Here is a 46630-nt window from a genome sequence, read left to right as displayed (position 1 = left end):
ATTGCGCGCGAGGAGGAGCGCGAGATGCTGCCTCTTTGTGTTGACGAGGGCATCGGCACAGTTGTCTGGAGCCCGCTTGCCCGGGGACGCCTCGCGCGGCCCGTCGAGGCGTCGACCCCACGGTCCGGCAGTGATCCCTTTGCGGACATGCTCTACACCCAGCAAGCAAGTGACCGTTCGATCATCGAGGCGCTTTGGCGTATTGCCGACGCGCGCGGTGTGGGCGGCGCACAAATTGCGCTTGCATGGCTGCATCGCAATCCGGTTGTTGCAGCGCCGCTAGTGGGCGCAACGAAGCTCTCTCATATTGACGACGCCATTGCTTCGCTTGATATCGACCTCTCAGCCGACGAAGTAATCGCACTCGAGGCGCCTTACACACCGCGAAGCGACTTCCAGGGTGTCTCCGATGATGCAGTGTTAGCCCGGCTCTCCGCTCAGATTGGCATAAAACCCGTGAAATAGTGATGGTTGAAGTTAGGCTCGAAGCGAACGTTCGCGTCTGTTGGTTCAAGGGCGCGAGTGGCCGATCGAGCATGCGGAACGGTCACTCAACAAGGATTCGCTCGGTGGCCGCTCCGGGTCGTCAAGAGCCTTTCACTTCCGTCCCACGACTTCTCGGGCCGCCGCACGCATAAGTCGCTACGACGGCCGATTCCGGGAAGTCCAATCAACTCCGTACTGTCGTGTCTATCTAACTGCGCGCTAGTCTGAGTAATTCCGTTTACCGACAACAGGTCACCCGCGTTCGCGCCGCTGACCTGGAATTGTATCGATCAAGGCTGCTCCGTAAAGATGCAACGCTATGGATAACTTACAAATTGAAAGCGCTGCGGTTCTGCGCTTGCGTTGCTCGTTGTGGATCGCCGCTGTTTTATTACACCCGCAAGATAGATTGCTTGGCGGGAATCCATACAAACAGATTAACCCGATAAATACCTCGTATCAGAAGCGTATTTCGCCAAGTCCGAAGTATCGATTACCGCCGGTAGCGAGTAGCGAACAACCCCGATCCTCATCGCTCAACAAGCGCGTTTAAAGCGCCAAGGAGCCCTCGGGCAAGCAAGCTTCCACGACATCGGCAAGGGACACGCCCATGTTTTCTCCGACGACAAAGCCGTGAACTCATCCGTCTTTCCGCCTTACTGACCGCAAGCTTATAAACGCGGACAGCCCTCGGTCCATTCTTGTCATGCGCCCGACACCTATCGCCGTCACGATGGCGATCTGGCACCTCAAATTCTCTGCGAAGAATTCGGTTCGACCATCGAACGAGACGCGTTGTATCAGCCAGCACGATTCCAGATCGCGCGCCGTAAAAGGCACGCCAGGCCAAGCGAATACGCCCGGGGCTGATTAAACCTCCCGCGTCTTATCGCCATCGCAATAGCCGCAATCGCACCAGGAGTGAGTTATGCATGATGTGGCAGATTCCGACAGGTCGCAGAGCAACGGTGTGAAGTCAGTCCAGCAGTACATCGACGAACACCCCATGTGGCCTGACGGAACGCATCTCGCGTCAGTACCCATGACCGCGATGCAATGGCGCATCTGGGCGCTGGCGGCAGCCGGAAAGTTCTTTGAAGGATTCGTCGTTTTCATGACGGGCGTGGCGCTCCCGCTGATCTCGCGCGAGTTCGGCATCAGCGCGGCACAGAATGGCTTCATCAGCGCCGCCAGTCTCATGGGCATCCTGGTCGGAGCGGTCGGTCTCGGAGGCATGTCCGACTACTTCGGGCGTAAGCGGATGTTCATCGTGGAGATGATCATTTTCGTGGCGTTCCTGGTGCTGCTGGTTCTTTGCACCAACTTCATCTCGCTCGTGATCTGCCTGTTCGGACTTGGCGTGGCGCTCGGCTGCGATTACCCGACCGCGCACATGATCATCTCGGAAAGCATCCCCAGCAGCAGTCGAGGCAAGCTCGTGCTGGCGGCGTTCGGCTTCCAGGCGTTGGGCGCGCTCGGCGGTACGGCGGTGGGCTTCCTGGTCCTGTCGACCATCCCGACCCTCGATTCGTGGCGCTGGATGTACGGCACGGCGATCATCCCGGCGCTGGCGGTGACCATCGGCCGCTTCTACATCACGGAAAGCCCCAGTTGGCTGCATATTCGCGGTGCGGTCGACCGCGCGGAAGCCGCGGCGCAGCGATTACTGGTGCGCAGCCCGCAGTACCCGACAAGTATTGCGTTGTCGCGCGAAATGGAAATGGCCGCCACGGGCCACGGCGGCAAACAGAGCTTCGCCGCGCTGTTCGCGCGGCGCAACCTGCGAGCGACGATCCTGGCCTCGGTACCGTGGTTCCTGCAGGATCTCGGCACGTACGGGATCGGCATTTTCACGCCGACCATTCTCGCAGCGGCGTTCGGCAGCAAGCCGGATCACGTTCGCAGCATCAGCGACCTGATACTGAACGACATACTCGCCGCCAAGGGCTCTGCCCTCATCACCATGCTGCTGATTGTCGGCATCATTTTCGCGGTCATCTTCGCGGACAAGGTCGGACGGATCTGGCTGCAAGTGGTTGGTTTCATCGGCTGCGCGGCGGGCCTTCTGATTGCTTCGTTCTCCGATAGTTTTGAAGGCTCGACCAAGACTGTCGTGATTTTTGCCGGCTTCATGCTCTTCAATTTCATGACCAACCTGGGTCCGAACGCACAGACCTATCTCCTGGCAGGCGAAGTGTTTCCGACGGCCATTCGCGGCACCGGCGCCGGGTTCGCGGCAGCCGTCGGCAAGATCGGCGCGGTCGCGACCGCATTCCTTTTCCCCATTCTGCTCACGGGCATTGGCACCGGTCCGCTTCTCTACATTCTCGTGGGCACATCCATTCTTGGCGCGGTGGTGACCTGGTTATTTCGCATCGAGACAAACGGCGTGAGCCTTGACGACATTGGACGATAAGCGCGCGCTCACAGACCGACACGATGTTCCCTACGCAAAAAATAGTTTCCCGGTATTTCCCCGTATCGCGACGGAGACGTGCATGACTAAGCATTATAAAAACCCGGCACGGCGGCGGCGCTCGCACCGGTTCGCAGCCCTGCCGCTGTGCATGGCTGCGTTCAGCCTGATGGCGAGCACATCGGTCAATGCGCAGGACCTCACATTGAGCGAAACCGGCTCGACCCTGATGTATCCACTCTTCACAACCTGGGTGGCTGAGTACACGAAGTCGCATCCCGGCATCCACATTACCGTCGGCGAGACTGGCTCGGAAGCCGGTATTCAGCAGGTGCTGGCGGGCAAGGTACAGATCGGTGCGTCCGACGCCTATATGTCCGATGCCGAGATGCGGCAGCACCCGCAGATCATCAACGTGCCGCTGGCGATTGCCGCGCAGACGGTCAACTACAACCTGCCCGGCCTCAACGCGACTCACCTCAAGCTGGACGGCCCAGTGCTCGCCGCCATCTACACAGGCGAGATTCGCAACTGGGATGCGCCGCAGATCGCCGCGCTCAACCCGAGCGTAGCGTTACCACATCACCCGATCGTGCCGATCCATCGGGCCGAAGGCTCCGGAGACACTTTCGTGTTCACCCAGTTCCTGTCGTTCTCGACCCCAAACTGGGAAAGCAACCAGGGATATGGCACGTCAATCTCATGGCCGGCCGTGCCGGGCAGTGCTACTGCAACGGGAAACTCGGGCATGGTGAAGGCGCTGCAAACGACGCCCTACTCGATCGGTTATGTCGGCGTCAGTTTTGCTGACGCGCTGGGCGCCGCGCATCTCGGCACCGCCGCACTCAAGAATGGCGCAGGCGAATTTGTTATGCCGAGCAAAGACACGATCACGGCAGGCGCCGCTTCACTCGGCCCGCGCACGCCGGCTGACGAACGTCTGAGCCTTGTGTTCGCGCCGGCATCGGGCGCCTACCCGCTCGTCAATTACGAGTACGCGGTCGTTTCGACGAAACAGCCTGACGCCACCACTGCGGCGGCGCTGCGCAGGTTCTTGCTGTGGTCGATCGTACCGTCCGAGACCAATGAGGCGTACCTCGATACGGTCCACTTTATTCCGCTGCCACCCCATACGTGGGAGTTGAGCCAGGCGCAGGTTCAGTCAATCAAGTAAGCGTCAGGTAAGCGGAATCTTCCACCGGGCGCGGCAACGCGGTTTGTAGTTGCGTTATCAAATCGCGGCGCACTATATGCGGTCATCCGTCATAAGAAAAGTGCCGACATCCGGGCAACGCGCTCGAACAGAGTACGTTGTCCGGAACAACTGGATCAATCAGTGACCGCTGTGCAAGTGCACCGCTTTCTTGGCTGCGTGTTCAGCGTGCTCGCCCGCGTGCAGCCCGTGACCATGCGCCAGGTGAGCATGGTGGCTCGCAGCCTCGTGGTCGCCAGCCTCCGCGTGCTTGGCTGCTTCGCGATGATGCTTCGCGGCCGAATCGAGGTGCTTGGCTGCTTCGTGATGATGGTGATGAACTTCGTGTTGATCGCTCATGGAAGTCTCCAGTATCTGCAACGGGGCCCAATCCACAATAGGAGTGAGCGTCACCACGATAGTGAAATGCGGTGTCACTTGCGTGAACCCGTCACGGAATCGCCAAGGCACTACAACTGAAGATTGCGAAGCGTGTTCGGTAGCAATCGACAAAGCCGGCAGCCAACGAAAACCTCAGCCGTTACGCTCGTCGCGCACCCATTATGCGTAGCGCGCAAGAAACATATCGGCGGCGGATTCCGCTACCTGCTTTTGTTCCTGCTTGCTGAGAGGACGCTGCCCCATCGTCACCTGCGGCCAGAAAGCAAACGCTTTGACGAGACCCTGCAACTGCAGCGACGCGAACACGGGGTCCGATGTCTTGAGCCGGCCATCGGCAGTGGCTGCGCGTATCCACACGGTCAGGTCTTCTTCGCGCTCCCCCATGCGGGCCACCATGTCGCGCGCGCGCTCCGGCGAATGAATGCCTGCCGCGATCGCCACGCGCGCGAGCGACAGGAATGCCTCGTCGTTCAAAAGACTCAGCTTTTTCAACAGCAGCTGGAGCAACTGCGCGCGCAACGGCTGAGAGCCGGAATAAGCGGGCGCCTCTCCCGCGTCACTCGAGTCCCACAACTGCCGCAAGATGGCCGCGAACAGCACTTCCTTGCTGGGAAAATGGTTGTAGACCGTCCGCTTCGACACACCCGCGCGGGCTGCGATGCGGTCCATGCTGGTTGCATCGAAACCCGCTGCGAGAAATTCTTCAATAGCCGCAGCGATCACGGCAGCGCGCTTGCGATCGGTCAGGCGTAGCAGGTTGGCAGTAGCATTCATCAATAAATTTTACACCAGGCAGTTTACTTTTTTCTACGATAAACTACACTGCATAGTCTACTTTCTGTATCGGGACGCCACTACATGACATCGTTCACCGGTTCTATCCGCCGCGCTTTGGGATTCACAGCAGCGCAACGCGGCCGTGAATCATTTGACTCGTCAACCCAGCACGACGGCGAGCGCTTCCGTAATGTCAAGCCTCGTCCCGTGGAAGGAATCCGTAAGACCCTGAGCATCGTGTGGAATGTGTTGTTCAATAAACCGGACGGCACGGTGCCTGCAAGCACCCTGCCCGTCGATGCGCTGACGCGTGAACAGCTTGACGCGGCGCCGGACCGCAGCTTGTATCGCCTCGGGCATTCAACCATGCTGCTCAAGTTGCGCGGGCAGTTCTGGCTGACCGACCCGGTCTTTGCCGAACGTGCGTCGCCGTTCCGGCGGTTTGGTCCAAAACGCTTTCATGCACCGCCCATCGCGCTCGCCGACTTGCCGCCGCTGCGCGGCGTGATTCTGTCTCACGACCACTACGACCACCTGGACCGCGAGACGGTGCTCGCCCTCGCCAGCACGACAAGCGTGTTCCTGACGCCGCTGGGCGTGGGTGACCGGCTGATCGAGTGGGGTATCGACGCATCGAAGGTGCGTCAGTTCGACTGGTGGCAGGGTGTGGAGATCGACGGTCTCGCGTTCACGGCAACACCTTCCCAGCATTTCTCCGGCCGCAGTCTTTTCGATGGCAACAGTACCTTGTGGGCCTCGTGGGTCATCGTCGACGACGATCTGCGCGTGTTCTTCAGCGGTGACACGGGCTACTTTGATGGTTTCAGGACGATCGGCGAGCGACTGGGTCCGTTCGATATAACGCTGGTCGAAACGGGCGCCTACGACGCCCAATGGCCATACGTGCACATGCAGCCCGACGAAACCGTCCAGGCCCACCTCGATCTGCGCGGCCACTGGCTAATGCCAATTCACAATGGCACGTTCGATCTGGCGATGCATCGCTGGCAAGAGCCGTTCGAGCGCGTGATGGGGCTCGCCGCGGCAAGAGGCATTTTGCTCGCGACGCCGCGCATGGGAGAACGGCTCGATCTGGCCGCGCCACACCGTGGTCAGCGGTGGTGGCGCGAGGTGGCCGAGGTTGTGCAAGCGCCCAGAACGCTGCGCCGATGGTTCTCCTGCCGCACGGACCAGGCAAATTCGCAGGGCTAACTATTGACGTAAGCGCTGCAATCAGCGATTCGAGCTATGACCCCGGGGTCCAACGATAAACAATGATGCTCGAATTGTTATAGTTGTCCTTCGTGACCACGTACTCACCGGTCGATCGCAGATATGACCTCAGGCCGTACATCGAATCAACATTGTTGCCCACGTCCACTGTCGTGGGGCTGCTATTGGTGAATGTAGTGTCCAGGCTCCCCGTGGCGAGATTGAAGGCGTCGATGTTGGGCGCGGTGTTTACGTAGCCGACGAACAGATAGTTGCCGGCTGCCGTGATCGATTTCGGATTGGCGCTGGTGAGGTTGATCACCGGATTCGGCGAGCGCTGGTTGCCTGCGAGCCAACCGTGATACACCTCGACACGCGTTCCTATCGAGGTCCAGTCCGTGCTCCCGACTATGCCTTGCGCGAGGATCATGGTGTCGCTATCGGCAAGGTAGATGATCCGCGTCAATGGCAGGATGGTCCTCGGCGTGGCGTATGCAATGCCTGCTCCCCAGCTCGGTTTACCGTCGGCATCAAAGCCGGTCAGCGGGTAGTAATAGATGCGATTCGTCCGGTCCGGGCCGGCCCAGACGTTTCCATTGCTGTCGAGACAGAATCCTCCCGTGATCAATGCGGTCGCATTGAACGCCGTGCCAGGCAGCGACCCGTCCGGTATGGCGATGTAGCCATTGGCCGCGTTGAAGTGAAAGAAATAAAAGATCCCCGGATTCTGGCCGGCTGCCACAAGGATCCGGTTTGCGCCAACGGTAGCGATTTGCGCGAAGTGCTCGCCACGCTGGGTGTCGTTGATGTCGATTCGTGGATCGGACGGGTAGTCAATCGGATCGACGGTGTTCGCCACGAACGTTCCGCCGGCAGTGCCCGTGTAGACATTGAAGCCTCCGTAGAAATACGCGCCATCTGTAGCGGGGTCCGGTGCGCCGTTGCCTTCAAAGTTCAGTGCCTGAAGCTTCCATCGCAGAATGCCTGAGCTGTCGTAGGCGTAGATGTCGGTATTGCCGTTGCGGCCGAGATCCCAGGTTCCACCCCACGGGTTGTTGAGGACATACAGGTTGCCGGCAGAGTCCTTGCCGATGCCGGCAACGCGGGTGAAGCGCCTGTCCCCGACCTGACCTTTGATTCCAGTCGTGGTGTCGAGATATCCGCCCTGAATGCCGAACGTGCCGACCTGGGTTGGCTGGGTTGAAACGCCCGCGATCTGGTAGATCTTGATGTTCATGTCCGGCCCTTCATCGCCGACTAAAAGCTGTCCAGCCGTTGCGTCGAAATACAACGCGCTCGGGCGGGACGTGGGTGACATCTGGATCGTGTTCAACGCTGCGCCGGCCGGGCTGAATTCGACAATCGCGCCAGCATTCTCTTGCGCGACCCAGACATTGCCAGCACTGTCCAAGGCGAGCGCCCCGGGCGCGGCCACATTGATATCGCTCTGCCAGACGCCGTCGGTGGTGAAGACCCGCACGCGATTTCCCGGGAAATCACTCGCATAAAGGAGAGAGCCTGATGTCGCTAGTCCGGTAACGACATCGCCGCGGGTCTGGGTCGTTGTCGCACTGACGGAAATGGAGAGATCACGTGTTTTACTGGTTCGGTTATATCGCCCTACCCAGCCACTGCCGATAGTCCTGTCGTATTGCAAGGCAGCAAAGATTGAAGTTGCATTGCCCGTAATGGCGCTGCCCTGGAACTCGTTGTGCAAACCGATGGAACCCATGTTTTTGCGGTTGCCATATATGGCGACGCCGCCTTCGTTTTCGTCCCACAGAGAAGCGGTATAAATAATTCCCTCGGGCGCTACCCATATGGAACGAGCACCATTGCCGACATAGGTGGAATTCGTTCCATACGTGTTCGCTATCCAGTCAGTGGTGTATTGCGCCTGACACTCCGGCGCAATTGCCGCGATCAGCACAGCGGCAACAAATGCGGCACGAATGCGTTTTCTCAACATGAACAATGGTCTCCTGATGGTCATCCAGCGTGGAGGATGCGCGGCAATGAAATCCCCTTAGGCCGGACCTCACATGGGTTCGTCGCGCGCGTTCAGCGGAGGATTTTGTTGCTTACGATCGATGCAGTTCTACAGCGCATATGCCATGTGACCTTTATGCTTTAAAAAGGGCAGATTTTCCCGAAAACCGTCCGATAGTAATTTTTTACTCATCGTGAGGCAATACTGCGATAACTGATCGCAAATCGAAAATAGCTGAAAAGCCGTCAATAAAAAATCAAAAATAAATGGCGCGCTTTAATGTAATGGCATCGGCGATGGATGAATGCGCCACGCCGCCCAAAACACCACTATGATGGGTGCGCCATGCGTGACGAATTGACCGATTCAATTACTTGCCGGAAATATGTTCATAGGCCGAGCGCCGTCGGCGTCGAGCATTTGATCAACGTATGTGATTGCGCGTACGAGGAGGGATCATGCATTCGGCGTCGAGCCGGACCGCCAGCAAGCGGCCCGATCTCTCCACCCGCAGTCGAGATCGGGCATCAACGAAAGCTACGTGCTCACATCAAGACGCCGCCAGTGCGCGCAACGCAAACCGCTTCAGCTTGCCGGTCTCGGTGCGAGGCAAGGCATCGACAAATTCAATCGCGCGCGGATATTTGTACGGGGCGATCTCTTCCTTCACGAAGGTTTGTAGCTGCACCACCAGCGCGTCGCTCGCTACAAATCCAGCACGAAGAACCACGAACGCCTTGGCAATTTGCCCGCGCTCGTCATCGGCCACGCTAACGACCCCGCACTCCGCCACCGCTTCATGCAACAGCAGCGCGCTTTCTACTTCAGGACCGGAAATGTTATAGCCGGCCGAGATGATCATGTCGTCGGCGCGGGACTGATAAAAGACGTAACCCTCGGCATCGATACGAACCGAATCACCCGGAAGGTTCCACCCATCGCGGACGAAACTAAGCTGCCGCGGGTCGCTTAGATAGCGGCACCCGGTCGGCCCTTTTACCGCGAGCATTCCGACCTCGCCAACCGGAACAGACTGCATGTTGTTGTCCACTGCCTGCACCACGTAGCCCGGCACCGCGCGCCCGATCGCCCGGTCGCGCGTCTGTCCCTCGGCGCACGACACAAAAATATGGATCATTTCAGTGCTGCCAATTCCATCGATCATTTGCAAACCGGTGGCCTGCCGCCAGAGCTTGCGCGTGGCATCCGGCAACGCTTCGCCAGCCGAGACGCTTTTCCCAAGGCTCGACAAATCGAAACGCGAAGCGACGCCCGCCATTTGCCGATAGAACGTCGGCGCCGTGAACATGATCGTTGCGCGAAAACGCTCGACCACTTGCAGCAGCGTCTCCGGCGTCAACTTCTCGATCAATACCGACGATGCCCCCGCGCGCAACGGAAAACACAGCAAGCCGCCCAGTCCGAAGGTGAACGCCAGCGGAGGCGTGCCGCAGAATATATCGCCGGCGGTGGGCTTGAGAATATGGCGCGGAAACAAGTCGCACATCGCAAGCACATCGCGATGAAAATGCATGCAACCCTTCGGCATTCCCGTCGTGCCGCTGGTAAATGCGATCAGGCAGACGTCGTCGGCAGCGGTGTCCACTGCCGTGTACTCGGTGGGTTGAAGCAAGGCGATGGTGTCGACGGAATCAGGGCCATCGTCATGAAAGAGCCTTGTTTTCAGCAGGCTTTCGCAAAAGTACACGTTGGTGGGATCGCTGCATTGCGCGAGTTCATCGAGCAGTCGCGCGTCGCATAGGGCCGCTGACACCTGAGCCTTGTCGATGATCTGCTTCAGTTCCTTGGCACGCAGAAGCGGCATGGTCGGCACCACCACGAGACCCGCCTTCAAGGACGCAAGCCATGCGATTGCCATGTGCAGCGTATTCGGTCCGCGCAGCAAAATGCGGTTGCCCGGCACCAGTCCCATCACCCCGGTCAGCACATGCGCTGCCTGGTTCACGCGCGTGCGCAATTCGCTGTACGTGGTCGCGTGCGGAGCACCATCGACGTCCGACCAGATCGCGGGCCGTGCGCCCTGTCCACGTTCCGGATGATCATCGATTATCCGGTCGAGCAATTCGACTGCGCAATTCAGACGCGCCGGATAGGAGACGTCGGGGTTGTCGAGCAGAAACTGCGGCCACTCGGCGGGCGGCGGCAAGTTGTCGCGAGAAAACGTATCGACGTGAGCCGAAGGTTCCATGGTGAGCTCCGAAAACGACGAAATAAGCGACAGTTGTTAATCTGGAATAACGGCGGTGGCTTCGATCTCCACCTTGGCTTCGTCTTCAATGAGCGCGACCACCTGCACGGCGCTCATTGCAATGTCGTAGTTGCCGATCAGTTCTCGAAATGCGCTCCCCACGTCCCTTAACGCGGCGAGGTATTCGCGCTTGTCGGTCACGTACCAGGTCAGCCGCACGAGATGCTCCGGGCGCCCTCCCGCGGCCGCGAGCACCGCGACTATGTTGGCCAGCGCCTGATGCGCCTGCGCGGCGAATTCGCTGCTCTGGAAGCGCCCTTGCGCGTCCCAGCCGATCTGTCCTGCTATGAAGACCTGCGTGCCACGCGCGGCAACACCGTTCGCGTATCCGCGCGGCTTGACCCAGCCGGCTGGGAGCAATGCTTTTTTCACGAACGTGTCTCCTTTGTCTCGTCCTTTACTTCCGCAAGCGCTGCGGGGTTGAAGCGTGTCAGCGCGGCGCGAATGTCATCGGGGATATCGATCGACGCCCCGGATTCAAGCGACGTTGTCACGAGCACCTGACGTGCGAGAAAGCGCGTTTCACCATGCGACTGTGCGTCGATCACAATCCCGACAGAACGAGCGCCTATACGTTCAAGCGTTAGCGACAGCATGAGCATGTCGCCCATCTGGCTCGGCTTTGAAAACGTGCAATCGAGCTTCACGATCGGCAAGCCGACGCGGCGCGTGCTGATCATCGCGGCATAATCAATGTCGAGTGCTTCGTTGAACCAGTCCTCCACCAGCGCGTTGGTCATCACGAGATACTGCGGAAAAAATACGATGCCGGCGGGATCGCAGTGCGAAAAACGAATGCGCACCGGCCGCTCGAAATGGCTCGATGATTCCGTCATGCGTTCCTCGCGGCATGAGCCTTGAGCAGGTCGCGCCCGACAATCAACTGCTGCACTTCGGTCGCGCCTTCATAGATGCGCAACGCACGAATTTCCCGATACAGTTGCTCCACCACCGCACCGCTTTGCACGCCGCTACCGCCCCACAATTGCACGGCTGCATCAATAACCTGCTGAGCGCCCTCGCTCGCGTGCCACTTCGCTAATGCAGCTTCACGCGTAACGGACTTGCCCTGATCGCGCAGCCACGCAGCCCGATAAACCAGCAACGCAGAGCTGTCGATGGTGAGCGCCATTTGCGCCAGCTTCGCCTGCGTCAGTTGAAAGTCGCCCAACGTCTGCCCGAACATCCTGCGCGACGCGGCGCGCTCAATGCCTTCGCTCATCGCTCGCCGCGCAAAGCCAAGCGACGCGGCTGCAACCGATGTGCGAAAGATATCGAGTGTGCGCATGGCAAGCTTGAAACCTTCGCCGCGATTGCCAAGTAAAGCGGTACGCGGCACGCGTGCGTTTTCGAAAGAAAGGCGCGCTAGCGGATGCGGCGCGATCACATCGAGCCGTTCGGCAATGCGCAGTCCCGGCGTATCCGCATCGACGATAAATGCGCTGATGCCACGTGCCCCCGCCGCCTCGCCGGTACGGGCGAACACCACGTAAAAGTCCGCGATGCCGCCATTCGAGATCCAGGTCTTCTCGCCATCGAGCACGTATGAATTGCCGTCTTCACGAGCGCTTAGCGCGAGCGCCGCGACGTCCGAGCCTGCATCGGGTTCAGTCAGCGCAAACGCCGCGATTGACTCGCCGCTTGCCACGCGCGGCAGATAACGCTGCTTTTGCGCTTCGTTGCCACCGAGCGAAATGGCGCCCGATCCGAGTCCCTGCATCGCAAGCGCGAAGTCGGCAAGGCCGCTGTGACGAGCAAGCGTTTCGCGCAGCAGGCAAACAGCGCGCGTGTCGATGGTGTCACCGTACCCGCCGTAAGCGGTGCCGCCTATGCCATAACGCAACCACCCTGCCTCACCGAGTTCACGTACGAGACGACGGCAGATCGCATCGACGTTCGCATGGTCGGCATGGGTGTCTGCCAGGTGTTCCGCCGCCCATGCGTCAATGCGTACACCGAGTTCGCGATGCCTTGCTTCGAAGAACGGCCACGCGAGGGCTTCGTGGAAAGCGTCGGACGTTGTTTGAGGATTGGCCAACTCAATCTCCCTCGAACACGGGCCGCGTCTTCGCAGCGAATGCGCGATACGCGCGGCCGAAATCGTTGGTCGCCATGCAGATTGCCTGCGCCTGCGCTTCGGATTCGATCGCATCGTCGATGCTCATGCTCCATTCCTGATGCAACATCTTCTTCGTGATGCCATGGGCAAAGGTCGGCCCCGAGGCAAGATCGGACGCAAGCGATTGTGCTTCGCGCAGAACGTCATCGGGCTCACATAGGCGGTTATAGAAGCCCCACGCGAAACCTTCATCGCCGCTTGCCGAACGCCCGGTGAAAAGCAGTTCAGCCGCTCTGCCCTGACCGATGATGCGCGGCAGGATCGCACACGCGCCCATGTCGCAACCCGCCAGTCCCACACGGGTGAACAGGAAGGCAAGCTTGCTGCGCGCGGTGCCTAGCCGCATATCAGAAGCCATCGCCAGGATCGCTCCCGCTCCGGCGCAGATGCCATCGACGGCCGCGACAATCGGTTGCGGGCAATGCCGCATCGCCTTGACGAGGTCGCCCGTCATGCGCGTAAACATGAGCAACTCGGGCATGGGCAGGTCGACGAGCGGCGCGATGATGTCGTGCACGTCGCCACCCGAGCAGAAGTTGCCTCCGGTGCCGTGGATCACGATGCTCTTTACGTCGGTGGCGTAAGCGAGTTGGCGGAACAGGTCGCGCAACTCCGCATACGATTCGAACGTCAGCGGATTCTTGCGCTCGGGCCGGTCAAGGGTGATCGTCCCCACGCCTTGCTCTACCGTCCAGCCAAAGTGCTGCGCGCGATAGTCACCAAGGGTCGTGCGGTTGCCGGCAAAAAGCGCGGCGGTGTTCTCGTTCATCGACTATCTCCGTATCTGTGTGCTTTGCCAGGCTTCACGAATCCGTGCGCTCGCGCAGGTGCTGCTTGAGCTTGCCCAGCTTCTGGTGCATGCGCGCCTTGTCAGCAAGCGGCAATCCGCCGAACAATTCGACGACCCATTGTTCATGCGCACGCGCCATGCGATCGAACGATTCGCGGCCATGGGCAGTGAGTCGCACGGCAAACGAACGGCGGTCGTTCGGATCGGTATCGCGCACGACAAAACCTTCCTTCTCCAACTGGTCGGTCAGACCCGTCACGTTGCCGCCGGTGACCATCAGCCGTCGTGAAAGCTCATTCATCTTCAGGCCTTCGGGATGTCGCTCAAGTTGCGCCATCAGGTCGAAGCGCGGCAACGTGGTATCGAATTCGGCGCGCAGGCGGCGGCGCAGCTCGGCCTGCACAAGATTTGTGGTGGTCAGCATGCGCAGCCACAAGCGCAGTCCCATGTGGCTGTCTACGCCCGTGCTCATCTCAAGGTCGACAACGTTACCGGCGGCCTTGGCCTTCTCGGGCGTGGCGGGTTTAACCGTGCGGGCAGCGGGCTTGTTCACATTACTTCTCCACCTGAAATAGAAATGGTCTGGCCGGTGATCGATCGCGACTCCGGCAAGCAGAGCCATAACGCGGAACTGGCGACTTCGTCCGGCGTCACGAAGCGACGTTGCGGATTGGATCGCAGCAGTGCTTCGCGTGCCTCATCCTCGCTACGTCCGGTCTGTGCAACGATTTTTTCGATCGACTGTTCGAGCAGTCCGGTTTCGGTATAACCGGGGCAAACGGCGTTGACCGTCACGCCGCGTGTGGCGACTTCTAGCGCAAGTGAGCGCGTCATGCCGATCACGCCATGCTTGGCTGCGCAATACGCGGCAACGTAGGCGTAACCTACCTGTCCTGCGGTGCTCGCTACGTTGACAATGCGGCCGCTGCGGCGCTCAAACATTCCTGGCAAGACCTCTTGCGTGCAGAGAAACACACCGGTCAGATTCACGTCGAGCATGCGCTGCCACAGCGCCAGATCCGTCTTCGCAAACGGCGCGGCTTCGGCCTGGCCCGCGTTGTTCACGAGGATGTCGATAAAACCATGCTCGCGCGCAGCAGCAAACGCCGTAGCGACCGAATCGGCGGACGTGACATCGACGCTCTGCACATGCACGACTCCGGCTTCGCTCAGGACTTCAGCCTGATACGCGAGCCGCGCCGCATCCCGGCCCATCAGCGTGACCTGCGCGCCGGCTGTTACGAGCGCGTGCGCAATGGCAGCGCCAATACCGCTCCCACCGCCTGTGACGACTGCGTGCTGGCCGTCGAGTGCATAAGTGCCCGTGTTCATGCTTCGCCCTCCGCACGCTGCGCGCGCTCACGTTCATAGCCGCGTTCGAGCTGCGACTTCGCGGCGTAATACTGCCTCGGCCAGGTGATATCGACATAACCAAGCTTCGCGGCCTGATCGAGTGTCCAAGAAGGATTGGCAAGATGCGGACGCGCGACGGCACAGAGGTCGGCGCGGCCCGCTGCAATGATACTGTTCACGTGATCTGCTTCCGAGATCGCCCCGACCGCGATGGTCGCAATGCCTGCTTCGTTGCGCACGCGATCCGAGAAAGGCGTCTGGAACATGCGGCCATAGACCGGCTTCTCTTCCTTGCTCACCTGTCCCGACGATACGTCGATCATGTCCGCGCCTGCTTCCTTGAATGCTCGCGCGATCAGCACGGCGTCGTCGGGCGTGATGCCGCCATCCACCCAGTCGTGCGCCGAAATGCGCACAGAAATGGGCTTGTCCATCGGCCACGCTGCACGGATCGCATTGAATACTTCGATCGGAAAACGCAGACGGTTCGCGGACGAACCGCCATATTCATCGTCGCGTTGATTCGTGAGCGGGGAGAGGAAACCGGACAGCAGATAACCGTGCGCGCAGTGAAGTTCCAGCCAATCAAAACCGGCGTCTGCGGCAAGCTCGGTCGACCGCACGAACTGCGCTTTGATCTCGTGCAGGTCGTCGGCGGTGGCTGCGCGCGACCATTGACTGATGCCTTTCAGATACTGCTGCCGCGACGCCGATACGATTGGCCAGTTACCCTCTTCAAGCGGCGTGTCTATCCCTTCCCAACTCACGCGCGTCGACGCCTTCGCACCTGCATGACCCAACTGGATGCCGATCTTCGCATCGCTCTCACGATGCACGAAGTCGACAATGCGATGCCACGCGTCGCGCTGCGTGTCGTTGTACAGACCAGGACATCCCGGCGTGATGCGACCTTCGGGGGAAACGCAGGTCATCTCCGTCATCACCAGTGCAGCGCCGCCCATGGCGCGGGCGCCGAGATGCATCAGATGATAGTCACCCGCGACGCCATCGACAGCCGAATACTGGGCCATGGGAGAAACCACCACGCGGTTCTTCAGCGTCACGCCGCGTACGGTGAAGGGCGTGAACATCGGCGGGACGGAGCGCTTGCTGCCGCTGTCTATATCAAGCCCCGAACGCTTTGCGATCCAGTTTTCAAACTCGGCAAGATACGCGGCGTCGCGTGAACGCAGGTTTTCATGGGAGATGCGCTGCGAGCGCGTGAGCAGCGAGTAGGCGAATTGCTCAGGCTCGAACGACGCGTACCGGTCCACGTTTTCAAACCACTCCGTGGAGTTGCGCGCGGCGTTCTGGATGCGCAGGACATCGACGCTGCGTACGTCTGTGTAATGGTCGAGCGCGGCCGTCAGATCGCCCGGATGCGCCGCGATGCTGTTCGTCAGTTCGATCGCATCTTCAAGCGCGAGCTTGGTGCCCGAGCCAATCGAAAAGTGCGCCGTATGCGCGGCATCGCCCATCAGCACAATCGGCGTCACGCTGCCATCGCTATTCGCGCGGTTATGCACCCACGCTTCGTTCACGATGCGCGGAAACCGGATCCACTGCGAGGAGCCGCGCAAATGGTGTGCGTTGGACTTGAGCGCATGACCGTCGAGATACCTGGCGAAGAGCCGCTCGCAAAATGCGATGCCGTCTTCCTTGCTCATTTCGTCCAGGCCGGCTGCACGCCAGACCCGCTCAGGCGCCTCCACGATAAACGTGGACATGTGGTCGTCGAAACGATACGCATGCGCCTGAAACCAGCCGAACTCGGTCTTCTCGAACGCGAATGTGAAGGCATCGAACAGCTTGTCCGTGCCAAGCCAGACGAAGCGGCAGTCGCGCAGATCGATGTCAGGTTTATAGGTGGCCGCGTACTTCGTGCGCACGACGCTGTTGGCGCCGTCGCACGCAATGATGAGGTCGGCGTCGTACGCTTCGTCACTCGCGACCTGTGTTTCAAACACCAGCTTTACGTCAAGTTCCTCCGCCCGCTCCTGAAGAATGTTCAGCAGGCGCTTGCGGCCAATGCCGCAGAAACCGTGTCCGGACGAGCGCTGCGTGCGGCCGTTGATATGGATGTCGATGTCGTCCCAGTGGTTGAACGCATCGAGAATGGCCGCCGCGCTCGCCTCGTCCGCACGACGCAGGTTACCGAGCGTCTGGTCGGAGAACACCACGCCCCAGCCGAAGGTGTCGTAGGGGCGATTGCGTTCCACTACCGTCACGTCGTGAGCGGGATTTTGCTTCTTCATCAGCAAGCCAAAGTACAGACCCGCGGGGCCGCCACCAATACAAACGATGCGCATAGTGCGCTCCAGGCTGAAAAGTCAGTTTTAATTTAAGCCTCGATAGTTTAGGTGTCAAGTAAATTCATAAAAGAAGCCGCTCATTCTCCCGACGATTTGATCGTAAAGATTAAAGGTGTCGGCGGAAAATGAGAAGGGTCAAACGTCTTCGCAATGGGGAGTGGTTGGATTGGCGTCGTCCGCGGCACGGCTGCCAACCCACGTAATGGATCAGCATCGCATCCTGTAGCTTCACGGCGGCTTCCGTCGCGCCGGACGACCGAGGCGCGCAAACGAACGTTCTTGGGAAAATCAAATACCAGGAAACCTACGCCACGATGGAATTTCAAGGACTCGTTGACTTTCATATGGATTATGATAATAATCCATATGAAATAGGATCACGGAGCGCGAAAGGCCGTGACGAATCCGGGGTCGCAACTACCCACCGTCACGATGTTCCGAATCATTGCAGACCCCGCCGCTTCATTACCGGTCCTGCAGGACTCAAGCAACACCTCGATGAGATCATTCGACTCACAAAGTGCATATGCACTTTACGACATACCAAAGTGAATTTCTGACCACGGTGAATCGAATATCGGTGTTAACAATCCCCTGCACGTGTGACCCGTGCGCGTACCCTTAATTGGAGAATTAACCATGCAGCAACGTAAATACCTCATCACCGGTGCCACTGGTAAAACGGGCGTCCACACCATTCGTCATCTTCTCAAGGACGGACATGCGGTTCGGGCTCTTGTGCATCAGGAAGACGAGCGGAGCACAACGCTGCGGGATGAAGGGGCCGAGGTCATCGTCGGTGATCTTCTCGAGCATGACGACGTTTTGCGCGCGATGGACGGCGTGACGGGTGCGTACTTGTGCTATCCCGTGCATCCGGGCTACATCCAGGCGACCGCGTATTTTGCGGACGCTGCGCAGCGCGCAGGTGTCGAAATTGTCGTCGAAATGTCGCAAATTTCCGCCCGGCGAGATTCGGAGAGTCACGCTGCGCGCGATCATTGGATCGCGGAACGTGTACTCGACTGGTCTGGCGTGCCAACTGTCCACATTCGCCCGACGTTCTTCTCCGAATGGCTGGTTTTTCCGTGGGTGCGCGATCAGATCGTGCGGGAAGGCAAGATCACGCTGCCGTACGGTACCGGACGCCATGCCCCTATCGCTGCCGAGGATCAGGCTCGCCTGATCGCCATCGTCCTCACACAACCGTCCAGCCATATCGGGAAGACCTATCCGCTGTTCGGGCCCGTCGAGCTTAGCCAACAAGAGATTGCCGATGAGGTCGGCAAGGTACTCGGCCGCAAGATCACCTACAGTCCGTCGACCATCGAACAATATCGCGAGCATTTGAAGAAATACGCTCTGCCGGAATTTTTGATCCAGCACTTCCTCGCGATCGCCATCGATTACCAGAACGGAATTTTTGCCGGCGTGGACGGTGTCATCGGCGAGATCACCGGGCAAGCCCCCCAAACCGTTGGCGACTTCGTGAAGGCGCATCGTCATGTGTTCGAGCAGTAAGTTTTGTCACGTATGCAGAAAGGCCGTGGCGCAAATAACGATCGCCGAATTGTCAGTTCGAGCAGCGCGCCAAGCAAGCGAGACGCCTGCCAGCCCTCCTTGTCCGACACCACACCCATGGAAATCCATGAGGACACGCCTGTAGGCGATTTCCGTCGCGCGATTGCGCTTCATGGCGAAAAAATTCTCATCGGTGATCCGGTCAAGATGGCGCAAGCAATGATTGCTTCCTGCGAACTCAAGCCGGCTCCACGGAGACTGGTACTGGGAAGCGATGCGTATCAGCATATTGAGGCTTCGCTGGTCGAACGTCTTGCACTTCTGCGTTCACAAAAGGAGCTCGCTTTCTCGACGGATCTGAATTCGTAAAGCGATGATATCTGTCCACCAGCACGTGGAACGGGCCAGTCTCCGCTCTGATTGATCTGCGATCGGATGAAGGAGTTGAACAGCCGAGCGTCCACCCGCCCTTCTTTGGATCTTCGGGATTCACGCCGCGGTTCTTCCATGCGTGATCAGGCGTCGACGCATGGTACCGCGGCTGATAGCGCGTGCCCCTTGCCGGCTGCCACCACTTCGGCACAGCATGGAGGCCTCGGGCGTGGCTTTATCCAGCAAATTGAGTACATCGCTTGCGAAGAAGGAAACCTGAACTGAGCAATTGAACGTCAATTTTTCAGGGCTGGCACCCACATCAACGGTCGTCCGACTGCCGATGACACGCTCGATATGAGCCCTTTCGTTCCGCTACCTTCCCCGCGCCCGATTGTAAGCAACATCGTCGTAAGACGAATCATCAGTAGGCGCGCGATGAAATTTAGCGCAAGTACCGAATACAAGCTGCTGGGGCCGAACATGCTGCACCCGGATCAAAGGGAAAATAGGCTAAATACTATCGCCGTGCAACCTCAAGTCATTTGGACGCAGGCGGCTCCGCCCCGCAGTCACGAACTCGCCTGCACAACCAGGCACTCGCTGCGGTTTGATTCAAGCCCCGCTAATCTTAACGTCCGTTGACCCGGAAATTCGACCGCGCCAACCCTTTGCTAAACACCCCTACTGATTTTGGAATCGCAAGTTCAGCAGCCTTGCTCGCCTGAAGCGCATGAAGATGTTCTCCAGGTCCGCATGCTCGTTGAACCGGCGTTTTGACTATCCACCACCGTGGATAATGTTTCCAGAATACCGCGTTTATTTTGTTTCAACGCGCGCCTACACTTCGTTCGGCCTCGCGATATATGCCCGAACGCGATGCATGCTAGCGCTGAATATCTGACTCACCGCGCACATACATCATTCGAATGAGCGGCTATGTAATTCGGCATCCTTAGTTTTATTAAATTCGGCTTCGTGCCGCTGAGAGTCGAGGCATGCAAGTCAAGCTGGCTCTCATCTCCTTGAGTCGAGCGTTGCGCAATCGGCGTTGCCGCAATGGACGCGGCTCCTGTTCGGTCAGCGCCTCACCGTCCAAAAACTTTTTTGTCGACTGACACATTTAAAAGGTGGTTTTAATGAAGATCCATGACATCACAGGTTTCCCCAACCCGGCCCGCATTCGCATCGTGTTAGCGGAAAAGGGAATGGACTCCCAGGTGGAGTTTGTTCGCGTGAAACTCTACGATGCAGAGCATCAAAAAGGTCCGTTCCGCGAGAAGAATCCGACCTCGACAGTTCCCGTTCTTGAGCTCGACGACGGCACGTTTATCGGCGAGTGTATTGCAATCACAGAGTATCTCGACAACCTCGACGGGAACCCGATCCTCACCGGACGCACGCCTCGGGAAAAAGCGGTGATCCACATGATGCAAAAGCGCGCGGACCATCAGTTGATCGATGGCATAGGGGTATTTTTTCACCACTCGACGCCGGGACTCGGCAAAGCCAACGAAGCCTTCAAGAGTGCAGACTGGGCTTTCCGCAAACAATGGGGCGACAAACACGGGGAACGGGCGATAGCGGGAATGAAATATTTTGACAGCGTCCTGCAAACTCAACCCTACGTCGCAGGCGATCAGTTTTCCGTCGCGGATATCACTGTTTGGGCCGCCTTAATGCACGGGGATTACGCAGGATTGACGGTTCCGGCGGACCATACCGCCCTGGTGGAGTGGCGAGCCAGGTTGGACGAGCGTCCAGGCATCAAAAACCGTAGCGGCAAGGATCTCCTTGCCGAAGATCTTCCCCGCCTCGAACCACTGCTGGCTTATCTTAATGCCAAAGCCGCCGCATCGTCCGCGAGCTGATGCGGCGGCTCAAAGCCTAGAGACGAACCTGCCAGGGTATCGCGGTGGTGCCGGTAGTTCTAAACAACCAAGGTGAACGCGTCGCCTTTTCAAGTATGCTAGTCAAAATCTAGCTGGTTCCTGCCCGGTTGACCGGACATTCAGGTCATCTGTAACCCGGGCGGGTAATACTCACAGCATGTTTAACGGTCAAGCTGTGGATATTCCTGCTCGCGCCGAGAGTGAAACAGAGGGCAACCTTCGTCGGAGGATACCGTTGAACAACTTGATGGCGATTCGGGTCTTCGCGAGGGTGGTCGAGACAGGCGGATTCACAAAAGCGGCGGACTCGCTAGGGATTCCTCTGGCAACCGCAAGCAAAATGATTCAGGAGCTTGAAGCGGAATTGCGAATCAAGCTCCTGCGGCGGACAACGCGCATTGTCGCAGTGACGCCAGAAGGCGCTCACTATTACGACAGTACGCTGCCTATCATCCAGGCGCTGGACGAAATCAACAATTCGTTTGCGGTGGAAAATGCTAACCCCGCGGGAAAGATCAGGATCGGGATAAGCGCCTCACTAGCAAGCAGCTTTGTTATACCGGCCCTCCCCCGGTTCCATGAGAAGTATCCAAACGTTGAAGTAGATCTATGCGTTCGCGACAGCTTGACCGACATGATTCAGGATGGCATTGACTGCGCCATTCGAGGCGGCCCGATGCACGACGAATCGCTCGTGGCACGAGAAGTTGGCCGCGCGAGCTGGACGACGTGCGCTTCACCTGAATATGTGAAGCGCCACGGGACGCCCTCCAATATCGAAGATCTTGAGCAAAACCATACGCTCGTGCGATACGTCTCACCACGAACGGGGCGCATCGTACCATCACCGTTCGGCACAGGCGCTGAGGCGACTGAAGTACAACCCAACGCATTTTTAAGTGTGAATGAGGGCAATGCCCATCTTGCGGCCGGTCTGGCTGGAGTCGGTGTCATTCACATCTTTTCTTTCAAGGTTCGGCCCTACATAGCAACGGGCCAACTGGTCCCATTCCTCGAAAGGTGGCAACCGCCACCCTATCCATATCACGTCGTGTATCCACGCAACCGCCACCTTAGTCAGCGTCTGCGGATTTTCATAGACTGGCTCGTCGAGATGTTCGACGAATTGGACTAATGCCAATGCCGCACTCGTATCACGATAGGTGAGAGGCAACAAACAATGAAAGCAGTCGCACTAATGCGTTATCTGGCGATCTCTGATCCCGAATCGCTGATCGATGTCGAGCTCGAAAAACCAGATGCCGACGGTCACGACCTGCTCGTCAAGATCGAGGCTATTGGCATAAACCCGATTGATACAAAGGTTCGCTCTCCCAAGGATCAGGTTGAGAAGACGCCGCGAGTGCTCGGCTGGGACGCATCTGGCGTAGTAGAAGCGGTAGGCTCGAAAGTAACGCTGTTTCGCCCGGGCGATGCTGTGTTTTATGCAGGTAGCATCACACGTCAGGGTGCAAACAGCGAATACCATCTGGTCGATGAGCGCATCGTCGGCAAGAAGCCGAAATCCCTGGATTTTTCAATGGCAGCGGCACTCCCGCTAACTTCAATCACAGCCTGGGAGGCGCTGTTCTCGCGGCTGAGAGTGTCCACAAGCGGAGGGGACTCCGGCAAATCAGTGCTGGTGATAGGGGGCGCCGGCGGAGTCGGTTCGATCGCTATTCAGCTCGCTAAGAAAGTCGCGCGGTTAGAGGTAATCGCAACAGCCTCGCGGCCGGAATCAGGCAACTGGGTAAAAAAACTCGGCGCGGATCACGTGATCAATCACTTCGGTGACATGCTGGCGCAATTGGTAGCGCTCGGCATAGACGCAGTTGATTACGTACTTATTCTCAACAGCATCGACAGGCATTTTTCTACCGCTGCCAATATCATCAAACCGCAGGGCGCCATTTGCTCGATTGTCGAAAACGAGCGGCCGCTTCCAGTTGAATTGCTTAAGGCGAAAAGCGTTTCGTTCCATTGGGAATCGATGTTTACGCGCTCATCCTTTTGCACATCGGACATGATAGCTCAGCACGTCATCCTTTCGACGATTGCTGACCTGGTTGATGCGACAGCGATCGGAACGACCTTGGGGTGCAATCTCGGGTTGATCAACGCCAAAAATGTGAGAGAAGCGCACCGTCTTCTCGAGAAAGGACGGGTAATCGGGAAGCTCACACTGGCAGGTTTCTAGAAGGGAAACCCGCGGCACGGCCGTAGCGCGGCGCCCTCTTTTAATGATTCGTACTCCGATCATTACCTGTGGCTTGGGCGAAGGTTCGTTGTGCACTCGGAGAAGGAAGTTCTACCGACGCGGGTGATCCATCTGACCTGAGACACGTGTCCTTCTTCCGGGAAGAAACGCGGCCGCGTTCTCATGTGTTTTTACGGGTGAGAGAACGGGCAATGTAAATCTGGACCGCCGTCACAATGGACAAGACCCCAGTTGCAAGCAGGGGAATTGAAGATACATTAGCGTGACAGTCAACTGCGCCATTACCGCCCATAACCCGTTGAGCCTTAAGCCAATACGAGCCAGGGACAGTTTTGTCCGGCATGCCTGCACGGTGGGCATTCTTTTGCTTTGCTCAAGCTAGCGTTAACAAAGCACTTCGGTCGAATGGCGATAAACTTTCCAAGCGGTTGTCGCGGACCTTTTGCAACCAGAGCGGATCGACTAGCAACGCCCTCCCAACGGCAACAAGATCGAATTCTCCCATGGCCATGCGACGCTCAACATCAGCCAGGGACACGGCCGTGGCTCGATCCGGACCGCCCCGTAACGCGCCTATTACGTCTCCCCCTTCAAGCCCGACTGATCCGACCGTGATTGACGGCAAGCCAGTAATTTCTCTGGTCCAACCGGCAAGGCTTAAATCCGATCCGGAAAATGCTGGATCCCAAAATCGGCGCGCTGAGCCGTGGAGGATATCTATGCCAGCATCCGCCAGTGGTGTGAGAATCGCTTCAAGTTCCTTTGGATTACTAGCAACTTTTGCATCGTAGTCCTGAAGCTTCCATTGCGAAATTCGCAAAGAAATGACGTAGCCCGGACCGACAGACGCACGGACCGCCTTAACGATCTCGCTTGCAAACCTCGTGCGCCCTTGCGCTGTTCCACCATATCGATCCGTGCGGCGGTTGCTCTCGCTCCATAGGAATTGATCAATCAGGTAACCATGCGCTGCGTGAATTTCGACCCCATCGAAGCCTATTTGCTGCGCTGTAGCCGCAGCCCGGCCGAACGATTCGACAGTGTCCGCGATAGCTTCGTCCGACATCGCGTCAATATGCTCCGTTGTAGCGCTCGGACCTTCTGAACGGGCGTCGGGATTGGGGCCGCTCCCCATCGGTCTTAACGAGCCCGCGTGCCATAATTGAACGAAGATTTTTCCGCCCGCTGCGTGGACTTCGGAGACGACGTTTTTCCAGCCAGCAATGCTGACCGGATCGTGTATGTTGGGAATGTTAGAGTCAAAAGAGGCAGCTTGCCGGTCGACGGTCGCGCCCTCTGTGATGATAAGTCCAACTCCGCCCTCAGCGCGACGGCGATAATAAGCCGCAACGTCGGGTCCAGGAACACCTTGAGGACTTTTCTTTCGCGTCATCGGCGCCATCACTATCCGGTTTTCGAGTGATAGTGTCTTGCAGGACCATGGTTTCAGGAGATGCGGGATCATTTTTTCGATATGAGGGTAAGTCGGGCTGGCCGAAAGAACCACTGCGATTCCCCAAAAAAATTGGAGCGCGAGCCCTCATAATAGGACTGCCCCTGAGAAATGATTCAGCAACTTTCTGCCGATATCACATTGTCAAATCGCACATAGTTGATTGAAAAAATCATCGCCCGAACCAAAGGAATCCGATGGACCGGCTGTTTTCGATGAAGGTGTTTACGCGTGTGGTGGAGATGTCAAGCTTCGCTCGAGCCGCGGAGAGCTTGCAAGTGACGGCGGGGGTTGCGTCCAGGATGGTGCAGGCGCTCGAATCTCATCTCCGCGTCAAGCTGCTGAATCGAACAACGCGTAACGTAAGCGCCACAGACGAAGGAATGGCGTATTACGAGCGTTGTATTCGAGTACTCAGTGAAGTGGAAGACATGGACGCCGCCGCGTCGGACGCGCGCCGCACGCCACAAGGCCGATTGAAGATAAGCTTGCCCGCTTCGTTGGCAAAAGGGGTTTTGATTCCAGCGCTGCCCTCTTTTTTCGAGCAATTTCCTGACATTGACATCGAACTGTTGATGTCCGATCGACGCGTGGACCTCGTCGAGGAAGCCGTTGATTGCGCAATCCGCGTCGGTCCCCTGCAAGACTTATTGCTGGTTGCCAAGCATATTGGTGAAGTCTCCAGAATTACGTGCGCATCACCCGCCTATATCGAGAAATTCGGCGAGCCGAAAACACCGAAAGAACTCGGCAACCACATTGTTGTGAACTACGTCTGGAACAACGGGGCCCGCCTCCGCGAGTGGGATTTCATGGTAGACGAAACGTTGGAATCAGTCACCGTCCGCGGGAAAATCGCTGTTAACGACGCTGATGCATATCTTGCATGCGGCATAGCAGGTCTCGGCATTGTCAGCGGATCCGACTATACGCTTTTGCCGTTCATTCGCAGCGGTGCACTGAAGGAAATACTCTCCGGGTTTCGCGCCCCCACTCGTACAGTCAGCTTGATCTATCAACAGAACCGTCATTTACCAAGCAAGCTGCGCGTATTTATTGAATGGTTCACTGATGCTTTTAACGCATCGCGGTGAGTCAGCCCGTTGATCATGGTCCCGGTCGAGAACATCGCACGATCACGTCATAGGCGCCCTGAAGCATCCAGGACGCATGGTACGCCGGCTGCACCGTCCCTTGCGCCTCGCTCAATCCGATTGCTCAACGCCACTCGCTTCGTGAGACAACGATCAAGCGGGATTGCCCCCGGCTTGACACGAACGTCTTGCACGAATTGCGCTTGATACCCGTGTATGCCATCGCTACGATTCCTCTTTGTTTGCGCTCCTTGCAGTCGTCGAGGTAATAGCAATTTCTTAGGGAATTCAGAGTGTCCAAGCTCATGCGTGTTTTTTGGGGGGCCGCGACCCTGTCAGGCTTCTTGCTTACCAGTCCCACGCGGGCAGCACATGAGGTTTCGACGCAGTACACAATGATGATTGACAGCCAAGACTCCGTCTCAATACGAGACCTCTACAAAACACTCATTGATAAAGAGAATCACCATGATCTCCACGCGGTGAGCGATCTTTTATGGGATTCCCCATCTACTCTTTTTGTTGCAAAGACGGCCACGCAAGCCGAGGGCGGATGGGCCGGCTTTTGGAGCAAGGACACCGTAGTCTTACATTTCGGTGAATTATTCAAAGGTGCCTTCCGTATAGATCCCGACTACGCTTCGGAGAAAATAGTTGCTCTGTCCAAGGACGTGGCACAGACATACGTGCCAGTTCAGATCACAGTCGGATACGCCGGCCAAACTCCGGTACCGAAGCCGTTTCTGATGATTCTGGAGTGGGTCAGGACACCTGATGGATGGCGAATGGCAACCGACATCGCTTTGCCAATCCCTCCCGCAGCCAAGCCGTAGGCGAGACTCCCTTCATTTGCGGATTGGAGAACCGTTATTAAAGCCGTCGTTATTCACTCGTATGGAACGCCAGACGTGCTCAGCGTCGAAGAAGTGCCTGTGCCTCTCCCTGCACCCAATCAAATCTTGATCCGGGTAGAGGCTGTTAGTGTCAACTATGCAGACATAGTGCGCCGTCGAAACGATCCCTATCCTGTGCCCACGCCCTTGCCGGCAATTTTCGGAGGCGAAGTGGCTGGCTTCGTGGAAGCACTGGGATCTGAAGTACACGATCTGGCAATCGGAGACCGCGTTTTTGCTTTACTTGGAGGGGGCGGAAAAGGAGGTTACGCTCAATTCGCGGTAGCTGATCGAGCTCAAGTCATGCCCGTTCCGTCGAGCTTCGATCTCGACATTGCCTGTACGCTGGTAGTCGCGGGCGTCACCGCTTACCAAGTCCTCAAGGAAGCAGCTCAATTGCAACCGGGTGAAAGTGTCTTGATACCTGGCGCCCTTGGAGGAGTCGGATCATATGCACTCCAATTGGCCAGGATCTTTGGCGCCTCTAATGTGATTGCAGGTGCGAGCTCGGCGGAACGACGTGAGCTACTGATGAAGCGCGGCGCGAGTCATACGGTTGACTACACCGTAGACGATTGGGCCGAACAGGTAAAGCAGGTCACTAGTGGTAAAGGCGCGGACGTTGTACTGGACATGGCCGGAGGTAAGGCATTCCAGCAAAGCTTATCCGCACTGGCGCCGTTCGGACGCCTGGTCATCTATGGCAGCGCGAGTCGCGAACCAGCGACGCTGGCTCCGCGAGCGCTGCTCCCTCAGAATCAAACGGTCACTGGATATTATGTGGGACAGTGGTTTGCCGCACGCCCCCGACAATCAATCGACGCATTCAACGCCCTGATAGAACTGGTTGTTTCCGGCAAGCTCAATGTGCAGTTGGCCAGTCGCCTGCCATTGAGTGGGGCCGCCGAAGCTCACAGAACCATGGAGGCGAGACGTTCGACGGGCAAAACTGTACTAAAGCCCTGGATGGACGCTTGATCTTGCGGGCACCCGTGCCTTTCACCAGACTTCATATCAACTCCCGTATCGGGCAACAGAAACAAAGGCAAATATGCGAACTGTTCTAGTCACCGCAGCAGGAGGAAATGCCGGCCGTAATACGGTCGAGTCCTTGCTGAACAAAGGATTCAATGTCGTTGCAACGGCACGCGATCCAAAAAATCTGAAGCTTTCCAGGGATGTCGAGACGCGGGCTTATGATGCTAACAACACCACAACAGATTTTGATACTCTCTTCAAAGACATTAACGATGTCGTCCTCATTGGGCCGCCCCTGGACGGAGAAGTACACAAAAAACTCGGGGCGATTATTGATGCCGCAGCAGATCGTGACGTCGGCCATCTTGCCTACATGTCCGGAAATTATCTCGCGGCATTCTCCGGGCAAAGTCTGGTAGACCTGCCGATACGAAAGGTCGAGCTTCAAATCGTTAGTTCAGGCCTGAAGCATACCTTCGTACGAGCTGGCTTCTTCATGGACAATTTCGTCACCGGCTTTAATGCTCCGATGGTAGAGCGTGGCAACATCACACTGGCGGTTGGAGATGCCAAGTCGTCGTTTGTCGCGGCCGCGGACGTTGGAGCATTCGTTGCCGAGGCGTTGGTACAGGGATTAACCGGGGAATACCTTGTCACGGGCCCCGAAGCCCTCGACCACTGGGAAGTCGCTCGCCTTCTCACAGAAAAGATGGGACGCACGATTTCTTACACGCCCATCAGCGAGGAAGAGCTTACCGCTGCATATAAATCGCGTGGCCTCGCACCGGAAACTGTCGAATACGGTTTGACTCTCTACCGGGCGTTTCGCAACTACGCGACGGCGGCGGTGACTGACACTGTGAAGCAGATCCTCGGACGTGATCCCATCAGCTTCAGGCAATTCCTGAAGCTGATTTGACGTTCATTTAGGGCCTGCGGATCAATTCGGCGTGGATCTCGGAAGAACTTTGCCCATTCCTGCGTTCTGACAGAGTGCACGGCGGGCACAGCGCTAGCCCTGGTTTCAGACGTGACGAAGGAAACCAGGCTATGGCGGAGTGAAGTCGGTTTAAAGCCGCGGCTGCGAACGTGTTGGGCAGCGTGCTGACGCGGATCGTGTCACTCCATGAATGCCACGGATGAGAGGTCATCGAGACGAGCCCGCATGTGCAATGGGGGCTCAAGCAGCAGCGCGGCTTGTGTTCAAAATGAAAACGGTCATTGTGAAGGGGAAAATCAGATCGGCTTATGCTCGCGATTGAACTCCCAATAATCTGCAGTTCGCCGACACATCCGGCTAACGACTCGATGAACGCACGCCCTTCTTCTTCGATTTCGCCACGCCCAACTGATCGTTGCCGTCCATAGCGATCGCGTCCAGCACCTCGCGATTCGCTTCAAGCAGTTCGTCGGAGAACGATATATCGTCGACCATGCGAGACAGGATCAACCCACCCAGCATCGCGGAGAATCCGGAAATGGCAGTGCGGCGGCGTCCCTCAGCGTCTTCTCCAGGCGCCAGCTCAGCAATCACCTCGATCATCCGCCTGAGGCTCTCGGTCATTTCATGGCGCACGGCGGGCGCCTGACGAACCGCCTCACTCGCTAGCGCCGCGAAGGTGCATCCGCCAGCACGATGCTGTCGATGGTATGCACTCAAATACCCCGCGCAATAGTCTTCAAACGTATCCGCCTTGACCTCTTCCTGGCGCTTCAAGGAGAACGCGCTAGCCTCGGCGATCAACTCGTCCTTCGAACCGAAGTAACCATAGAAGCCGCCGTGCGTGAGCCCGGCGTCTTTCATGACGTCGACGATAGTAACGGCGTCGAATCCACGCTCGCTGAAAAGCCGGCTGGCAGCTTCAAGAATGTTAAGGCGGTTCTTCGCCACCTGCTCACGACTGACCTTCATGCGACGCCTCCGAAAACGCCAATATACATGTTGACTAACCTGATTAGTTAGAACATTATCATGTTTACCAACATGAATAAGTGGCGTCAAGGCCAAATCGAGGTCAACGACGACCATGGCGAAGAGCACCATTTCATCGCTTTACAGCTGCTGGGCGATGCGCAGCCTTCACCTTCACCGCTCGGCAGAATCGATCCAACCAACACAGAAACGGAGCGACATCATGGGGAAACTGGACGGCAAGATCGCACTGGTCACTGGCGGGACAAGTGGAATTGGATTGGCAACGGCCAAGCTTTTTGTAGCAGAGGGCGCACACGTCTATGTCACGGGCCGGCGACAGGAAAAACTGGACGAAACGGTGAAAGAAATTGGTGCCGGCGTTACCGCGGTACAAGGCGACGTCGCGATCCTGAGCGATCTTGACCGGCTCTTCGTCCAGATCAAGCAGGAAACCGGCCGGCTCGACATCGTGTTCGCCAATGCAGGCGCAGCGGAGTTCGCACCGTTCGGTCAGGTTGATGAAGCGCACTACGACCGCATGTTCGACGGGAACGTCAAGGGACTGTTTTTTAGCGTGCAAAAGGCACTACCGCTAATGCCCGATGGCAGCGCCATCGTCTTGACCAGTTCGATTGTGGGAAGCAAAGGGCTGGCGGCAAACACCGCCTACGCGGCTACAAAAGCTGCCATCCGTTCATTTGCCCGGACCTGGGCGACCGACCTCAAGGATCGCAAGATACGCGTCAATGCAGTGAGTCCGGGTCCTATTGATACAGCCGGCCTGCGCGAGCTTCTGGGCGATAGCCCCGAAGGCCAGCAGCGCAAGGACAGCTTCGCACAAATAGTGCCTCTCGGGCGTCTCGGTTCCCCCGAGGAAATCGCGAAAGCGGTGCTGTTTCTTGCTTCGACCGACAGCAGCTATGTCACCGGGACAGAGTTGTTCGTCGATGGAGGAATGGCTCAGGTTTGAACATTCCCCGGGGCGGAATGGACGCATCACGCGCGCAGCGCCGCCTACCTCCTCAACGCTTCCGCCTTTAGTCAAAACAGCCATCGACCCGGGCATCTTCGCGCGGGTTCGTCTCCGCCCATCTAACAGAAATGAGCAGGATCGTTACTCACATCATAGATAGGACTCCAACATGAAAGACTTCCTGATCACGGGCGCAACGGGTCAGCTTGGACATGGAATTGTCAAACAACTGCTGAAACGTGTGCCGGAAAAGTCAATCGCAGTACTCGTGCGCGATCCATCGGCCGCGGGCACGCTTGCGTCATATGGCGTCGAGATTCGACAGGGAGACTATCAAGACCTGGCGTCGCTCGAATCCGCTTTCAAGGGCGTCGACAAGCTGATGTTCGTCTCCACCACAGCCTTCTCGGATGCGATCACTCAGCATCGTAACGTTGTCGATGCGGCTGAAAGCGCAGGCGTGCGCCATATCCATTACACCGGTGTGCAACGTCCTGAACACTCGGAATTTGTGATGTCGCAGGTGACGGAGTGGGAACAGGTGACCGAAAAAGCGCTGGCCGCGTCCGGCATGGCGGTGACATTGCTACGCAACTCTTTGTACCTCGACGCACTCCCGCTTATGTTGGGCGATGACGTATTCGTGAATGGCGTTTGCGCACCGACGGGATCTGCGCTCGCCGCGCTCGCCGCCCGCGCCGAGTTGGCCGAAGCTGCAGCAGTCGTGCTGGCGGGAACCGGTCACGAGGGCCGCACCTATACGCTCGGCGGCAGCGAAGCCGTGTCAATGGGCGACATCGCAGCGATCGTGTCGACTATCGCGGGAAAAAGCCTGCCGTATGCCGACGTCACGCCTGCCGCATTCATTGCCGCACGCACTGCAGCGGGTATGCCTGATTTCGTTGCCGCCTTTCTTTCCGAATGGTTTACCGCCGTTGCCGCCGGGGAGTTTGCCGAGATAACAGGAGACCTTGAGCGCCTGATTGGCAGAAAGCCCCTGACAGCCTCGCAATTCCTCCCAAGCGTACTTACTCCTGTCAACCAATCACACGCTTAGACGATCGTAGGAACCTGCTTGAATAACCGCTTTCCGGGCGTGAACTTTAGCTGCATGAATAAGCGAGGTTAAGGGAGCATCAAGGGAACAGCCCAGCCGCCCGGTATGCCGCCACTGCGCGGTCGAACATCGCGATGTCACCCCGCCCTCTCGCGACAAGTTGAGCGCCTTCGATAGCGGCGAAGATCGCAAGCGCCTGATGTTGAATTGCATCCTTTCCTGCTTTCGATTTTCGAAGCGAGAGGATTTCAGTCAACCATTTGACGTTGACGTTAGTGAATCGGTCGACCTCTGCTCGCACCTCTGCGGGCAAGTCGTCGTACTCGGCGGACATGAGTCCAACCAGGCACATCCGATTGTCATTGAGCAACGCCGAGCGAAAGATGCCCGTGTAACCGGTCATGCATTTGTGAGCATCTTTGGAACTGGCCAGCAATTTTTCGAGTGCAGCACTTCCGTCGTCTGTATAGCGTTGCGCCAGGGCAGCGCCAAGATCGCCTTTGGTGGGAAAGTGGTGATGGATGCTCGCGCTGGACACGCCTACTTCTTTTCCGATTTCACGAAAGCTTAGTGCGTTGTAGCCGTGCGCCTGCACCATGAGTCGCGCCACACTCATGATTCGTTCTTTGGTGTCTGGAGTGGTCATCAAAAGCCTTCGTCTACCAATAGCAGTGCTGTTTAGAAGCAAGTTTTATCGAGTATATTCCTATCGATAGATAAGCACAATCGTGCTGCTTATCTATCGATCGATAGTTCTTGACACGGTGATCTTAGCGTCGCATGCTTCGCCCCACGCCTTACCTATCGATAGATAACACAAAGGAACTGATCATGAAAATTTACGACACCCCTGGCTTCCCGAATCCGGCCCGCATTCGTATCGTCCTCGCCGAGAAAGGACTGGATTCCCAAATCGAATTCGTGAAGGTGGATCTGTTTTCGGCCGAGCACAAGCAAAGCGCATTTCTCGCCATCAACCCGGCAGGCACGGTTCCCGTTCTCGAACTCGACGACGGCACGTTCATCTCGGAAGGCGTTGCGATCACCGAGTATTTCGACAACCTGGATGGGAACCCAACGCTCACAGGCAGGACCCCGAAGGAAAAAGCGGTCATTCACATGATGCAGAAACGGGCTGACGATCAACTCATCGATGCTGTTGGCATTTACTTTCACCATGCAACGCCGGGACTTGGTGCGCGCCTGGAAGCCTACAAGAGCCCTGAATGGGCGCACAGGAAGGAATGGGGCGAGCGGCACAATGAGAAGTTCGTGCGCGGCATGAAGTACTTCAATGAGGTTCTTAAGGCAACTCCTTACGTGGCCGGCGATGATTTCTCGATAGCCGACATCACGGTCTATGCCGCGCTCATGCACGCCGGCGCCGCAGGCATTGCGATTCCAGACGATTGTTCGGCCTTGTCTGCGTGGCAGGCAAAGATATCGGAGCGGCCGAGCGTGAAGAATCGAAGCGGACAAGTGATGGAACTGCCGGCCTGACACATTGCAACGCCCTTGAGTACCCGGGGCCTTGCTATCCCACCGTATCTGGAAAAACTACCATGAAGCATTTCAGCAAGACGTCCGGCTTTCGTTTGGGCCTTATCGTGGCTGCGTTCGCAACGGCTTTTTATCTCACTCCCGCGAACGCCGCGAACGCCGCGAGCGCCAGGACCGCGCCGGTAAGCGGCACGTCATACACGTTTCAAACAGCCCCAACCCAGTTCATCGATGCCGGCGGCACGCGTCTCGCCTATCGTCGATTCGGAAAACGCGGCGGTGTTCCGCTGGTGTTCTTCCAGCACTTCGTGGGCAACCTGGATAGTTGGGACCCGAAGGTCATCGATGGATTCGCACACGACCGTGACGTGATCCTCTTCGACAACGCCGGTGTTGGCAACTCCGGCGGCGAAGTGCCCGGCACGATCGAAGCGATGGCAAAGCAGGCAATCGCTTTCATTCATGCGCTTGGCATTACGAAGGCCGATTTGCTGGGCTTCTCGATGGGAAGTCTCGTCGCGCAGGAAGTAACCATCGAACAACCTGATCTGGTTCGTCGTGTCGTGCTGGTGGGAAGCGGACCGCGAGGCGGTGCAGGCATGGCGACGCTGACTCCGGAGTTCCAGGGATTCCTGGCGAAGAAGCGTACGCCGCAGGACGATTTGTTGCTCGACGTCTTCTTCACCCAGTCGGATGCGTCGCAAGCTGCCGGACGTGCATTCCTGACGCGAATCCATGCACGCACAGTGGATAAGGATGCCGCTATCGGCGCCAAGGTGGCTCCTGCGCAAGTGGCCGCGTTTGCGGCTTGGGGTGCCCCGAGCGCGGATTCCAGTGCTTATCTCAAGGCGATCAAGCAACCGGTCCTGGTGGTAGCTGGCAGCAACGATATCGTCCACTACACGATCAACTCCTACACTCTGCAGCAAAACCTGCCGGACGCCCAGTTGATCATCTACCCGGACTCGAATCACGGCTCGCTCTATCAATATCCCGATCTGTTCCTGAAGGAAGTTACCGTCTTCTTGAACCAGCCAAAGTAAGCAACTCCATGCCCACACGGTAGTCGCGTCCCATACCGCCTCACTTCGCGGTATGGGCTTCAACACTTTTTGCTCCGCTTACTTCCAGGCCAAGCGCCGGTTTTTAGCCGCGGCCGGCACTATCGCAATCAGCGGGTCAACCACATGCATTGATTGCACAGCCATGTCCGGAATTCCTGTGTCGAAGCTTCCGCTCTGCACGCTAGCTATTGCGTCGCTCACCCTGCCCGCTCGGTTGTTCATCGCAAATCGCCAGCCCAAGCGCTATGCCGAGGCGGCCTGGGAAAGCTTACGCAAGTCCGCGCATTGTCTCGATGACAAAGTCACGGTGGCCGCGCGGAAATCGAAGCGGTCGTGGTGAGTACACGGGGACCAGGGCCGCCCAGCCCAAACCGGATACCGTATTCCAAAGCGGCCTAAAACGGCTTGAAGGGCAGAAACTTGCCATCGAGTATGATGACTGCCCGCGAACCGCCCTCTGGATCCTCGACCTTCTTGATATCGAGTGTGAAATTGACCGCGCTGATGATGCCATCTCCGAATTGTTCGTGGACCAGAGCCTTCAGGGTCGACCCATAAACCTGCACCATTTCATGGAAGCGATAGATAGTCGGGTCCGTTGGCACGCCGGCTTCCAGAGTTCCTCGCAACGGCACAGTCTGAAGTAGAGCCACCGCGTCCGGCTCAAGATCCAGGCGAGTGCCCACCACCTGTGCAGCCTCCTTTGGAAGCGGATGCTGGCCAAGCAGCGCGGCGGTGACAAAAACGAGGCTGAGGTTCGTCCCCTCGGTGAGTTGTGCAAATGACAGGTCTTTAAGGGCCTTTGCTTTCAAAATGACGTCCGTCAATGCAAGACGTGCATCCCGGGAAACTTCAGACTGCAACATGACGATTTCCTTCGAAGTTAAAATACACTGTCTGACCGGGCTTCCTGATACCTTCGAATGGCGGGTTCTGGCATAGACCCGGGCATGCTCGGTAAGCGATACGGTTCCCACATGAATTCAGCGCGTCGATATCTCCAGACCAAATGCCATAGCGCCGGGCGTGAAGCGAAAACCTTCGTTGCGGAAGAGCCAGCGCGATGCAAGGACGGTCTTGATGTTTGCGAACTGCGCCACGACATTCTGAAGGGGTCAACGCGTGAAGCCGGTCCGCCGCCAAGGCATGAGTCCGCGCGGCATTGATGACCCCGCTTGACCCGGTATATTGCAACCAGTTCGCCACGGCGGCCATGTGGTCCAGACACGTGCGTGTGGCAATGGCGGAAATGGCCCCGCAATCCCAATGGCCGCCGATCGCGTTGTCGCACACTCCCAGCGAGTCCATGGCGTACTCGACCGAAGTCGATGCACACCCGGACCCGCTCCGTCCGACGGAACAATATTTCCTGCGTTACGAATGACGAACAAGTCTCCCGGCCGACGCTGCGTCAAAACTCCGGAACCACGCGGCTATCCGAGCATGCGATAAACAAAACCTGTGGTGCCTGACTGCATGGCAGACCGTTGAAAAGCGCTGAGCGCTTTGGAAAACTCTTCCTGCCAAGAGCGCAGGCAACCTTCAATGACACCGCTCATGGCAGTTCCTCCGGCAGGTCCGGACATCAGCTCGATAATTGTTCGACGGTATGGTCCGTGGTCCAAAGCGCGTGAGCGAGGAAGCGATAATTGATGATCGCGGCGAGGTAGCCATCACCTTCAGGCAGACGCGGGCCCGCAGTCGCGTCGCGCACTACCGCTACTTCAAACCCCTGCTCGATGAGCTCGCGCAAGTGCGACTCGATGCACAGGTTCGCGGCCATGCCCGCGAGAATGATTTGCGTCACGCCCTTTTTTCGCAATTGCAAAGCCAGGTCGTTCGTCTCCGGGCCGTAGATCTTGTGGGGTGACGCGATAATCGTCTTGCCGTCCAGGATGTATTGCTTGTATTCATCGAGAAAATCGGCACCTGAGCCGTCAAACCCCTCCAGCGTATTCGGCCCTTTACGATCGAACATGCAAATGTTGTGCATCACTTTTTCCACGGGGCCACCGAAGTGCCATTCATGATCGCATGGATAGTAATAATGTGGTGACACAGCGACGGTGAGGCTCGCTTCCTTTGATGCCTTGAAGAGCCGCCCGATGTTTGAGACGGTGTTGTTCTCCACAATGCTTTCGCCGAACAACGCCCAACTCGCGCCGCCAGGACTCAGGAAATCATTCTGGGGATCGACTACGACCAAAGCTGCTCGCGATAGGTCGAGTTTGAAGTCGCTTGGCGGCAACGCCGGGTTGACCGGATCCGCATAGCGGTGTGCGTTGACTTGCGCTGGTCGGCTTTCGTTGCTCATGATGCCCTCTATCTGGCGATTACTGCGGAAGGACCCGCCCCGTCTAAAGGAGTCGGGCTCTGATTAATACATGACCAGTCGTCTATTAAAAAAGCAAAAAAAATTAACTAATTAGCCGGGGCAAAACCAAGTTCTCAAACCGCTTGAACGCATTGCCATTTTGCTCAACCTTTCCTCGCATGACCGCGCCCTCATAGGCCTCGATCATGATTGCCGCAAGTTGATCAGGATCGGTATCGCCGTTCAGCTCGCTTCTCTCTTGTGCTTCACGCAGGCACGCCGCCAGCGCCTTTTCCCACCTATCAAGCACGTCGGTCAGTTTGGCGCGTGTTTCGTCACTGCCATTGGCCAGTTCGAGCGACAGATTGCCGATCAGGCAGCCAAGCGTAAAACCATGTTCGCGGTGATCCTGCGATAACCCCTTGAAAAACCGGTCGATACGTACCAGCGGCTTGAGGCGTGCGTCGTAGAGAATGGGGCCGTGCCGCCGTTCAATGGACTCCCAGTAATCCTCGATAATCTCGGCCGCAAAGGATTCCTTACTATCAAAATAATTGTAGAACGAACCCTTGGGCACGCCTGCTGCGGCCGTAATGTCCTGGACCCCGGACCCGTTGAAGCCGCGGTCATGGACTACAGTGCGTCCGATCAACAACAAGCGGGAACGCACTTCGGGATTAGCGGGTCTGGGCATTGCAATTATCTTCGGGCGAGTAACAATTTAGCAAGATAACCGGTCATCTATTAAAGGTCAAGCCCGCAACCGGAAGTTTTTCAATGTAGATGCGCGTTGTCGCATAAGCGAATCAGGAAGTATCACCCAGGATACAGCGCCACGGCGCGGCCACCATGGGAAGCGGAGTGACTCAACACTATCTCGAGCGGTTCCTGTGCCATCGAATGTCTTCCTCTGCGAGGACAAATGGATTATTAAACGACCTCAAAGCCCTTGCGGGAAAGCATTTGGATATGTTTGCAAGCGCGGAACATTCTCCAACAGATGTCTTCGCATGAGCGCCATACGTCTCAGGTCTTGCGACAACGCGATCACCTCTCCGCAGCCCGGGCGTGAAGCAACCCCGAGACTGACACCGGAAGCCATCGCGTCACCGGGCGGATTTACATCGGGGGCGTCACGCCGTCCTTCTCGACCACGACCAGATTCCCGTCGTAAGCTCCGTTTTTCCCGGGAGTTGCCACGACGAACACTTTCTTGCCCGTCGTCAAATCGTCGCGTGTAGCGGGAACGAGCGTCACGACCGGAACATTGACCGGCACGTTGATGGTGTTGCTGCCGCCCTTGTACGAGAGCTTGAGATCTCGTCCGCTAGTACTTTGCACAACGGTATCCACATTGGCGTTCGTCATCGAACTGTTCGCGCCAAGATCCCACGCGTAGTGGCCCTCTCCTGTACCCCGTGCGGCTTCCGGAAACACCAGGACCTCCTTCGCAGTCAGCTTGCCGTCCACGGCTGGCATCGCTGCCGCGCCGACGTATGAGCCGGGCTTGATATCCGAAAGCTGGATCGCCTTCACAGCGTTCAGACCGGTCGACTCCTTCACTTCAATGGTAACGGTGTCGCCGCTGCGACGGTGTACCTGTAAGGTACTACCCGAGAAAGCCAAAATTTCGCCCCGGATCCGTTCGGGCTTGTTGGCGGGAGATTGAGCGACTGCAGCGCCAGCGAGTGTCAGCGCGACAAAGGAAACAACGAGTTTGAGGCGAGTGGACATAGGTGATCCGTATGGTTTGTTGCGGTTAAAAAATCATCGGCTCGCGGCTAAGTAGCCGCCGAACCAGTTGTATCCCGGGTTTTCCAAATAGCCGCCGGAAAATTCATTGGTCGCCGTGATGGCGACGATGTGCTTCTGGTTTTTGTATCCCAGTTTGGTAGGTATGCGAATCTTAGTGAACGATGCGCGCGTCGTACACCTGCCGGTCGCTCAAGCACAAGGCGATAACGGCAGCGGCATGGACCTGGTGAAAAATGCGGACCCGCACTGGATGGATAGTGACCTGGTTCAAAGCTACCTCACTGACGACGACATTTAGATTGGGTTGCGGGACTGTCAGCGCGTATCGAGGAGTTGCTGGTTGTCCGTCTGTGCAGGGCCGCCCGACTCCACGTAGGTGTCATATGTGCCCCCGTCAGCGTCTGCATTGATGACCGCGACATACGGTTTCGCAGCCAGGGTTTGGACGCTCGGACCACGCTGTGACGCAGGTGCACCCACTATCGGCTGGTACGAAGGCTGCGGACCGAAACCGCTTGCAGCAGCCGTTGTGGATAGCAGTGCCGTCACAACAGCAAGTGCGGTCGCAGCAAGATTGGTGCTGATGAACAGGAGTGGGGTGATGAAGTTGCGTTTCATAGGGCGTATTCAGGATGTTGGGCGGGTCGCGTTATGACACGGTGGAGAAACCGAAGTCTCGCCATCTCGCCCAGGGGGTGGATTGGCCTTAATGATCGCAGCCGCGCCGCGGCAGCGGTATCGGTCAAATGACCGACCCTAGTATCCTGCCCGCTGCGCTACTCGGGTCTGGAGCGGCGTACGCCATTGGTAACCCGAAGTACGTGAAAGACGTATTGAAGGAATGGATGGCCGGCTCGCACCGCCTCGCCTCAACGCCGAGCGCGACACATGCTGAGTTCCTGGTGCGGGCCATTCGTTTGGCTACCTGGCCATAGAAGGGCAACGAGTATTGCGCAACGAGTGACAATGCCAATGTGTCGACATGATGGCTCGCGTGCCTGCGACGTTCACGTGAACGTCGGTGTCCAAGGAATTAAGATGTTTCTGGACATGTAATCACATATTTATTAAGCTCTACGATAGAAAGTGTGTTTGTCGTTCTAGCGAAAGGAAGGTGATATGAGAAAATCAAGACGGGAGACCGCTGAAACGCGCCAACGCATCGTTGATGCTGCTGCTGGCGAGTTTCGACGAAATGGCATTGGAAATACAGGCCTTGCTGATCTTATGGCCGCCGCAGGTTTAACACACGGTGGTTTTTATAAGCATTTTGCTTCCAAGGAGAACCTGGTCGAGGAATCGATCGTGGTCGCTTCTGGTTCATTTGCAGAAACAATGATTTGCTCCCTGTCGAACTCAACACGTACGCGGGCACTGGACAGCGCGATCTCAGATTATCTTTCTTTGGAGCATCGCGATAATCCGGGCAGTGGCTGCCCTTTTGTCGCCCTCGGTAGCGAGATGGCCCGCGGTAGTGACGAGTTGCGGGAAGCGTCCACCGCTGGCTTCTTGAAGCTTGTCGGGATTTTCTCCGCGCACTTAGAAGACCGATCTCCTGCGGCAGCGAAAAAGGAAGCTTTGGTGATATTGGCCACGCTTATCGGCGCGGTCACAGTTGCGAGAATGGTCAACGACCCGAGTTTGTCGGCAACCATCCTTCAACAAACGAAAAAACATCTCTCAAAGCGCAACTGACTAAAAGGTCGCCACACAGATGCCGGAGCCAATACTGGTTGAACGTCAGCCAGCATTGGCAAGTTTCATAGCAACGTCAGATCTCGCATCAAAGACTACAACGCCAGCATCAGCGTCGCAGTCGCGCGTCAGTTAGCCGCTTTTTGTTCCGTCGCAGCCGTGGCCACAACTCCACCCGCCGACGAAAGGTCCCACCCACCGCCTAGAGCGCGATATGTCGTCACGGCTGCACGCGCTGAATCAGCCTTTGTGCTGTCAAGATCGTCACGGGCCACCAAAAGTTGTCGGTCTGCATCCAAAACGTCGGTGAGCGTAATAGCGCCAGCTTTATAGGCACGCTCTGATAGAGCTCGTGCACGTTCCAACGCAGTGACTTCGTCCTGCAACTCCACCCGTCGTGCTTCAGTCTGAGAAAGGCTCGTAAACGCGTCCTCAACATCTTCTGTCGCTTTCAACGCTGCCTGCCGGTATTGAGCGAGTGCCTCCACATTCACACCGCGCGCCTGTGCAACTTCAGCATCGACCTTTCCAAAGTCAAATAAACGCCAGCGCAACGCCCCTGTTCCAATGGGCTGAAACGACTGCGCAGAGAACAGATGATTAGTGCTCACACTATCAAATCCCAACGCTCCCGAAAGCGATATTTTTGGATAATAGTCCGATATGGCAGCACCTATCCGATCGTTTGACGCCGCTAGCCTCCGTTCAGCCGCAATGATGTCAGGACGACGGCGCAGAACATCGAGCGGTTGGTCGGTGTCTGCAATGGAAGGGACACTTGGAATTGCGCTCGGCTGAGCCAGCTCCTTCGCGTATGTTCCTGGTTGAACTCCCATCAACACGTCCAAGCGATTAAGTTGTGCTTCCAACGAAGTTTTCAGCAGCGGAACTGTCGCCCTTGCTTGCTTGAAGAGCGCTTCCGCCTGCGCCGTTTCCCGATCTTCCGCCGCACCTAGGCGACGGCGAACTTTGACCAAGTCCAATAGGTGCGAATCGGTGTCGATCTGGTCTTGCGCAACGGCTAATCGAGCCTGAAAACCCCGAATTTGTATATAGGCGTCAGCCGCATCAGCCGCAACGGTAATGCGGGTACCGAGCTGCTCAGCCTCCGCCGCTTGCGCCTCCTCCCTGGCAGCGGAGGCACTTCGTCGCAGTCCACCAGCGAGATCGATTTCCCAGCTTGCAGCAGGACCAATGTTGTACTCCTTCTGATCTCGACTGTAGCCCGGAAAAGTCTTGGCAAGCGTTCCGAATGGGCTTTGCAGACTCTGATGTTCAGCTGTCCCGCTCGCGTTCAGGTCAACAGTAGGCAACAGATTAGCGCCTGCTCCGGCAGCTGCGGCGCGGGCCTGTTGAACACGGCCAATCGCCGCGGCAAGATCCAGATTTTGCGCCAATGCCCGCTGAACAACGGTTGTTAGCATCGGATCGTTGAATCCCGTCCACCACACGTCGAGCTGCGGCGCTGGTAATGGAGCCTGTGGCCCCGCCGTCGCAATATGACTATGAAACGGTACGAACTGCGAGTTGGGCGGGACATAGTCAGGACCTACTGCGCAACCCGCCAAGACGAGGCTTAAGACAATGCCTGCCGAAATACCCCTCAAAGCACCAAGCGAATTGTCCGATTCCTTTGACTTCCTCTGAGGACCGTTTTGCGAGGAATCAGCCGACAGTGGCGTGCCTGTAGAGCCACTGACGCGGTCGGCGTGGGCGAAAATGTTCGTCATACGCTCTCCTTACGGCCAAACTTTCCTACCAAGATGTAGAACGCCGGCGTGAACAGTAGACCAAAGCAAGTCACCCCAAGCATCCCGAACAGCACTGCGGTACCAAGCGACTGCCTCATTTCCGCCCCCGCCCCCGTTGCGAACGCGAGCGGCGCTACTCCGAGAATAAAAGCGAAAGATGTCATCAAGATCGGGCGCAGGCGGGTGCGCGCAGCATGCACTGCGGCTTCCACTGGAGACGAGCCCTCGCCTTCTTTCTGGCGAGCAAATTCCACAATCAGAATCGCGTTTTTCGCCGCCAGTCCTACAAGCACAACGAATCCTATCTGCGCCAGGATATCGATCGGCATACCTCGCGTAATCAAGCCCGTCACCGACGCAAGGATACACATCGGCACGATCAGGACAATCGCCAGCGGCAGCTTCCAGCTTTCATATTGCGCCACGAGGACAAGGAACACGAAGAGTGCAGCCGCACCGAAGACGAGCAGAGTAGGAGTGCCACGTTGTTGCTGCTGGAATGCCAAGTCGGTCCATTCGAAGCTGATTCCTTGCGGAAGAACCTGTTGAGCGAGCTCTTCCATGCGCTTAAGGGCCGTGCCAGTGGCAACCCCAGGCGCCGCAACCCCTTGAACCTCAGCAGCGGGATACAGGTTGTAGCGCGGAACACGATACGGAATGGTCCTGCTTTCCATCGTCGCGACGCTCCCGATCGGAACCATTTCCCCGGCCTGGTTACGCGCTTTAAGGCGAGTAATGTCCTCAGCGTTGTGCCTGAATCGATCATCAGCCTGGACAACGACCTGATACGTCCGACCAAGGTAGTTGAAATCGTTCACATACTGCGAACCAAGGTAGACCTGCATGGCCGAAAAGACGTCTGTTGGCGTCAGTCCAACCTTCTCAGCTTTCACTCGATCGACATTCGCATAAATCGAGGGCGACCCCGCGTTGAACAAAGTAAATGCGCCGGCGAAATCGGGATCTTTTCTTGCCGCAGCAACGAGAGCGTTCGCAGCACGCACAAGCGCTTCGGATCCCAGGCCACCGCGATCCTCGAGCATCATCTTGAATCCACCCGCGCTACCCAGGCCTTGAACAGGCGGCGGCGGGATCGTCAACACATAGGCATCCTTGATTACCGATAGCCTTTGGCGAAGGTCTGCCAACACTGTAGCGGCCGTCACACCAGAAATAGAATGGTTGTAGAGCGATGGAAGTCCCGAAAATACTGTTCCAGAGTTCGACGCCACGGTAGAGGTGGTCGCGTCCAGGCCAACAAACGGAGCAACGTGCTCCACACCGCGGGTTGTAAGCGCGATGTCAATCGCTCGCCGAACCACCTGCTCCGTACGGTCCAGCGACGAACCGGCCGGGAGCTGAACAATGTTGATCAGATACCCTTGGTCTTGCTCCGGGATGAAACCCGTAGGCGTGCGCGCAAATTCCATGGCCGTTATGCCAATCAGGGCCAGGTAGATAATAAGAACGACCGTTAAGCCGCGCACCAATCGACGAGTAAGTTTTCCGTACCCGAACGAAAGCTTGTCGAACCCTCTGTTGAATTTATCAAAGCCGCGGTGCAAGAAACGCTGCGCAGCATTTGTGTGCAAGGCGTGAGAGACATGCTCCTTAAAGAGCACGGCACACAGCGCTGGACTCAGAGTAAGCGAGACAAAGCACGAAATGATCGTGGAGGCCGCAATCGTAACCGCGAATTGCCGGAAAAAGAGGCCCGATATCCCACTCAGAAAAGCTGAAGGCACAAACACTGCGCACAGCGTCAGCGCGATAGACAGCAGCGCTCCACCCACCTCGTCCATCGTTCTGTGCGCCGCCTCGGTTGGCGACATGCCTGAACGAATGTTGCGTTCGACGTTTTCTACCACGACGATCGCATCGTCGACCACAATCCCGACGGCCAAAACCAATCCAAACAGTGAGAGGTTGTTCAGCGATATACCGAATGCGTAGAGAACGATGAAAGACCCGAGCAACGAAACGGGAATCGCAACCACCGGAATAATGGTCGCTCGCCAATTCTGGAGGAATATGAAAACGACACCGACTACAAGCAAGATGGCGACAAAAATTGTAGTGATAACTTCATCGACTGACTTGCCGATGAAGATCGTCGGATCATAAATAATCTTATAGCCAAGGCCCTGGGGAAAATCGTGCTCAAGGCCTTTCATGGTCGACAAAACTTCGCCTTCGACCGCAAGCGAATTTGCACCTGGTTGGGCGTAGATTAGAAGCGAAGAAGCGTCGCTGCGATCCATGAACGCCGTCGACCCATAATCGGCTGCGCCGATCTCGACGCGGCCGATGTCGCGCACTCGTGTGACCCGTCCCTGACTATCGGACTTGACCACGATATCGTCGAATTCAGCAGGGGTGGACAGCCGACCCAACGCCTCCACGTTGATCTGGTAAGCCTCGTTACCATGTGTTGGAGGTTGGTTCAGAACCCCGGCGGACACCTGCAGATTTTGAGCACGCAATGCATTGAGCACTTCGCCGGCATTCAGGTTGTTGGCAGCGACTTTATCGGGATCGAGCCAGATGCGCATAGCGTATTCGCGTGCGCCCTGGAACTGCACATCTCCCACACCCTCAAGCCTGGCGAGCGCATCCTTTACGTGCAACGTCGCGTAGTTGGAGAGATAAAGCGTGTCTCGAGTCTTGTCCGGCGAATAGAGGTGAATCGCCATAAGGATGCTTGGGGTTGACTTTCGAACCTGAACACCCAAGCGCTGTACGTCCTCCGGCAGCCGCGGCAACGCATCCTGAACGCGATTCTGCGTCAACATCTGTGCGACATTCAGATCGGTGCCAATGCGAAACGTAACCGTAACAGTCAATCTTCCATCGCCGGTTGACTGGCTGCCCATGTAAATCATGTTTTCAACGCCGTTAATCTGTTGCTCGAGCGGCGTTGCGACTGTACGAGCAATAGTGTCTGCCGACGCGCCAGGGTAGGACGTCGTGACTTGTACTGTTGGCGGAACGATTTCCGGATATTGCGCAATCGGAAGCACAAACATTGCGCCAAGCCCGATCAGCGTAAGAAAACTGCTCACGACCGTCGCAAAACGCGGCCGGTCGATAAAGAAATGTGCGATGCGCATGGTTCGGGTGGTTCCTATTCCTGGCCTGCGGCGTAGCTAATCTTGCCGTCCTGCGGAGCCACTTTGGCTCCGGGTGTCGCGAAAGGAAGGCCGCCCACAATCACCCGGTCGTCCGAGTTCAGCCCAGAACGTATGACACGCAAACCACCACGAATATCTCCTATCTCAACCCGTTTCGGAGTGACGACACCATCAGCAGAAACCGTAAAGACAGCGTGCTGTGATTGATCCGGCAAGACCGAGGCGTCTGGAACCAGAAGTGTCGGGGTGGCTTGAGCGACGATCACTCTCACCCGCGCGAATTCCCCGGGTGTCAAGGCAAGGTCACGGTTAGGCACGGTTGCTCGAGCGTGGATGGTGCCGCTCGAACGATCTAGCACGTTATTAATGAAGTCGAGGACGCCCTGCCGTTCGAACGTCGGCTCGGTACCCAAAGCGAACTGAACCTTATCGGCGGATGTTCCTTTCGACAGCTGCTGATACTTCGAAAATAGCTGGAAGTCAGCCTCACTCATATCGAAATCCAAATGGATTGGATCAAGCGAGACGAGCGTAGCAAGCAGCGTAGTGGGGCTCGTCGCCGCGCGGCTTCCGGCTACCAGATTGCCGACCGAAACAAGGTGATTGCCGATGCGCCCCGTGAACGGAGCGGCGACGCGGCAGTGCGCAAGATCGAACTCAGCATCACGAATCTGCGCTTTGGCGTTGTCTACCGCCGCTTGTGCGGCAAGTCTTTCAGAGGTCTTCTGCTCAACGTTTTCAACCGTTCCAGCGTCGTTACGTTGAAGCTCTTGCGCCCTGCTAAATTCGTGATTTGCCAAGTCGACCCGCGCGCTTGCTGTTTCCAGTTGAGCCTTCGCTTGCGCTAGCTTGATCTCGTAGGGGACTGGATCGATTGAAAAAAGCGGATCGCCTTTGTGGACGACGTCCCCATCCTTGAAGTAAATGCCAGTAAGAGTGCCGCCCACTTGCGCGCGAAGCTCAACCTGGTCAACCGCAGAAAACTGACCGAGAAACCCAATGCGCGTATCGAGGTCGTGCACTATCGGTTTGCTAACAGTCACCTGCGCAAGAGGCGGACTGGCGCTGGCTGCGGCAGCGTTGCTACCGCGCGAGTGCACAAACCATCCAACACCGATGACCACGACTGCCAACGCGATCACCAGGACAGATTTCTTTGGTGCGCGTCCGCGAGTACTCGACCGGGACCCGTTCCGGACCTCCGCATTCTCCAATTTCGTCTTTGTATCCACTCTCGTAAGTCCTTAAAATTTCGGTTGCTTATTCGGTTGAAGTTACACATGAGGCCACGACGGCGCTAGCCGATTGCGAGCGATTGGCCACTTCGAGCTAACGTGCTGACCAGAAATCGAATGGATTACGATCAGACTCCAGATTTCGCAAAGATGACACGTAGCATCTAATAGGTCAATATTTTTTTGCGGATCGATTGACCGCTGAAAACCCGACGAGGGCGGATACCGTGGCATCTAAGCGCAATGCCTTCATGTGCCGTAGAATCGCGCCCGAAGCGCAGTTGTCGCTCACAGCGCAAGCTTGGGCAGCCGCATCCAAAGCAAGAAATTAAGTAGTCGAGAGTGGTTGAAGACCGACGGCGATGACTTGGTCTGCGCGGCCATAAAAAGTTGCGACGACCGACGCAAATACTGCCGGTCTTTGGGTTGACTTCAAGCGCACGCGGTTATGGAACACTCGCTTAGAGCCGGCAACCATTTGCCGCATCGGCGCACGAAGAA

Annotated in this window: 44 protein-coding genes; 20 read left to right on the top strand and 24 right to left on the bottom strand. The window is 57.2% G+C overall.

The window, feature by feature from the left end:
• The 3 genes from HB376_RS17805 to pstS all read left to right on the top strand — a co-directional run.
• The coding region (locus HB376_RS17805; RefSeq protein WP_213764980.1) for an aldo/keto reductase at positions 1 to 465 on the top strand (465 nt) is incomplete at its 5' end.
• 949 nt (positions 466 to 1414) lie between these two features.
• Positions 1415 to 2902: an MFS transporter gene (locus HB376_RS17800; protein WP_213764979.1), complete on the top strand. Its 1488-nt coding sequence runs from the start codon at positions 1415 to 1417 to the stop codon at positions 2900 to 2902.
• An 82-nt stretch (positions 2903 to 2984) separates the two neighbouring features.
• Complete coding sequence (gene pstS / locus HB376_RS17795; protein WP_255631407.1) at positions 2985 to 4076, top strand: phosphate ABC transporter substrate-binding protein PstS; 1092 nt, start codon at positions 2985 to 2987, stop codon at positions 4074 to 4076.
• A gap of 159 nt (positions 4077 to 4235) precedes the next feature.
• Here pstS and HB376_RS17790 read toward each other — a convergent pair whose 3' ends face one another.
• On the bottom strand, positions 4236 to 4454 hold the full coding sequence (locus tag HB376_RS17790; RefSeq protein ID WP_213764978.1) for a hypothetical protein: 219 nt from the start codon (positions 4452 to 4454) through the stop codon (positions 4236 to 4238).
• 201 nt (positions 4455 to 4655) lie between these two features.
• A complete protein-coding gene (locus HB376_RS17785) occupies positions 4656 to 5270 on the bottom strand; it encodes a TetR/AcrR family transcriptional regulator (RefSeq protein WP_213764977.1) in 615 nt (204 codons plus the stop codon).
• 84 nt (positions 5271 to 5354) lie between these two features.
• On the opposite strand from HB376_RS17785, the gene HB376_RS17780 reads away from it, so the two are divergent.
• Positions 5355 to 6485 carry an MBL fold metallo-hydrolase gene (locus HB376_RS17780; RefSeq protein WP_213764976.1) on the top strand — a complete coding sequence of 377 codons (1131 nt, stop codon included), beginning with the start codon at positions 5355 to 5357 and terminating at the stop codon, positions 6483 to 6485.
• 34 nt (positions 6486 to 6519) lie between these two features.
• On the opposite strand, the gene HB376_RS17775 is transcribed toward HB376_RS17780, so the two are convergent.
• The 9 genes from HB376_RS17775 to HB376_RS17735 form a co-directional block, all read right to left on the bottom strand.
• The gene (locus HB376_RS17775; protein WP_213764975.1) at positions 6520 to 8454 is read right to left on the bottom strand and encodes an SMP-30/gluconolactonase/LRE family protein; all 1935 of its coding nucleotides are present in this window, start codon (positions 8452 to 8454) and stop codon (positions 6520 to 6522) included.
• Positions 8455 to 9025: 571 nt separating this feature from the next.
• The gene (locus HB376_RS17770; RefSeq protein ID WP_213764974.1) at positions 9026 to 10684 is read right to left on the bottom strand and encodes an AMP-binding protein; all 1659 of its coding nucleotides are present in this window, start codon (positions 10682 to 10684) and stop codon (positions 9026 to 9028) included.
• 36 nt (positions 10685 to 10720) lie between these two features.
• Complete coding sequence (locus tag HB376_RS17765; protein ID WP_213764973.1) at positions 10721 to 11116, bottom strand: Rid family hydrolase; 396 nt, start codon at positions 11114 to 11116, stop codon at positions 10721 to 10723.
• Positions 11113 to 11580 (bottom strand): thioesterase family protein, encoded by a 468-nt coding sequence (locus HB376_RS17760; RefSeq protein WP_213764972.1) that lies wholly within the window; start codon positions 11578 to 11580, stop codon positions 11113 to 11115. The genes HB376_RS17765 and HB376_RS17760 overlap by 4 nt, the downstream gene beginning before the upstream one ends.
• The gene (locus tag HB376_RS17755; protein ID WP_255631406.1) at positions 11577 to 12782 is read right to left on the bottom strand and encodes an acyl-CoA dehydrogenase family protein; all 1206 of its coding nucleotides are present in this window, start codon (positions 12780 to 12782) and stop codon (positions 11577 to 11579) included. The genes HB376_RS17760 and HB376_RS17755 overlap by 4 nt, the downstream gene beginning before the upstream one ends.
• 1 nt (position 12783) lies before the next feature.
• The gene (locus HB376_RS17750) at positions 12784 to 13632 is read right to left on the bottom strand and encodes an enoyl-CoA hydratase family protein (RefSeq protein WP_213764970.1); all 849 of its coding nucleotides are present in this window, start codon (positions 13630 to 13632) and stop codon (positions 12784 to 12786) included.
• A 34-nt stretch (positions 13633 to 13666) separates the two neighbouring features.
• The gene (locus HB376_RS17745) at positions 13667 to 14206 is read right to left on the bottom strand and encodes a MarR family transcriptional regulator (protein ID WP_346730520.1); all 540 of its coding nucleotides are present in this window, start codon (positions 14204 to 14206) and stop codon (positions 13667 to 13669) included.
• Positions 14203 to 14985, bottom strand: coding sequence for a 3-oxoacyl-ACP reductase FabG (fabG, locus tag HB376_RS17740; RefSeq protein ID WP_213764968.1), 783 nt, complete (start codon positions 14983 to 14985; stop codon positions 14203 to 14205). Before fabG ends, HB376_RS17745 begins: the two co-directional genes overlap by 4 nt.
• On the bottom strand, positions 14982 to 17315 hold the full coding sequence (locus HB376_RS17735; RefSeq protein WP_213764967.1) for a bifunctional salicylyl-CoA 5-hydroxylase/oxidoreductase: 2334 nt from the start codon (positions 17313 to 17315) through the stop codon (positions 14982 to 14984). The genes fabG and HB376_RS17735 overlap by 4 nt, the downstream gene beginning before the upstream one ends.
• Positions 17316 to 17957: 642 nt before the next feature.
• On the opposite strand from HB376_RS17735, the gene HB376_RS17730 reads away from it, so the two are divergent.
• The 5 genes from HB376_RS17730 (at position 17958) to HB376_RS17710 (ending at position 23300) form a co-directional block, all read left to right on the top strand.
• The gene (locus HB376_RS17730; protein ID WP_213764966.1) at positions 17958 to 18839 is read left to right on the top strand and encodes an NmrA family NAD(P)-binding protein; all 882 of its coding nucleotides are present in this window, start codon (positions 17958 to 17960) and stop codon (positions 18837 to 18839) included.
• A gap of 117 nt (positions 18840 to 18956) precedes the next feature.
• A complete protein-coding gene (locus tag HB376_RS17725) occupies positions 18957 to 19208 on the top strand; it encodes a hypothetical protein (RefSeq protein WP_213764965.1) in 252 nt (83 codons plus the stop codon).
• Positions 19209 to 20350: 1142 nt separating this feature from the next.
• Positions 20351 to 21082, top strand: coding sequence for a glutathione S-transferase (locus HB376_RS17720; protein ID WP_213764964.1), 732 nt, complete (start codon positions 20351 to 20353; stop codon positions 21080 to 21082).
• Positions 21083 to 21338: 256 nt separating this feature from the next.
• Complete coding sequence (locus tag HB376_RS17715; protein ID WP_213764963.1) at positions 21339 to 22238, top strand: LysR family transcriptional regulator; 900 nt, start codon at positions 21339 to 21341, stop codon at positions 22236 to 22238.
• 45 nt (positions 22239 to 22283) lie between these two features.
• The gene (locus HB376_RS17710) at positions 22284 to 23300 is read left to right on the top strand and encodes a zinc-binding alcohol dehydrogenase family protein (RefSeq protein ID WP_213764962.1); all 1017 of its coding nucleotides are present in this window, start codon (positions 22284 to 22286) and stop codon (positions 23298 to 23300) included.
• A 394-nt stretch (positions 23301 to 23694) separates the two neighbouring features.
• On the opposite strand, the gene HB376_RS17705 is transcribed toward HB376_RS17710, so the two are convergent.
• Positions 23695 to 24828, bottom strand: coding sequence for an NADH:flavin oxidoreductase (locus HB376_RS17705; RefSeq protein WP_346730519.1), 1134 nt, complete (start codon positions 24826 to 24828; stop codon positions 23695 to 23697).
• Between the two features lie 143 nt (positions 24829 to 24971).
• Here HB376_RS17705 and HB376_RS17700 point away from each other — a divergent pair, with 143 nt between their 5' ends.
• The 4 genes from HB376_RS17700 (at position 24972) to HB376_RS17685 (ending at position 28658) form a co-directional block, all read left to right on the top strand.
• Entirely contained in the window at positions 24972 to 25868 is an 897-nt protein-coding gene (locus tag HB376_RS17700; RefSeq protein WP_213764961.1) for a LysR family transcriptional regulator, read from the top strand.
• A 395-nt stretch (positions 25869 to 26263) separates the two neighbouring features.
• Entirely contained in the window at positions 26264 to 26701 is a 438-nt protein-coding gene (locus tag HB376_RS17695) for a hypothetical protein (protein WP_213764960.1), read from the top strand.
• Positions 26702 to 26776: 75 nt separating this feature from the next.
• Positions 26777 to 27739: an NADPH:quinone oxidoreductase family protein gene (locus HB376_RS17690; RefSeq protein WP_213764959.1), complete on the top strand. Its 963-nt coding sequence runs from the start codon at positions 26777 to 26779 to the stop codon at positions 27737 to 27739.
• A 73-nt stretch (positions 27740 to 27812) separates the two neighbouring features.
• Positions 27813 to 28658, top strand: coding sequence for an NmrA family NAD(P)-binding protein (locus HB376_RS17685; RefSeq protein WP_213764958.1), 846 nt, complete (start codon positions 27813 to 27815; stop codon positions 28656 to 28658).
• A gap of 378 nt (positions 28659 to 29036) precedes the next feature.
• Here the strand turns inward: HB376_RS17685 and HB376_RS17680 are convergent, their stop codons facing one another.
• A complete protein-coding gene (locus HB376_RS17680) occupies positions 29037 to 29651 on the bottom strand; it encodes a TetR/AcrR family transcriptional regulator (protein WP_213764957.1) in 615 nt (204 codons plus the stop codon).
• Positions 29652 to 29874: 223 nt separating this feature from the next.
• Here HB376_RS17680 and HB376_RS17675 point away from each other — a divergent pair, with 223 nt between their 5' ends.
• A complete protein-coding gene (locus HB376_RS17675; protein ID WP_213764991.1) occupies positions 29875 to 30624 on the top strand; it encodes a glucose 1-dehydrogenase in 750 nt (249 codons plus the stop codon).
• A 172-nt stretch (positions 30625 to 30796) separates the two neighbouring features.
• Positions 30797 to 31684 (top strand): NmrA family NAD(P)-binding protein, encoded by an 888-nt coding sequence (locus HB376_RS17670; RefSeq protein ID WP_213764956.1) that lies wholly within the window; start codon positions 30797 to 30799, stop codon positions 31682 to 31684.
• Between the two features lie 79 nt (positions 31685 to 31763).
• On the opposite strand, the gene HB376_RS17665 is transcribed toward HB376_RS17670, so the two are convergent.
• Positions 31764 to 32330: a TetR/AcrR family transcriptional regulator gene (locus tag HB376_RS17665; RefSeq protein WP_213764955.1), complete on the bottom strand. Its 567-nt coding sequence runs from the start codon at positions 32328 to 32330 to the stop codon at positions 31764 to 31766.
• A 185-nt stretch (positions 32331 to 32515) separates the two neighbouring features.
• On the opposite strand from HB376_RS17665, the gene HB376_RS17660 reads away from it, so the two are divergent.
• On the top strand, positions 32516 to 33184 hold the full coding sequence (locus HB376_RS17660) for a glutathione S-transferase family protein (protein WP_213764954.1): 669 nt from the start codon (positions 32516 to 32518) through the stop codon (positions 33182 to 33184).
• A 62-nt stretch (positions 33185 to 33246) separates the two neighbouring features.
• Positions 33247 to 34227, top strand: a complete 981-nt coding sequence (locus tag HB376_RS17655; protein ID WP_213764953.1) for an alpha/beta hydrolase — start codon at positions 33247 to 33249, stop codon at positions 34225 to 34227.
• Positions 34228 to 34643: 416 nt separating this feature from the next.
• On the opposite strand, the gene cynS is transcribed toward HB376_RS17655, so the two are convergent.
• From cynS to HB376_RS17630, 6 genes are all read right to left on the bottom strand, one after another.
• Positions 34644 to 35114 (bottom strand): cyanase, encoded by a 471-nt coding sequence (gene cynS, locus HB376_RS17650; RefSeq protein WP_213764952.1) that lies wholly within the window; start codon positions 35112 to 35114, stop codon positions 34644 to 34646.
• Positions 35101 to 35556 carry a hypothetical protein gene (locus tag HB376_RS41040; protein ID WP_255631405.1) on the bottom strand — a complete coding sequence of 152 codons (456 nt, stop codon included), beginning with the start codon at positions 35554 to 35556 and terminating at the stop codon, positions 35101 to 35103. The genes cynS and HB376_RS41040 overlap by 14 nt, the downstream gene beginning before the upstream one ends.
• Before the next feature lie 125 nt (positions 35557 to 35681).
• A complete protein-coding gene (locus tag HB376_RS41035) occupies positions 35682 to 35807 on the bottom strand; it encodes a hypothetical protein (protein WP_255631404.1) in 126 nt (41 codons plus the stop codon).
• A 26-nt stretch (positions 35808 to 35833) separates the two neighbouring features.
• Positions 35834 to 36562, bottom strand: a complete 729-nt coding sequence (locus HB376_RS17640) for a cysteine hydrolase (protein ID WP_213764951.1) — start codon at positions 36560 to 36562, stop codon at positions 35834 to 35836.
• A 103-nt stretch (positions 36563 to 36665) separates the two neighbouring features.
• Positions 36666 to 37220: a TetR/AcrR family transcriptional regulator gene (locus HB376_RS17635; RefSeq protein ID WP_255631403.1), complete on the bottom strand. Its 555-nt coding sequence runs from the start codon at positions 37218 to 37220 to the stop codon at positions 36666 to 36668.
• 461 nt (positions 37221 to 37681) lie between these two features.
• Positions 37682 to 38296 (bottom strand): hypothetical protein, encoded by a 615-nt coding sequence (locus HB376_RS17630; RefSeq protein WP_213764949.1) that lies wholly within the window; start codon positions 38294 to 38296, stop codon positions 37682 to 37684.
• A gap of 175 nt (positions 38297 to 38471) precedes the next feature.
• Here HB376_RS17630 and HB376_RS17625 point away from each other — a divergent pair, with 175 nt between their 5' ends.
• Entirely contained in the window at positions 38472 to 38615 is a 144-nt protein-coding gene (locus HB376_RS17625) for a hypothetical protein (RefSeq protein WP_213764948.1), read from the top strand.
• 17 nt (positions 38616 to 38632) lie between these two features.
• Here the strand turns inward: HB376_RS17625 and HB376_RS17620 are convergent, their stop codons facing one another.
• Complete coding sequence (locus HB376_RS17620; protein WP_213764947.1) at positions 38633 to 38935, bottom strand: hypothetical protein; 303 nt, start codon at positions 38933 to 38935, stop codon at positions 38633 to 38635.
• 128 nt (positions 38936 to 39063) lie between these two features.
• Between HB376_RS17620 and HB376_RS17615 the strand changes: the two genes are divergently transcribed.
• Both HB376_RS17615 and HB376_RS17610 read left to right on the top strand, forming a co-directional pair.
• A complete protein-coding gene (locus HB376_RS17615) occupies positions 39064 to 39252 on the top strand; it encodes a hypothetical protein (protein WP_213764946.1) in 189 nt (62 codons plus the stop codon).
• Between the two features lie 184 nt (positions 39253 to 39436).
• Positions 39437 to 40012 carry a TetR family transcriptional regulator gene (locus tag HB376_RS17610; RefSeq protein WP_213764945.1) on the top strand — a complete coding sequence of 192 codons (576 nt, stop codon included), beginning with the start codon at positions 39437 to 39439 and terminating at the stop codon, positions 40010 to 40012.
• 128 nt (positions 40013 to 40140) lie between these two features.
• Here HB376_RS17610 and HB376_RS17605 read toward each other — a convergent pair whose 3' ends face one another.
• Genes HB376_RS17605 through HB376_RS17595 form a run of 3 tightly spaced genes read right to left on the bottom strand, consistent with a single transcriptional unit; the run spans position 40141 to position 46036 of the window.
• Positions 40141 to 41742 (bottom strand): efflux transporter outer membrane subunit, encoded by a 1602-nt coding sequence (locus tag HB376_RS17605; RefSeq protein ID WP_213764944.1) that lies wholly within the window; start codon positions 41740 to 41742, stop codon positions 40141 to 40143.
• The gene (locus HB376_RS17600; protein ID WP_213764943.1) at positions 41739 to 44873 is read right to left on the bottom strand and encodes a multidrug efflux RND transporter permease subunit; all 3135 of its coding nucleotides are present in this window, start codon (positions 44871 to 44873) and stop codon (positions 41739 to 41741) included. The genes HB376_RS17605 and HB376_RS17600 overlap by 4 nt, the downstream gene beginning before the upstream one ends.
• A gap of 14 nt (positions 44874 to 44887) precedes the next feature.
• Positions 44888 to 46036 carry an efflux RND transporter periplasmic adaptor subunit gene (locus HB376_RS17595; RefSeq protein ID WP_346730518.1) on the bottom strand — a complete coding sequence of 383 codons (1149 nt, stop codon included), beginning with the start codon at positions 46034 to 46036 and terminating at the stop codon, positions 44888 to 44890.
• Between the last annotated feature and the right edge of the window lie 594 nt (positions 46037 to 46630).

It is taken from the genome of Caballeronia sp. dw_19, from assembly GCF_018449515.1.
Lineage (GTDB): Bacteria > Pseudomonadota > Gammaproteobacteria > Burkholderiales > Burkholderiaceae > Caballeronia.
This window is presented reverse-complemented; position numbering and strand designations above follow the sequence as displayed.

Excerpts from the sequence above, each read along its gene's own strand:
- HB376_RS17800 (WP_213764979.1), top strand. The coding sequence starts at position 1,415 with ATGCATGATGTGGCAGATTCCGACAGGTCGCAGAGCAACGGTGTGAAG.
- pstS (WP_255631407.1), top strand. The coding sequence starts at position 2,985 with ATGACTAAGCATTATAAAAACCCGGCACGGCGGCGGCGCTCGCACCGG.
- HB376_RS17790 (WP_213764978.1), bottom strand. The coding sequence starts at position 4,454 with ATGAGCGATCAACACGAAGTTCATCACCATCATCACGAAGCAGCCAAG.
- HB376_RS17785 (WP_213764977.1), bottom strand. The coding sequence starts at position 5,270 with ATGAATGCTACTGCCAACCTGCTACGCCTGACCGATCGCAAGCGCGCT.
- HB376_RS17780 (WP_213764976.1), top strand. The coding sequence starts at position 5,355 with ATGACATCGTTCACCGGTTCTATCCGCCGCGCTTTGGGATTCACAGCA.
- HB376_RS17775 (WP_213764975.1), bottom strand. The coding sequence starts at position 8,454 with ATGTTGAGAAAACGCATTCGTGCCGCATTTGTTGCCGCTGTGCTGATC.
- HB376_RS17770 (WP_213764974.1), bottom strand. The coding sequence starts at position 10,684 with ATGGAACCTTCGGCTCACGTCGATACGTTTTCTCGCGACAACTTGCCG.
- HB376_RS17760 (WP_213764972.1), bottom strand. The coding sequence starts at position 11,580 with ATGACGGAATCATCGAGCCATTTCGAGCGGCCGGTGCGCATTCGTTTT.
- HB376_RS17750 (WP_213764970.1), bottom strand. The coding sequence starts at position 13,632 with ATGAACGAGAACACCGCCGCGCTTTTTGCCGGCAACCGCACGACCCTT.
- fabG (WP_213764968.1), bottom strand. The coding sequence starts at position 14,985 with ATGAACACGGGCACTTATGCACTCGACGGCCAGCACGCAGTCGTCACA.
- HB376_RS17735 (WP_213764967.1), bottom strand. The coding sequence starts at position 17,315 with ATGCGCATCGTTTGTATTGGTGGCGGCCCCGCGGGTCTGTACTTTGGC.
- HB376_RS17730 (WP_213764966.1), top strand. The coding sequence starts at position 17,958 with ATGCAGCAACGTAAATACCTCATCACCGGTGCCACTGGTAAAACGGGC.
- HB376_RS17725 (WP_213764965.1), top strand. The coding sequence starts at position 18,957 with ATGGAAATCCATGAGGACACGCCTGTAGGCGATTTCCGTCGCGCGATT.
- HB376_RS17720 (WP_213764964.1), top strand. The coding sequence starts at position 20,351 with ATGAAGATCCATGACATCACAGGTTTCCCCAACCCGGCCCGCATTCGC.
- HB376_RS17710 (WP_213764962.1), top strand. The coding sequence starts at position 22,284 with ATGAAAGCAGTCGCACTAATGCGTTATCTGGCGATCTCTGATCCCGAA.
- HB376_RS17700 (WP_213764961.1), top strand. The coding sequence starts at position 24,972 with ATGGACCGGCTGTTTTCGATGAAGGTGTTTACGCGTGTGGTGGAGATG.
- HB376_RS17695 (WP_213764960.1), top strand. The coding sequence starts at position 26,264 with ATGATGATTGACAGCCAAGACTCCGTCTCAATACGAGACCTCTACAAA.
- HB376_RS17685 (WP_213764958.1), top strand. The coding sequence starts at position 27,813 with ATGCGAACTGTTCTAGTCACCGCAGCAGGAGGAAATGCCGGCCGTAAT.
- HB376_RS17680 (WP_213764957.1), bottom strand. The coding sequence starts at position 29,651 with ATGAAGGTCAGTCGTGAGCAGGTGGCGAAGAACCGCCTTAACATTCTT.
- HB376_RS17675 (WP_213764991.1), top strand. The coding sequence starts at position 29,875 with ATGGGGAAACTGGACGGCAAGATCGCACTGGTCACTGGCGGGACAAGT.
- HB376_RS17670 (WP_213764956.1), top strand. The coding sequence starts at position 30,797 with ATGAAAGACTTCCTGATCACGGGCGCAACGGGTCAGCTTGGACATGGA.
- HB376_RS17665 (WP_213764955.1), bottom strand. The coding sequence starts at position 32,330 with ATGACCACTCCAGACACCAAAGAACGAATCATGAGTGTGGCGCGACTC.
- HB376_RS17660 (WP_213764954.1), top strand. The coding sequence starts at position 32,516 with ATGAAAATTTACGACACCCCTGGCTTCCCGAATCCGGCCCGCATTCGT.
- HB376_RS17655 (WP_213764953.1), top strand. The coding sequence starts at position 33,247 with ATGAAGCATTTCAGCAAGACGTCCGGCTTTCGTTTGGGCCTTATCGTG.
- cynS (WP_213764952.1), bottom strand. The coding sequence starts at position 35,114 with ATGTTGCAGTCTGAAGTTTCCCGGGATGCACGTCTTGCATTGACGGAC.
- HB376_RS41040 (WP_255631405.1), bottom strand. The coding sequence starts at position 35,556 with ATGGACTCGCTGGGAGTGTGCGACAACGCGATCGGCGGCCATTGGGAT.
- HB376_RS41035 (WP_255631404.1), bottom strand. The coding sequence starts at position 35,807 with ATGAGCGGTGTCATTGAAGGTTGCCTGCGCTCTTGGCAGGAAGAGTTT.
- HB376_RS17640 (WP_213764951.1), bottom strand. The coding sequence starts at position 36,562 with ATGAGCAACGAAAGCCGACCAGCGCAAGTCAACGCACACCGCTATGCG.
- HB376_RS17630 (WP_213764949.1), bottom strand. The coding sequence starts at position 38,296 with ATGTCCACTCGCCTCAAACTCGTTGTTTCCTTTGTCGCGCTGACACTC.
- HB376_RS17620 (WP_213764947.1), bottom strand. The coding sequence starts at position 38,935 with ATGAAACGCAACTTCATCACCCCACTCCTGTTCATCAGCACCAATCTT.
- HB376_RS17615 (WP_213764946.1), top strand. The coding sequence starts at position 39,064 with ATGACCGACCCTAGTATCCTGCCCGCTGCGCTACTCGGGTCTGGAGCG.
- HB376_RS17610 (WP_213764945.1), top strand. The coding sequence starts at position 39,437 with ATGAGAAAATCAAGACGGGAGACCGCTGAAACGCGCCAACGCATCGTT.
- HB376_RS17605 (WP_213764944.1), bottom strand. The coding sequence starts at position 41,742 with ATGACGAACATTTTCGCCCACGCCGACCGCGTCAGTGGCTCTACAGGC.
- HB376_RS17600 (WP_213764943.1), bottom strand. The coding sequence starts at position 44,873 with ATGCGCATCGCACATTTCTTTATCGACCGGCCGCGTTTTGCGACGGTC.